We start from the raw sequence: 57,671 nt of genomic DNA on the forward strand, positions 1-57,671 counted from the left end.
GGAGGAGGACCGATATCGTTTTCGGGACCCGGCCCACGACCTGATGGGCGTCCTGGAGTTCATGTCGGTGGCGACCGATACCGGCCCGGCGGATCGGGCCGCTCTGGAACTCGGCGGCTACTTCGCGGACTTGGTCGCCGAACGCCGGGCCCGGCCGCAGGACGACCTGATCGGCGCGCTGGTACGACTGCGCGACGAGGACCCGGAGCAGGCGATCGGCGACGCCGAACTCGTGGCCAACCTGGTGCTGTTGCTCGTGGCCGGTTTCGAGACCACGACGAACCTGCTCGGCAACGGCCTCGCGCTGCTGGGTGAACATCCCGACGTGCGCCGCGCGCTGGTCGACCGGACGTTGCCGGTGGCCGATTTCGTCGAGGAGGTGCTGCGCTACGACTCGCCGGTCCAGTTGACGTCGCGGGTCGCGCTTCGGGACGATCTCTCGATCGACGGCGTGCCGGTGCCGCGCTTCGCTGAGGTACTGGTGCTGATCGGGGCCGCCAATCGGGACCCCGCGCGATATCGCGATCCGCAGCGGTTCGACCCGTGGCGGGCCGAGGGCGGCTCGTTGAGCTTCGGGGCCGGGCTGCACTTCTGCGTCGGCGCGATGCTGGCCCGACTGGAGGCGACGGTGGCGTTCCCGCGTCTGCTCGACCGTTTCCCGGCGCTGACCCTCGCCCCGGGCGCGACCCGACGCGACCGACTGGTGTTGCGGGGCTACGGGGAACTCCCGGTCACCGTGGACGCGGTGGGGGCTGCGGGCACCATGGGCGCTACGGGTGCCGGGGGAGCCGTGGGTGATCGGGTCGGTCCCGACGAATCGGGCGGTTCATGAGCCGGTGTCCCCACCGGTGCGCTCGTAGATCCGCTTGTCGGAGAGCGGCGGCAACTGTGGGTCCGGGGTCGGGAGAACCTCGGCCATGAGCCGTTCGAAGTCGTCGTGGTCGAGCCATTCGGGCTCGACTTCGGGCTGCGGATGCTCGTCCATGCCACGATGCTGCCACGCGACGGCCCGGTTGGCTGCCATCGTTTCCGAATCAGTCCGTAATCAACCGGTTACCCGGCTGATTCGAACCCCTCCGAATCGGTGCCGGCAACGCCTCGCATACCGGCTGACATCCACCCCAACGGGTTGTCGGCGCGGCGGTGTCGAGCCCGGCGGGCAGCCGCGCGTGGCCGTGGGCCGGGCGGTGGATCCGGCCGTGGGGCGGAATGCGAATCTGTGTTCATTGCATGATGCATAGACTTCCCGGGTGATCGTTCCGGAGTCGGTGCAGGAGCAGGCGCAAGGCGGGGTGCGGGAGGCTGCGTTCGCGGTGCGTTGGCGGCCGCGCGGGTCGGCCTGGTCGATCGCGAAGTGGTCGCCGAGGTGGTGACGCTGTGCGCGGTCGCGGGGGGAACACCTGCTCGTGGTCGCGGCACCGGGCACGGCCAAGTCGTTGGCGGTGCGCTGGATCGCCGAACAGCTCGGCGGGCGCTACTTCGAGTACCTGCTGGGCCGATTCACCGAACCGAACGAGATCTTCGGACCGGTCGGCCTGCGTCGGCTGCGCGAGGGGGTCGTCGAGATCGAGACGGCCGGGATGTTGCCGGAGGCGGAGATCGCCTTCCTGGACGAGGTCTTCCTCGGCTCGACCGCGATCCTGAACACCCTGCTCGGCCTGCTCAACGAGCGGGTGTTCCGGCGGGGCGCCACCGTGCCGGCGGCGCCTTTGCGGGTGTGCGTCGGCGCGGCCAACCATGTTCCGCAGGAACTCTCGCTCGCCGCCTTCGCGGACCGGTTCCTGGCCCGGGTGTTCGTCGACCCGGTCGCGGACGCGCGCTTGGAGGAGCTGCTGGAGGAGGGTGACACCCTCACGACCTCCGGGCCGGTCTAGGGGTCGCCGGACGCGTTGGCCGGTGTCGATCGCCTCGCCGAGGCCGCGCGCGTCTGCGAACTGGGGTCGGTGCGGCCCGTGTTGGCCACGGCGGTGCGCCGGCTGCGGGCGGCCGGGGTGCCGATCACCGATCGCCGCGCGGTGCGCTCGCAGCGCCTGGTCGCCGCCGCAGCCGTCCTGGACGGGCGGGCGGTCGCGGAGCCGGGCGACCTGTGGACGTTGCCACTGATCGCGCCGACGGCGGACGCGCAGGCGGCGGCGCGCGATGTATTGGTCGACCTGATCGGCGCGGCGGGCAGCGGCAGCCTGTGCCACGCGGCCGAGGAGTACTCGCACGGCAGCGCGGCCCGGGCGCGGCGACTCGCGGCGACCGGACGGGATCTGCTCGCCCGCTTCGGGCCGGAGCCCAGCGACGGCGACCGGCGGCTGCGGTTGGAGGCGGTGCTGCGCGAGATCGACGCCGGCTTCGCCACACCCGACCTGGACGTCGAACTGGCCGCGATTCGCCCCGGTTGATCGCGGCCGTGCAGTCGTGACGGGCGGCGTCGAGCCGGTGGACGGGTCGATCGTGGCCGGCCCGGCCGCGCCCGTTTGGCATCCACGTGAGCCGCCGCTGCCGGTGGCTGCCGTGTTGGCTCGGGGAGCGGCCGTGGCCGGCCCGGCGGCGCGGGCGGATCGCGAACTGGCCACCCTGGCCGCCCGTGCCCTGGTGCGGGCCGCCGGTCGACCCGTCGGGTCCGTCGCGTTCCCGGCCGGAAGCGGCCGTCGGCGCTTCGACGCGCTTCGGGCCCGCGCCGACCCACTCGTCGCGGCCGATCTGCGACCGCCCGTCGAACCCCGGCCCACTCGGCGGCGCACCGAGCCGCTCGCGGTGAACGCCGGCCACTTCCCGGGTCGGCTGCCGGTCCACAACGCCGCCGCGCTCCCGGACGGCACCGTCCTGGTCGCCTGCGGCGCCGCCGGCACCCGGCTGCTCGGCCGCGACGGTCGCGAGCGGGCACGGTGGGACGTGCCGGCGGATCGCATCGTCCTGGCGGACCACGCCTCGGCCGCACTGCTGATCGCGGATCAGGGGGCGTCCTGCGACATCCACCGGCTGGATTCGGTCACCCGCCGGCTGCGGCACTGGGCCACGCTGTCCGCACGGGAGTTCGCCGACTCTTTCGACGGTGCCCACCTGGTGACCCTGGACCGGGGCGTCATCACCGTGCTCGACACGCTCACCCCGCGACCGCAGGTCGTCCGGCGCGAGGAGGCCACACCGGCCTCGTTCCTGGGCGTGACCCGCTCCGCGACCTCGATCGCGGCGCTCGCGCAGACCGCCGAAGGCGTCGGACAGCTGACGGATGTGGCCAAGTGGCGCTGGGACATGCCGGGTTGGACCCTGCGCGAGCGCTCCGGTCAACCTGCCGGAGGGCCGCGCCGGCTGGTCACCGCCGGCGGCCGGATCGTGCCGACCACGTTCGAGGCGTTGCTCGTCTCCGGCGATGCCCACCTGGTCCTGGCGGGCGACGAAACGGCGGCCCTGTACCTGGGCCGGGACCCCGGGCCCGGTGCGAACATCGCCTTCCCCGGCGCGGATTCGGACACGATCGGCTTCCGGGAGCACGCGGGTCGGGTCACCGTCTGGGACCGCTCGGGCCGGATCGTGGTGTTGGAAGGTCCGATGGTGCACGCCGTCTTCCGAACCTGATCGGTCGTCGAGCCGCTTTGTGACCAACCCGGAAGACGGTCCCTCAGTTTCCCCAGATGTTTCCCAATCCCCCCTTGGCGACGGAACTCGGCGGTGCTTCAATGTGTCTCGTTCCTAGTTAGGAAACTTTCCTAACAATGGATGGACACGGAGCCCCCCGAACGTGGCCGTAGAGCCGGAACGGAGACGCACGTGAAATCTCACCTCGGACGATCCCGCAAGCGCTTGACCCTGCTTGTGGCCACCGGACTGCTGATCGCCGCACCCGGGCCGCTGGCCCATGCGGCGACGAGCGCCACGCAGTCGAGTTCGACCAGCGCCACGCAGCAGGCCGCCGCCCGGATCGGGCTGGACGACCCGCACAAGAAGGACATCGCCATGCAACTGGTGTCCAGTGCGGAGAACTCCTCCCTGGACTGGAAGGCGCAGTACAAGTACATCGAGGACATCGACGACGGGCGCGGATACACGGCCGGCATCATCGGCTTCTGTTCCGGCACCGGCGACATGCTCGACCTGGTCGAGCTGTACACCGCGCGCAAACCGGGCAACGTGCTGGCCAAGTACCTGCCCGCGCTGCGCAAGGTCAACGGCACCGACTCGCATGCGGGTCTGGGCAGTTCGTTCGAAAAGGCGTGGGCGACCGCCGCCGCCGACGCGGACTTCCGCACGGCCCAGAACGACGAGCGGGACCGGGTGTACTTCAACCCGGCGGTCAACCGCGGCAAGTCCGACGGCCTGGGCGCACTGGGCCAGTTCATCTACTACGACGCGATCGTCATGCACGGCGACGGTGGCGACCGGGACAGCTTCAGCTCGATCCGGGCGAACGCGCTCAAGAAGGCCAAGTCGCCGGCCCAGGGCGGCAACGAGACCACCTACCTCAACGCCTTCCTCGACGCCCGCAAGGTCGCGATGAAGCACGAGGACGCGCACAGCGACACCAGCCGGGTCGACACCGAGCAGCGGGTCTTCCTCAAGGCCGGCAACCTCGACCTCAACCCCCCGCTGAACTGGAAGGTCTACGGCGACAGCTACTCGATCAAGAGCTGATCGACACCGCCCGACCTGCTCCACCCTCCGCCCCACCCCCTTCCCTTCCCCCTTCCCCCATCCTTCTTCGACGTGGATCGGCTCGGAATCGCGCCGCTTCCGACCCTGTTCGTCCCGCACCAGGAAGGCCACCGCCTCGGCGGTGGCCTTCCGCGCGTCGCGGGTCGCACCGTCGTGCGGCCGTCCATCGGCCGAATATCCGCCAGGGAAACGTCGGATGAACCCTGCTTCCGGTCCCTGTCGCGGTTCCTGACATCCAGTCAGGATCGACTCCGGACAACCGGCGGGCCGGTTGGCCACAGTGGGCAACGCGGGGGGAAACAGACGTGCCCACCGTGTCCGCATGCGTCAGGGGGACAGGGTGGGGATCCGCGTTCGCTTGGGTCTGGTCGGCGTGGTGCTGCTCGCACTCCTGGCGGGCTTCCTGGCGCCATGGCCCGGCCCGACCGACGCCGCCGCGGCGGACAAGTCGTTGGCCGGACCGCAGCCGGCCGGGCCGACTTCGGCCGTGCCGACCGAGCCGCCACCCACGCCGGCGGCGAGAGTGGACGCCAAGCCGGGCGACGCCCTGTACGAGGCCCGGCAACGCGTCGCGAAGACCGTCGCCGAACGGCAGGCGCCGGCCCGCCCGACACCGACCGCGCTCGATCCGGCGATGCGGGCCGTCAACGAAACTCTGGTCCGGCAGGGCCGCGCGCCCGAGGAGCCGACCGCCGAACACCCCGAGATCGACCTGCCGAAGCGGGTGACCGAGGGTCCTCGACTGGAGCAACTCCCGCACGCGGAGGGCCGATCCGCCCATGACCCCCCGGCACCGGATTCGAACCGGCAGCCCGGACCGCAGGATGCCCCCGGGCCGGTGCGCTCCGGTCCGGCCTCGGCGCCGCCGGATGCCCAGTACGGGGTCTGGTACTCGTGGGGGAACCTCAGTGTCGTGCCCACCTATGCCCAACCCGGCTACGTGTGGGTCTCCCTCACCAACAGGTCGAACTACACGTGGTTGGCGAACTCCAGCTTCGCACTGGGCTACCACCTCTATCGAGCCGACGGCTCGCTGTACAACTACCTCGGCACCCCGACCGCACTGACCTCGGACGTCCCGGTCGGTGCCACCACTCAGATCTACGCACGGATCGAGCGGTTGCCCGCAGGGTCGTTCAAGCTGGTCTGGGACGTGCAGGACGACGGCGTCTACTACGTCGATCGCGGCGTGCCGGCCGCCACCCCGATGCTCTTCACCCTTCCGCACCAACCGCCGTCCGCGCGGATCTACGACCCGCCCTACGACGCCACCTACGCCAGGCTCGACACCGAACTGTCCATCGGCGTCTACGGCGACGACTCGCGGCCGATCGACGTGCAGTACGAACTGTGCCCGCAGGGCGAGCCGGCCAAGCCGTGCCAGGACAGCGGCTGGTTGCGGGTGGGAACACCGAACAGCGGCTTCACGGTCTACCACCGATGGCGGCCACCCGCGGCCGTGATGACCTGGTGGTCAACGACCCGCAGGCCCCGGCCGGCGCGGCGCAGCCGTGTGGCCTCGCCCGCACCCGCACCGATCCGGACGGTCGCACCACCCGCTACGAGTACAACCGCTTCGGCGACGTGACCCGCACGACGACACCCACCGGCCTGGTCACCGACGTCTTCCACAACCGGACCGGCCAACCCGTCGAGCAGCGCGTGGACGGCGCGGTGACCACCCTCACCTACGACGCCCTCGGCAACGTGGAGACGGTCACCGAACCGGCCGTGACGAACTCGATTTCCGGCGTGACCCACCGCAAGCGCACCACCAACAGGCGGGACGTCAACGGGAATCTGCTCGAAGTGCGGGTGGCCGACCTGACCCCGCCGGAGGCGGGAGGCGACGGCGAGCGACTGACGGTCTACACCTACGACGTGCGGGATCGCCGGACCACCGTGACCAGCGGTGGAATCTACACCGGGTCGATCGCCTACGGATACCTCGGCGAGGTGCGCACCAGCTACGACCCGGTGGGCACCCGCTACGACTTCCTCTACGACGCGCAGACCCGGCTGACCGACACCTGGCTCCGACAGTTCAGCGTCACGGGCACGGATCCCCGGGACATCCGGATCTCGGCGCGGCGCTACGACCCGGGCGGCCGGCTCAGCCAGGTGGCGGACGCGATGAGCCACTGGGTGGGGTACACCTACACGCCCGACGGACTGCGACTGACCGAAACGCTGCGCGGCTTCCAGGACCCGGTCACCAACACGACGCGGGACATCCCGCTGCGCACGTACACCTACGACGCGGCCGGAAACGTGGTCAAGGACGTGCAAGGCGCCGGAACGGCAAGCCTGGTCACCACGTCCGGCTACGACGCGGTCAACCGCAGCATCGGCACCGTCCTGGACCCGGGCGGCCTGAACCGGGTGACCACGACCGGCTACAGCAAGGCCGGCGCGGTGACCTCGACGGTGTTGTCGGACGGGTCGACCACGGCGGATACGACGCGACAGATCTACGACGCCGCCGGGCAGTTGGTCGCGACAGGCGTGCGCACCATGTGCTGCTCCGGCGAGTCGGTGACCGCGTTCAAGCGCGACCGCGCGGGTCGGCTGCTCGCCACGACCGACCCGCGCGGGGTGCCGGCGATCGGCTCCACCGACCCGCCGAACCCGGCGTTCACCACCGAGCAGGCATACGACCTGCTGGGCCGGGTCCGCGAGACCGTCGAACCGCCGGCGGCGGTCGAGGACGGCGACGGCGCGGCTCCGCGCCAGGTGCGGGCGACCACCACGATCGGCTACGACACGTTCGGCGAAGTCACCCATGAGCGGGACGCGTTGGGCCGGGTGACGGTGACCGAGTACAACGCGCAGGGCCGCCGGGTGAAGGTCACGTATCCGCAGATGACCAACCCCGACGGATCCGTTCGCTTTCCGGTGGAGCAGTGGACCGACGACCGGGTCGGGAACCCGATTCGGCATCAGGACCGCCATGGGCGCACGACGACGATGAAGTACGACGCCCGGAACCGGATGTTCCAGCTGATCGAGCCGGCCGCTTCGGAAGGTGCCTCGCCCTACACGGTGACCTCCACGCACGACGACAACGGCAACGTGGTGGCCCGCCTCGACTCGCTCGGCGCCCAGCAGTTGTGGACGTACGACGGGATGGACCGCACACGCACCGCGACCGCTCTGCAGCGGCTCCCGGGCGGTTGGGTGGACCGCTTCACCACCACCTACACCAGTGACGACCTGGGTCGGGTGCTGCGCGTGGACACACCCGGTGGGCAGTCCACGGCCTACACGTACACCGCCGACGGGCAGGTACGGACCGAGACGGTGCGCGGCCACGGGTCGACCACCCACTCCTACGACATCGCCGGTCGGCTGCGCACGACGGTGGATCCGGTCGGCCGGACCGTGGTCAACCTGTGGGACGTCGACGGCAAGTTGCTGGAGACGGTGGCCAAGGCGGCCGACGGCGCGCCCGCGGGCGAGAAGCACTACGAGTACGACGCGGCCGGCAACGCGACCCGGGTCGGTGGCGAGCGGGGCGGGACGCTGGGCCAGACCTTCCAAAGCAGGGAATACGACGCGAGCGGACGGGTGATCGCGCTGTCCGAGGGCGTCGACCGGGCCGCCACGCAGGTGTTGACCACTCGGTTCGGCTACGACGCGGTGGGCAACCGGACCCGGGTCACCGACGCGGCGGGGCGGGCCACGTACACCACGTACAACACGTGGAACCTGCCGAGCACCCGACGCGAGCCGGTGACGGCCGCCCACCCCGCCATCGCCGACCGGACCTGGAGCACGTCCTACGACGTGGCCGGATATCCGACCGTCGCGACCGAACCGGGCGGTGTGGTGCGGCGGTTCGAGTACGACGGACTGGGCCGCACGGTGCGCGAGAGCGGGACGGGCGCGGACAAGGCGACCGAGCGCACCTTCGGTTACGACGCGGCCGGCCGGGTGACGCACACCCGGAGCGGCACCGCGGAAACCATGTACGAGTACGACGACCGGGGGTTGATGACGCTCTCGACCGGTCACGTGGGCCAGACCCGGTACACCTACGACGGCGACGGTCGGGTCAAGTCGAGCTTCGGTCCGGCGGTGACCGACGGCGTCTCGTGGTACTACGAGAACTCGGACCTGGTCTCGGTCGGCGACACGATCTCGCAGCTCACCCGCAGGTATACGCGAGACGCGGCGGGCCGGGTCACCGGTGAGGAACAAACGCGCGGGATCCGGGAGTTGGCCACGCGCAGCTACACCTACGACGCGGCCGGCCGGGTGGACACCGACACGGTGCGCAACCCTGCGGGTGGGGTCACCGCGAAGCAGACCTTCCGCTGGGACCTGGAAGGCAACCTGCTCGGTTCCACGACCGAGGGCGAGATCGCCGGAGCCAAGAACCGGGAGTACACCTACGACCAGGCCGGCCGGTTGTCGAGCGACTTCGACCCGACCGCGCAGACCGGCACGGACTACACCTGGGACGAGGTCGGCAACCGCAAGGCCGCCACCAAGTGGGAGGGCACCCCGCAATCGCATGTGGCCACCGGAGGCAGCTCGTTCGGCTACGACGAGCGCAACCGGCTGGTGCAGGCGAGCGATCCGGTCGCGGGGACCACCGACTACACGTGGGACGCGAACGGCACACTGGCGCGGACCACCCGTCGGGCGGTGGGCGTGCCGGTGTCGACCGCGGACCAGAGCTTCGACGCGTTCGGCCGATTGACGGCGGACGGGACGGCGTCCTATGAGTACGACGCGCTGGACCGATTGACCACGTCGCGCAACACGGACGCGGCCAGCCATCGGCGATTCGGCTACAACGGGTTCGACAAAGAGCCCGCCACCGACGGCCGTTGGTGGTTCACCCGCAGCGGTGACACCGTCCTGGGCGCGCGGGACGGCCCACCGGAAACCACGTTCGCGGCGCGCGAGTCGACGGCGGACGCGGACCTGCCCTCGGGCGCCGCGCCGGCGTACGGCGTGTTGACCAACGCGCACCAGGACGCCATCGCGCTGATCGATCCGACGACCGGTGCGATCTCGGGGTCGCGCAGCTACGACGCGTTCGGGAAGGTGACCGCGTCGGCGGGGGCGCAGGCACCGATCGGCTTCCAGGGGTCGTGGACCGACGAGACGACGGGTCGGGTCCAGGCCCAGGCGCGGTGGTACGACCCGACGACGGGCTCGTTCGCATCGGGGGACACGGCGGCCGTGCCGATGAACGGGTCGGCGTCGACCAACCGGTACGGGTACGGCGAAGGGAACCCGACCAGTACGTGGGACCCCACCGGGCACTTCCTCAAGATCCCCGGCACGCCCAGTGCCGCCGCGCTCCGACACGCGGGCTCGAAGAGCATTTCACTCGCCGGGAACGTGGTGAAATCCGCCGCCAAGCCGGTGGCGCGGGCCGGGTTGCGGGTGGCGATGCGCGGCGCGGTGCTGGCGGTCGCCTCGGTCCTCACCCCCGAAGTCCTGCTCGTGGTCGGCGCGGTGGTGCTGGTCGCGCTGGTCACCGGCGTGACGGTCTGGGTCGTCGTCAACATGGACGGCTCCACCACTCCCGTCCGGGACCCGGAACCACTGGACAAGCCCGCCGACCCACCGGCGGATCCCCAGCCGACCTGCTGCCCACCGCCTCCGCCGCCCGCCGAGCCGCCGCCGCCCCCGCCGCCGTACATCACCGGCACCGCCACGACCACGTCCTGGAAGGCATGGTCGACGGTCGACAAGTACTTCGACAGCACCTTCGCCTACGAGCGCACCGACTGGTACCGCTACACCGAGACCCACAAGTGGAACCAGTGGTCGACCGGTGACACCACCTCCGGCGGGTGGAGCAGCCTGTTCGAGCACTACTGGAAGACGATCGCCCGGCGCCTGATCGACCTGGACAACGCGCTCCGGGTCGAAGTGAGCCAGGTGCCGGACTCGGCGAAGGCTCCCGACCTACCCTCCGGCGCACCCCTGGCGGGAACCTGCGGCGCCGGCGGCTCCACCGCCTCGTGCGGGTCCGGCCCCGGCCCGGGCGACCTGCACCTGATCGGCGACTGCTCCGGCCGCTTCGGCGCCGACGCGATGCAGGACTGCCACGTCGAACCCGCCCCCGGCGACCTGGGCGACCCCAATACCCGCCTGTCCAAATGCCGAGGCGTCACCGGCGCGGGCGGCTCGTGCCTGATCGACAACGCCCCGGCGGGCACCCCGTCGACCGGCGCCGACCCGAGCTGCCACAGCTTCCCGGCCGGCACCGGCGTACTGATGGCCGACGGCACCACCAAGGCCATCCAGGACGTCAAGCCCGGCGACACGGTCCTGGCCACCGATCCGGAATCGGGCGAATCCGCACCTCGCACCGTCCTGGCGGCGATCACCACCGAGGACGACAAGAACTTCGCCGACATCACCGTCGCAACCGATCAGGGCGACGCCTCCATCATCGCCACCGTCAACCACCCATTCTGGGCCCCCGACCTCAAACAGTGGATAAACGCCGGCGACCTCCACCCCGGCCAACTCCTGCAAACCGCCACCGGCACCTGGGTCCAGGTCGGCGCCGTCCGCCATCTGCACGGCCGACAGCGGACACACGACCTGACCGTCGACGTCGCACATTCGTACTACGTGTCGGCAGGGACTGCGCCGGTACTGGTGCACAACTGCGACGTTGATTACGGCAGCATCGATGCCCTGGGTCAACGCTCGGGTATCGTCGCGATCGTTACTCCGCAAACCGCCCAGGGGACGAAGGCCAACCGCGATCCTCCGGGCTATGCGCCGAATGTGGGCCTGAGTCGCGGCCACCTTCTGCCCAAAGCCCTGGGTGGATCCGGGACTGTCGAATCGAACCTGGTCACCACGACCGCGCGGGTGGACAACGGGCCGATGAACGAACTCGAAAAGAGAATCGCCGCCCATGTTTTCGTGGACGGAAAGACCATCCTCTATTCCTCGACTCCTCGCTACCATCCCGGACAAGATGTTCCCTACGCCGTCACGATCGAAGCTTTCGATGACGACGGTTGGTACGAAGGCGAGACGTTCCTTCAGTGATGCGGCAGAGCCGACGTGCGGCGGCAGAGGAGGATTGATGGATTCCTTTCCGTTCGAGCTCATCCGCCTTACGGATCGACTGAACAGTGTTCGGGTCCGGGTGCTGAATCCCATGGTCCGGGAGCCCGGGTGCTTCGATGCCGAGATTCTGGTGGAGAGTTCGTTCGTGACGGGGCGGCTGTGGCTCTATCTGTCACCTTCGAAGCTGGAGAGTTGGGGGCACGCGCTCGACGAGCTCGCGGCGGGGCGGGACGTCGTCTGGATGGACCTGGATCGGGGGCCGTCGATCGGCATTCGCTTTGTGCCCGAGGCCGAGGGGCAGGACATCGGCGTCGGGGACGACTCGGCCTCGCTGGTCACCGTGACGCTGCCGGTTCACCTGCCGGAGGGGTGGGTCGAGGAGCAGCGGGAGCGGCTTCGGAGGTTCACGGGCGGCGCGGGTGGCTCGGAGTAGGGGGCGTCCACGGGGTTCCGTGCCGGGCGGATGACCACGCCGGGACATCCGGGTACTGCGGCAATGGGCGCGGTTCGGGTGGTTTGCGGGGGAAGGGGTGGTCGAATCCGGATGTCCTGTGTCGGGGGCGCGTGTGAGGATTGCGCGGTGACCGACGTGGGCTGGGATGTGGCGCTGGTGGGGCGGGGCGAGGAGGTCGCTCGGCTCGATGAGGCGTTGGCGCGGGGGCGGGCCGGGGATCCGTGCGCGGTGTTGCTCGCGGGGGACGCGGGGGTGGGGAAGACGCGGTTGCTCGCGGAGGCGACTGCCCGGGCGGCCGGGGCCGGGATGACCGTGTTGACCGGGCATTGTGTGGACCTGGGGGACGTCGGGCTGCCCTATCTGCCGTTCGTCGAGGTGCTGCGCGGGCTGGACGCCGATGCGCGGTACGGCGAGGTGTTGGCCGCGCATCCGGCCGTCGAGCGGTTGTTGCGGGCCGGTGGGGGTGCGGCGGAGTACGCGGGCGCGTTGCCCGACGCCGGGGTGCGGTTGCGGTTGTTGGAGGATGTCGCGGCGCTGCTCGGCGACCTGGCCGAGCGGGCTCCGATGCTGCTCGTGGTCGAGGACCTGCACTGGGCCGACCAGTCGACTCGCGACCTGGTGCGCTTCCTGCTCAGTCGGTTGTTGCCACAACGTCCGGGAGGTACCGCGTACCAGCGGCTCACCGTGCTCGTCTCCTACCGCTCCGACGACCTGCATCGACGGCATCCGCTGCGCCCGCTGCTGGCCGAGTTGGTACGGCTGCCCTCCGTCGGGCGGTTGGACCTGCGGCCGATGGCCGACGAGGACGTGGCCAGCCTGGTGCGCGGCCTGACCGCCGCTCCGCTGCCCGAGGCCACCGTGCGGGCCATCGTCGAGCGGGCCGAGGGCAACGCGTTCTACGCGCAGGAGTTGCGCGCGGCCACCGATGCCACCGACGGCGGCGTGCCCAGCGGCCTGGCCGAGGTGCTGCTCACCCGGATCGAGCAGATGTCGGGCACCGCCCAGCGGGTGATCCGGACCGCCGCCGTGGCCGGTCGCCGGGTCGAACACGGGCTGCTGCGGGACGCCGTCGACCTGCCCGACGACGAATTGGACACCGCGCTGCGCGAAGCGGTCGGCCGGCACCTGTTGGTGGCCGCCGAGGGGGACGCCTACGCGTTCCGGCACGCGCTGATCCGCGAGGCGGCGTACGCGGACCTGCTGCCGGGCGAACGGGTGCGGATCCACGCGGCGTTCGCGCGGCTGCTCGACGACGCGGGGCGGCGGGCGGGCAGTTCCGCCGAGCGTGCCCTCCACCACCGGGCGAGTCACGACCTGCCCGGGGCGCTCACCGCGTCCCTGGAGGCGGCCGATCACGCCGCGAGCGTGGGCGCGCCCGCCGAGGAACTGCGCTGGCTGGAGGCGGTCCTGGAGGTATGGGACGCGGTGCCGAACGCACGGGAGTCGACCGGGACCGACGACGTCTCGCTGATGTTGCGGGCGTCCGCGGCCGCGGTCCGGGCCGGAGAGGCGCACCGCGCCGTCGCGCTGGCGCGTACCGCCCTGGACCGGCTCGGTGCGCACGCGGACATCGACCTGGCGGTGACCGTGCGCTACACGCTCGCCTCCAGTCTGATGAGCGTGGACGATCTTCAGGCCGCGTTCGAGTACAGCCGCCAGGCACTCGCGATGATCCCGGCCGAGCCGCCGACGCGCACCTGGTTGTGGGCGGCGGCCACGTTTGTGCAGGCCGCGTACTTCTCCAAGGACGACGACACCGCCCTGCGGGTCGGACGCCAGGTGCTGGCGGTCGCCGAGGAGCTGGGTACCGACGACGCCCTCGCCGACGCGATCATCTCGCTGACCGGCCTGGAGTGGGCCAGTCGGCAGTCCTTCGAGGGGCGCGAACGGCTGGTCCAGGCACGGGAGTTGGCTCGCCGCTCGGGCAATACGGCGATCGAGCTGCGGGCGTTGTTCAACCTGGCCATGGGCTCCTTCGAGGCCGGCCTGCTCCAGGAGAGTCTGGGCTGGTTGGACGACGGTCTGGAACTGGCCCGTCGTACCACCAGGTCCTCGTCGCCGTATCCGCTCGACATGCGCTACCTGCGCGCCCAACTCCTGTACACGCTGGGCCGCTGGGACGACGCCCTGGCGGCGGTGCCCTCGTCCGTGCCGTCGTCGGCGTACGGGCACGTCGCGGCGGCGGCGCTGTATGTGCCGCTGGGGCGCGGCGAGCCCGGTGTCGTGGAGCAGGCGCGGGCGGTGTTCGAGGCCCGGCCGTTCAACTGGATGGGCACGCTCGTGGGCGGTCTGGTGCTGACCGACGAGGCCGCCTGGCGCGGTGACTCCCGGGCGACGGCCGACCGGGCGCGCGCGGTGCTGGCCGAACTGTCCGAGGAGCGCAATCCGTACCCGGACGTGGGCATCCGGCTGTCCGCGCTGGCGCTGTCCGCGATCGGTGACACGCTGATCGAACTACGGGCGGCGGGCGATACCGAGGGGGTCGAACAGGAGCTGGCCGCGGCACGGGAGTTCATCGAACTGGCCCGTGTCACGGCGAGTTGGCCCGGTCGCCGCTTTCCGCGCAGCGGATCGGAGGGCAGGGCCTGGCTGTTGCGGGCCGAGGCCGAATGGTCGCGGGTGTCCGGCGATTCGGACGTCTCGTTGTGGGAGCAGACGGTCCGGGCGTACGACTACGGCAATGTCTTCGAGGCGGCACGCAGTGAACTGCGGCTGGCCCAGGCCCTGGTGGCGGCGGGCCGCCGGGACGAGGCGGCCGACCACGCGCGCCGAGTGCGGGAGACGGCGGAGCGGCTGGGCGCGGTGCCGCTGCGGGACGCGGTGGACGCGACGGTCCGGCGGGCCCGGCTGGGCGGTTCCGATGCGGCATCGACCGGGGAGACGGTGTTGACCGCGCGCGAACGCGAGGTGCTGGAACTGCTCGCCAAGGGGCGGACCAACCGGCAGATCGGCGAGGAGCTGTTCATCAGCGCCAAGACCGCGAGTGTGCATGTCTCCAACATCATGGCCAAGGTGGGCGCGGCCCGCCGCACCGAGGCGGTGGCGCTGGCACGACGCAGCGGGTTGATCCCCGACTAGGCGTGTCTTCGATCCCCCTTCGGGCTTGCGGCGCGTCGGCACCCGTAGCGGGTACCCGGCCCGGGCATACCGTACTTGTACTTGTCGGCCGGGAGGGGTGCGCGGATGACCGGGCAAGTGCCTGTGGGGATGGGCGAGTTCGACGAGCTGGGGCAGGGGTACGACACGCCGTTCGACGGGGACGCGGCGAACGCGGGCCTGGGACGGATGCTCACTCGGCTGCCGGTCGCGCTGGCCCAGGTGTGGCGGTTGTCCCGGGCGGCGAGTCGGCGGGCGACCTGGCTGCTGGTGCTCGCGCAGTCGGCTGCGGGGGTGGCCACCGCGCTCGCGTTGTTGGCCACCGCGCGGGCGTTGGGGGCGCTGTTCGCCTCGGGGCCGGCGCCGGATCGGGTCGGTGCGGCGCTGCCCGCGGTGGTCGCGGTGGTGCTGGCCACCGCGTTGCGGGCGGGGTTGGAGACGGTGGTGGCGGCGACCCAGGCCCGTCTGTCGCCGGGAATCCGCCGGGTGGCCGAGAACCGGCTGCACGCCGCGGCGGTCGGCGCGGATCTGGGTGCGTTCGACGACGCCGACTGGCACGACGCGCTGGCGCGGGCCCGGGATCGTGGCATCGACCACGCGCAACTGGCCCTGGGACACGCGGTGGAGCTGCTCGGGGCGCTGGTCGGCCTGCTGGTCGGGGTCGGCGTGGTGACCGGGCTGCATCCGGTACTGCTGCCGCTGCTGGCCCTGTCGATCGCACCGCAGGGATGGGCGGCGCTGCGTTCGGCACGGATCGGTTTCGAGGGCATGGTGCAGCGCATGACGCTGTATCGGCGGTTGTGGCTGTTCGCCGATCTGCTCAGCGCCCGGGAGGCGGCGGCGGAGGTGCGCGCCTGTACCGCGGAGCGGCCGTTGCTCGCCGAATTCCGGCGGCTGGCCGGTTCGGTGGAGCGGGCCGAGGTCCGGGTCGGCTATGCGCAGGTGCGGGTGGGGGTGATCGGCCGAACCTTGTCCGGCCTGGCGTTGGGGGCCACCTACGTTGCGCTCGGGCTGTTGGTGCGGGCGGAGATCGTGCCGCTCGCGGTGGCGGGTACGGCGGTGTTGGCGGTGCGGACCGCGAGCGGGTCGTTGGCCACGTTGATGGTGGCCGTCGACCGGCTCTACGAGAAGTCCCTGTACATCACCGACTATCACGCGTTCCTGGACGAGGCGAGTGCGCGTGCGCGGCCGTCGGCGATCCGGGCGGGGCCGGTCGGCTTCGCCGAGATCCGGTTGCGGGACGTGTACTTCGGCTACCCCGGCAGTGCGGAGTCGGCGCTGCGCGGGGTGGATCTGGTGATCCGTCGGGGGGAGACGGTGGCGCTGGTCGGCGAGAACGGGTCGGGAAAGACCACGCTGGCGCTGCTGTTGGCGGCGCTGTACCACCCGGACAAGGGCACGGTGCACTGGGACGACGTCGATCTGGCCGAGGTCGATCCGGTCGGGATTCGCGAGCAGGTGGCGCTGGTGATGCAGCAGCCGACGCGCTGGCCGGTGACGGCGCGCGGCAACATCGTGCTGGGGCGGGCGGATCGGGTCGATCCGGATGGGGCGGCGATGTTGCGGGCGGCGTGTGATGCGGGGGCGGATGGGCTGATCTCGCGGCTGCCGCACGGGTACGACACGTTGTTGTCGAAGAAGTTTCGGGCCGGGGTGGATCTGTCGGGTGGCCAGTGGCAGCGGATCGGGATCGCGCGTGGGTTCTATCGCGACGCGCGGTTGCTGATCGCGGACGAGCCGACGGCGGCGTTGGACGCGCGGGCGGAGCATGCGGTGTTCGCGAACATTCGGCGGCTGGCGGCGGGGCGGACGGTGGTGTTGATCAGTCATCGGCTGGCTTCGGTGCGGGAGTGCGATCGGATCGTGGTGTTGCGGGGTGGGGAGGTGGTGCAGCAGGGGTCGCACGAGGAGTTGATGCGGTCCGGGGGGGACTACGCGGAGCTGTATCGGTTGCAGGCGGCGGCCTATGGTCCCCTGGGCGAGGGGGGTTGATCTCGGGGTCGGCTCGGTTCGCCTCAAGCGCCGGCGGGGCTGGTTTGGCCTCATGTGCCGGCCGGGCTGTTTCGCCTCAAGCGCCGGCGGGGCTGGTTTGGCCTCAAGCGCCGGCCGGGCTGAGTGGGTGTCCTTCTACAGTTCGTCGAGGAGTAGTAGGGACGGGATTCGGTGGGTTTGGGGCTGGTTCAGGCGGAGGAGTTGGTGGAGGGTGCCGGCTGTGCCGGGGAGGAGGCCGGTGGTGGGGGTGGGGGTGGTCAGGGGGCCGTGGGTTTCGAGGGAGGTGAGGAGGAGGGCGGTCAGGTGGGAGTGGGTGGGGGGTTGGGGGAGGTGGGCTCGGACGTGGGTGGGGGCGCCGGTGAGGACGGTGTCGAGGAGTTCCCAGGAGCCGAGGTCGCCGTGGCACAGGGTGTAGTCCCAGCCGAAGCCGGTGCGCCAGGTGGCGGCGGCGGCGCGGAGGGCGCGGTCCAGGTGGGTGGGGGAGCCGGTGCGGACGTGGAGGTCCCAGGCGGCCAGGCCGATGCCGGTGCTGCCGTGGCACCAGGAGTCCAGGTACAGGACTTGGTCCGGCTCTCGGGCGTCGAGCCAGGCGGCGGCCTCCGGGCGGTAGAGGCTTTCCTGGAACGCGGTGGCCAGGTCGGCGAGTTCGAGCGGTTCGGGGTCGCCGGTGGCCAGACCCAGGCGGGTCAGTGCCCAGCCGAAGCCCGCCGCGCCGTGCGCGAAGCCGCCGATGCCTTGTGGGAAGAGTGCGGTCGGCCAACGGGCGACCCGTCCGTGCCCGGTGTCCTCGACGACCGCGTGCTCGATCAGGACCCGGCCGGCGGATTCCGCGACGCGGCGCCAACGTTCGTCGCCGGTGCGCTCGGCCAGTGCCAACAGCGGGACCACCAACCCGGCGGCGCCGCCCGCGACATCGAGGATCGTGTCCCGGGCCAGCAGCTCCGACGCGCGCTCCGCGTGCCGGACGGCCCGATCCAGGTACGCCTGCCGGCCGGAGGTCGCGCCCAGCGTCAACCACGTGCGCACCGCCGCACCGATTCCGTCGAAAGCGCCGACCCGGGTGATCGGTACCGCGTCCTCCATCGCCGCGAGCGCCCGGATCGCGCCGTCGGTGACGGCCTCCAACTCGGGCACCATCGGCACCCGACCGATGCGCGACTGGGCCAGACAGGCGTCCAGCGCCAGTGCGACGCCGGCCTGCCCGCCGTAGAAGTCGGCGGCGAACGGCCGGACGCTGAACCCGCCTTCGGTGTACACCGGGCCCACCCAGGTGGCCGTGCCGTCCTTGCCCAGCACGGCCCGCGCGCACAGGTCCCGGGCGGTGCGGGCGGTCAGGTCACGGCGACGTTCGTCCAGTCGCTCGGTCCGTACCGGCAGGTCCCGGCGTCGATCGGCCTCGGGCATCGCACTGCGGTCCCGATACACGCCCAGCAGCGACGAGCGGATCATCACCTCCTCGAACTCCGGGTCGCCCGCCCGCCAGCGCTCGACGCTCGCGTCGATCAAGTGCACCGGATCCCCCCACGTGGTGCCGCGCGGCCCGTCCATCCGGCCGTCCTCGGGGCGCACACCGAAGAACGGGATGTCGCCGTCGAGCAGATCGGCGACCTCGGCGCCGACCACCTCGGGCGTGGACGGCGCGCCGTGCAGGGCCTTCGCCTGTCGGGTCAGCACGTCCCGGGCACGTCCGACGGCCGCCGGTTCGTCGTGCAGTGACGCCGGGTGCCACAACATCCGGGCGATCTCGACGTAGACCTGGGTGGGACGCAACACCACCCGCAGGTCGCAGCCGACGAAGGCGTCCAGGATCGGGCGCAGTCGGCCGGCCCGGTCCAGCCCGTCGAGCCGGCCGCGCAGGTCGCGATAGCCGCGCACGATGTCGTCCTGATGGGCCATCGGATCGGCGTCGGGTGCGGGCAGGTTGGCCGAACCGGCCACCTCGGCGGGCTCCATCGCCAGGCGGGCCAGGTCGGTGCCGGCGCCGGCGATCACCGGTACCGGAATGCGCGGTTGTTGCTCGGGCAGCGCGCCCACGGCGGATATGTCCACGCCCTGGAGCACGAGTTGGGCCAACCGCATGGGCAACAGCCCGGTGCGCAGCACGGTCCGGCGGACCGAGGCGGCGGCGGTGTCGAAGGCGTCGCCGAGTCCGCTCGCGCCCACGTGCGGCTCGGGGCTGAACAACGTCTCGCAGTCCACCACCCACGGGACCGGGCCCCGGGCGATCACGTTGTCCGAGTGCAGGTCGGTGGCGCCCAGCAGTTGCATCACGCACATCCACTCGCCCAGGCCCTGGTAGAAGCGGGCCTGTTCGCGTGCGTCGACGCAGTGCCGGTGTTCGACGTGCTCGGCCCAGCCGTAGTCGTCGCCGAGCAGCACCTGCGGAACCCTGATTCGGTCCGCGTGCGGGGTGCCGGCCAGGAGCGCGTCCAGGGTCGCGGCGAGCGCGGTGTCCACGGCCAGCGGGCGGGGCTTGTACACCGCGCGGCCCGACTCGAAGCGCAGCAGGGCGACGGTGCGGCCGCCGCGATGCGAGTCGCCCGCGTCCAGGCCGATCTCCACCAGTTCGCCGGGCGGGGTGCCGAGCAGGTCGGCCAGGCGGGCACGGTCGGCGGCCAACCGGCGGGCCAGGGCGAGCAGCGCGGCGCACCGATTGCGGATCACCCGGTCCAGACGGGGCGCGAATGCCGGGTAGTCCGCGTCGAGTTCACTCCAGAAGCCGGACTCGGCGGCGAGTTCGAGGAATTCGTCCCAGCGCTGTTCACTGGTGGCCCGGGTGAGCCGGCCGGACATCCGTGCGGCGTGCAGTTCGAGCAGGAGCAGGCGGTTGGCCTTGGGGCGGACCGCGCTCAACAGGGAGCGGTGGGCGGCTCGGTGCAGGATCTCCCGCTCGGCCGTCGACAGGGGATCCGGGATCGCGCGCAGGCGGCGTCGGAAGCGCTCCAGGGCGGGCTCGGTCAAGGGCCGCAACGCGGCGTCGAATTCGCCCGCGTCGTCGTACGTCACCACCGGGCGGGGCCGGACCGGGATTGCCATGCGCGGATCGCCACCCATCGACGACGGACCCGCCGTCCGAAGCCGGTTCGGGTGCGACGGCTTCCGACGGCGGGTCGGTTGAGGTACGGATCAACAACAGGCGCGAGTGCGCGACCAGGAGCACGCGGTGCCGCAGCTGATCGCGGCGACGTCGATCTCGGTGAGGCCCTGTTCGGTCGCGGATCCGCCGATGTAGAGCGAACCGGCGGGGTTCTCCACGCCTTCGGCCGATTCGGCGCCGGAGCGCCAGGCGTTGACGACGGTGTTCCGAGCGGCAATCGATGCGGTGCGCATGACGATACCTTTCCGCCGATGTCCGATGTTCCCGGCGGGTACGTCGGGTTCACCAGCCATCGACCCTGGGTTAGGGAAGTGCGGCAGGCTCACGGTAGCGCCGGAATCCCGGCGGCGACAGGCCCTGTTTCGGCCCGGTGATTTTCGCCTTCCCGGCGTGGAAATCGAACGGTTCGTCCGTCGCCGTCCGACCAACCGGTGCGGGGGAATGGGCCTTCGAGGTGGTCACGCGGGCGATTTCTCGCCCGGATCGGCACCGGGATTCCGCCCGGCTCTTGTCATTGGTCTAGTCCATTGACAGTCTTGGACTTGTCGCCGACGGTCATCGCTCCATGGCCGAATCGGCGGTTCCCGTACGGCATTTGCGCTGCCCAGCGTGGGCCGACGTTGCCCATGGCGTTTCCGCACGTTGCACTCCTACCCCGGAGATACATCCATGCGCCGAGCCAGAACTCACCCATGCCCGCATCCCGTCACCCCGACGGGGACCACGAGGTGACCCCCGCCGAGACCCACCGGAGATTAGCCGACCCGGCGCGCTCCGTGACGAGGGCGACCGCGCCGGGGTTGACCGTGCCGGGCCTGTTGGCGGCCCGCGCGCTCGTCGACCCCGAACGGGTCGCCTTCCTGATCCCGGCAGCACCGGGAACCACTGGAACATCGGGAGCACCGGCGACGCCGGAAATACCCGAGAACCGGCTCACCTTCGCCGCCTGGGACCGTCGATCCTCCTCCCTGGCACGGGAGTTGCGCGTACACGGAGTGCGCGACGGCGACCGCATCGGGCTGCTCTTCGGCGGTCGCGAATGGGCGGACTACGCCGTCGCCTACTGCGCGGTGCACCGAGCCGGCGCGGTCGCGGTGCCGCTCCCGGCGCAACTGCCGCCCGCCGCCCTGCACACGATGCTCACCCACTGCGCCGCCACCGGCGTCCTGCACGGCGCCGAAATCCGGCCGGCGCCGACCGACGCGTGGAGTTCGCCCGCGGCCGAGCTCGAAGCCGCCGCGGACCGAGCCGAGGGCCGTGCGCCCGATCCGCGCCGACCCGATGCGCACGGACCGGACGCACACCGACGCGATCCGCGCCGACCCGAGCGGGAACGACCCGAGCAGCACCGGGGCCCGAGCCGGCACCTGCCCGACCTGCCTGCCCCGCGCCCCGACGACCTCGCCCAGATCCTGTACACCTCCGGCACCACCGGCACGCCCAAAGGCGTCGCCGCCACTCACGCCAATCTCACCCACGGCTTCGAACCCGCGCCCAAACGACGACAGTTGGCCCACTCGCGGCACTTCCTGCACGCCTTCCCGATCGGCACCAACGCGGGCCAGACGATGTTGCTCAACGCGCTGACCGCCGAGCCGACCGCCCTGTGCGCACCGGCGTTCGACGCCGAGGAGTTCTGCGCGCTGATCGCCGCCTACCGGGTCGGCACCGTGTTCACGGTCCCGGCGATGGCCACCGAGTTGGTGAACTCCCGGGCCTGGACCCGGCACGACGTGAGCACGGTACAACTGTTCGGCTCGACCGCCGCCGCGCTGCCACCGACCACCGCACTCGCGCTGACCGAGGCGTTCCCGGACGCCACCATCGTCAACTCCTACACCTCCACCGAGGCGGCGCCCGCGCAGACCACCATGGTCTTCGACCCGGACCGCCCCACCTCGGTGGGCCGCGGCACCGGCCGGGACGATCTGCGCATCGTCGGTGCGGACGGCGAACCCGTACCCACCGGCGAGGCCGGCGAGATCTGGCTGCGCTCGCCCACCACGTCGCGCACCTACTACCGCGACCCCCGGGCCGACACCGAGGTGTTCACCGACGGCTGGGTACGGATGGGTGACATCGGCCGCCTGGACGCCGACGGCTACCTGTACCTGATCGACCGGGAAAGCGACCTGATCAAGTCCGGCGCGATGCGCGTGTCCACCCTCGCGGTGGAGGCCGCGCTCCACGAACACCCCGCCGTCGCCGACGCGTCCGTGTTCGGCGTGCCGCACCCGGTGATGGGCACCATGGTCGCCGCCGCCCTGGTGCTGCGGGCCGAGGTGTCGGCCGAGGACCTGCGGGTGTTCCTGGGCGAACGGCTGGCCCGACCCGAGATCCCGACCCGACTCCTGCGGATGGACTCGCTGCCCAGAAACCCGGCGGGCAAGGTGGTCAAGCAACAGTTGCGCGCCCGGTTGACCGCGGGCGACACCCCGTCCGAACGCGCGCCCGGCACCGCGACCGAGGTGGCGGTGAGCGGCCTGTGGGACGAGGTGCTCGGCTGCTGCGGCGCGGGTCCCGACGACAACTTCTTCGCCCTGGGCGGGGACTCGTTCAAGGCCACCCGGCTCGCCGCCGCCGCGGCACGCCTGTTCGCCCTGGAGGTGCCCTCCTCGCTCGCCTTCGACCGACCCGAACTGGCCGCCCAGGCAGCCTGGATCGACACCGCGCGCGCCGAACCCGTACCCGCCCGCGCCGACGATCCACCGACCTCGGCCGAACTCGCGCCGATGCCGCTCAGTTCGCAGCAGGAGAACTTCTTCGTCTGGATGCACGCCACCGAGGAACCCCGCGACGTCGGCCCGGTGAGCGTGGGGATCCGGATCACCGACGTCTTCGACCCGGATACCTTGACCGCAGCCCTGGAAGACGTCGTTCGGCGACACGAGGCGCTGCGCACCGTGTTCCGCTATGTCGACGGGGTCCCGGAGGCGGTGGTACGACCCGAACTGCCGCCCGAGGTGCGGCGGGTCCGGGCCCTGGGCGACACCCCGGCCGAGCGCGAGCGGTTCGCCCACGAACACGCCCGCGGCGAACGGGAACCGGGCTGGGACCTGGCCCGGGGACCGCTCGTGCGCGCGTTGCTGATCGAACTCGACGTCGAGGAACACGTCTTGATCCTCGCCGTGCACCACATGGTGTTCGACGGCTGGTCGATGGGGGTGCTGCTGCGCGAACTCGCGATGACCTACTCGGCGTTTCGCACCGGTCGGCCGAGCCCGCTGCCGGTGCCCAGCCCGACCTGCTCGGAACACCTGGGTTGGGCGCGCGCCCAGTGGCCGCGCACCCGCCCCTTCTGGGAGGCGTCCCTGGCCGGTGCACCGGCCGCGATCGACCCCTTCCCCGGCCGGGAGGTCACCGACCGACTGCACAGCGCCTCGGTCCGGTTCACCCTGGACGCGGACCTGGTCGCCCGGCTGCGCACGAGCGCGCGTGAGCAGGGCGCGACCCCGTTCATGCTGGCCACGGCGTGCTGGACGAGCGTGCTGGCCCGGACCGCCGGCACTCGCGACATCGTGGTGATGTCACCGGTGCCGGGTCGCTCGCGACCGGGCAGCGAGAACCTGATCGGCTGCCTGGTGCAATCCCTGCTGATCCGGATCGACCTGCACGGCGACCCCTCCTTCGGCGAACTGCTGGCCCGCGTCCGCAGCGCCGCACTGGCAGCAAACGAGCACCAGTCCTACCCGTTCGCCGAGTTCTACCCGCGCTTTCCGGACACGGCCTGGATTCGCTACGAGAGCTGGTCCAACCGGGCGCACTTCCTCGGACGGCTCTCCGAACCCTTCGAACTGCCCAGAGAGTTGGACGCCGAGTGGCCCACTCCCGGCGGTCTTCCCGATCTCGGCGTGCCGGAACTGGCCCTCACCGAACAACCGGACGGCACCATCGCCGGCTGGCTGCTGTACAACGAACGCGCCTTCGCGCCGTCCGTCGTCGAGGGCCTGGCTCGGGCCTTCGTCGACGCCTGGGCGCTCGCGCTCGACCAGCCCCAAGCACCGGTGTTCGGGGACACCGACGCGCTTGTGCACCCACCGATCATCACCGAGAAGGGCTGACGATGCGCAAGTCCCAGCCGGTACCCCTGCCGCCGGAAACCCTCCACCGCGCCCCGGTGACCCCGGCGCAGCACGGGATCCGGTTCACCGAACTCGCCGGCCACACCGGCACCGCCCACCACATGCCGCTCGCCATCCGATTCACCGGCGACCTCGATCGGGCGGCCCTGGCCGACGCCTGCGACGCGCTCGTCGCCCGCCATCCGATCCTGGGCAGCGTGCTGCGCGAAGTCGACGGCGAACTGTGGTCGGTTCCCACCGAATTCATCCCCCGACTCGTGATCCTGCCCCTCGCGGCGCCCGCACCCGATCGGGGTACGGACGCCGTCGCCGAGGCGATCCGACACGAGACCCTGCGCCCGTTCGACCAGGTCACCGGCCCACTCGCGCGCTTCACGCTGCTCGATGCGGGCCCCGGTCACCGGGTGTTGCTGATCGTCGTCCACCATCTGGCCTTCGACGGCGTCTCCAAGGACATCCTGGTCCGCGAACTGGCCACGCTCTACACCGCCTTCGGCAGCGGAACCAAGCCGGATCCGGTGGAACACGAGCCGAGCGCCGACGCCGAGCGCAGCGCCCGCGAGGCGGCGGAGTTCGCCCACCGGGTCACCCTCGCCAAGGAACGCTTCGCCGCCGAGGCCCAGGACCCGCCACCGGTGCTGCTGCCCGGTCGACGCCGCCCCGGCACCGACGGTGGTCCCGGCGAGTCGGTGCCGATACCCGTGGACGACGCCTTGCGGCGCGACCTGGCGGGCACCGCCGAACTGCTGGGCATCAGCTCGTTCGCGCTGCTGCTGGGCGCCCTGCACGTGCTGCTGTGGCGCTACGGCAACGAACGCCCCACGGTGGCCATCGGGTTGGGCACCCGAACCCCGCACAGCCGCGACCGGATCGGCCCGTACGTCAACGAACTCCCGGTACACAGCTCGCCGTCGCCGGATCTGTCGTTCGCTGATTTCGGCCGGGCGCTGCGTGCCGACCTGCGCGAGCTGTACCTGGTGCGGGACGTACCGCTGGGTCGGGTGGTGGCCGGTCTCACCCCACGCTCGGCGCTGGCACCGGTGTCGATGAGCTATCGCCGACGCACCGAGGTACCCGACTTCGCGGGGGTGCCCGGGTCGATCGACTGGACCATGTTCAACCACGCGGTGCGTGGCGATGTGCACCTGCAATGCCTGGACGACCCCGACCGGTTGGCCATGCAGTTGCACTTCGCCACCGACGCCCTCGACCGGGGAGCGGCCGAGGAGATCGTCGGGCACTATGCCACCCTGCTGCGCGCGATCGTCGCGGCCCCGGACACCGCGCTGTCGCGCCTCCCGGTGCTGACCGACCGGGAGCGGGCCGCGATTCTGGTCGACTGGAACGACACCGCTCGGGCGGGCGATCCCGCGACCCTGCCGGAACTGTTCGCCGCGCAGGTCGCCCGCACGCCGCACGCACCGGCGGTGCACTGCGGTGCGGAACGACTGACCTATGCCCGACTGGACGCGGCCGTGGAGGCGGTCGCCGAGCGGCTGCGCACCGCCGGCATCGGCGCGGGCGACCTGGTGGCGGTCTGCGTGCGGCGCACCGCGGCACTGCCCACGGCCCTGTTGGGTGTGCTGCGGGCCGGCGCCGGATACCTGCCGCTGGACCCGGAGTACCCTTCGGCGCGGCTGGCGTCGGTGCTGGCGGACTGTGCCGCGACCGTGCTGCTGACCGAGCACGACCTGCTGGGCCGATTCCCCGAACACGCGGACGGCGCGCTGCTGATCGACGGGATCGGCGAGGTCGGCGAGGCGAGTGAAGTCGGCACCGCGATCGCCGGCGCACCCCGGTCGTGGCCGGCGCCCGCGCCCGGCGACCTCGCCTACGTGCTGGCCACTTCCGGCTCCACCGGCCGGCCCAAGGGCGTGGAGATCGAGCACGGCGCGCTGAGCAACCTGCTCGCCTCGATGCGGGACACGCTGCACAGCGATCAGGACGCGGTGTGGCTCGGCCTGACCTCGGCCTCGTTCGACATCTCCGCCGTGGAACTGTACGTGCCGCTGATCACCGGTGGCCTGCTGGTGCTCGCCCGGGACGGCGACGTACGCGACGGGCGGGCGCTGCTCCGGCTGATCCGGGACGAACACGTCTCGCATGTGCAGGCCACCCCCTCCGGGTGGCGGATGTTGCTGGACGCGGGCTTCGCGGAGCCGGCCGTGGTCGCGGTCACCGGCGGCGAGGCGCTCCCGCTCCCCCTGGCCCGAGAACTGCGGGCGCAGGTACGACGGTTGGTGAACGCCTACGGACCGACCGAGACCACGGTGTGGTCCAGTACGGCGGAAATCGGCCCGGACGACGACGAGGTGAGCATCGGCCGCCCGATCGCCAACACCCGGATGTACATCCTGGACGCCGCAGTCGCCCCGGTCCCGATCGGGGTCGAGGGCGACCTGTACATCGGCGGCAGCGGTCTGGCCCGGGGCTACCGGCACCTGCCCGGCGTCACCGCCGACCGGTTCGGACCGGACCCGTTCGGACCGCCCGGAGCCCGGATGTATCGCACCGGCGACCGGGCCCGCTACCGCGCGGACGGCCGGATCGAGTTCCTGGGGCGAGTCGACCACCAGGTGAAGATCCTCGGCCACCGGATCGAACTCGGCGAGATCGAGGCCGCGTTGCTCGTCCACCCGGATGTCGCGACGGCGACCGTGCTGGCCCGGCAGGACGGGGCCGACGGCGCGCGCCTGGTGGCCTACCTGGTGCCGCGCCCGGGCGCCGTCCCCGGTCCGGCCGAACTGCGGGTGCACCTGGCCGCGACGCTGCCCCGGGCGCTGGTCCCGAGCGCGTTCGTTGCCCTGGAGCGCCTGCCGCTCACGCCGAACGGCAAGCTGGACCGGGCCGCGCTGCCCGCACCACCTCGCGTGCGGGCGGCGGACCAGGATTCGGCATCGGACCCGGATCGGGACCCGGCGGCCGAGCCGCTCGGCGACCCCGGCCCGGCCGCCGAGATCACCGCCATCTGGCGCGAGGTGCTCGGCCTGGACGACATCCGCCCCGACGAGGACCTGTTCGACCTGGGCGGTCACTCGCTCACCGTCACCCGGATCGGCGCGCGGATTCGCAAGCGCCTGGGCGTGGACGTACCGCTGCACGTCTTCTTCGAATCCCCGACCATCACCGGACTCACCAGCGCGGTCAGCGCGATGCAAAGCGAACGGCGGCCATGAGTACCCCATTCCGAAGCCTCGACCCGCACCGGGAACAACCGGCGGAGCAGCTCGCGAACCGGCCCGAACAGTCCACCCGGACACCTCTGTCGGCGGGCCAGGAACGACTGTGGCTGCTGGACCGGCTCAACCCCGGCGACGCCGCCTTCAACATGTTCCAGATTCATCGCCTGCGCGGCCCGCTGGACGCCGACGCGTTGGAACGCGCGCTGGCCGCACTGGTCGCGCGACACGACAGCCTGCGTGCCTGCTTCCCCGACGAGGACGGCGTGCCGGTACAACTCATCGGCACGTGGCACGACTTCGCCCTGGAGCGGGTGATCGTCGACGGCCTGCCCGCCGAGCGGGAGCGGCACGCCCGCGAACTGGTCGCCGAACGCACCAACCGACCCTTCGACGTGTCCCGGGGCCCACTGCTGCGGGCGAGCCTGCTGCGCCTGGACGAGGACGGGCACGATCACGTGTTGTGCCTGGTGTTGCACCACATCATCGCCGACGGCTGGTCGATGAACGTTCTGGACACCGAGCTGGTGGCCGTGTACTCGGCGTTCGCGGCCGGTCTGCCCTCGCCGCTGGAACCGCTGCCGCTGAGCTACGCCGACTACGTGCGGCGTCAACGCGAACTCGTCGACTCGCCCGGCTTCGACGAACGGCTGACCTACTGGACCCGACAACTCGCGGGCGCGCCGACCCTGGACCTGCCCGCCGACCGGGCCCGCGTGGGCGGCGGTCACCCCGGGCGCGGCGGCACGGTCACCCATCACCTGCCCGCCGAGCTGCGCGCGGGCATCGAGCAACTCGCCCGGCGCGAGCGGGTCACCCTGTACATGTTCCTCCTGGCCGCCTACCAGACCCTGCTCGCGCGCTACTGCGACCAGGAGGACGTGTGCGTGGGCTCGCCGTTGGCGGGTCGGGACGAGGAGGAGTACGAACCTCTCGTCGGCTACTTCCTCAACACGCTGGTGCTGCGCGGGAGCACCGCCGGGGACCCCTCGTTCCGGGACTTCCTGGCCCGCACTCGGACGGTGGCACTCCAGGCGTTCGAGCACCAGGACGTGCCGTTCGAACGACTGCTCGGCGCCCTGGACGTGGACCGTGATCCGGACAGCCCGCCGGTGTTCCAGACCATGTTGATCCTGCGCCCGCCCGCGGGCCCCGAATTGCGGCTCGGCGAGGCGAGCGCGGAGGTCTTCGAGTCCGGCTTCCGCCAGGCCAAGTACGACCTGACGCTGGAGGTGTGGCCGGAAAGCGACGAACTGGTCGTCGAGTTCGTCTACGACACGGAGCGCTTCGTCCCCGAGACCGTCGCCCGCCTCGCGCGCTGCTTCGAGACGTTGCTTCGGGGCGCGGTGGCGGACCCGGATACGCCGCTGTCCCGGTTGCCGCTGCTGCCGCCGGCCGAGCGGGCCCGGGTCACGGCGGCCGCAGCCGGCCCGGACGCGGGTGACTGCCCGGACGCGATCCTGGCCTTCGAGGTACAGGCGTTGCGTACACCGCAGGCCGACGCTGTCGAGTGCGGCGACACCCGCATCGGCTACGCCGACCTGGACGCCCGGGCGAACCGGTTGGCCCGCGAACTGCGGCGCGGCGGCGCCGGCCCGGACTCGGTGATCGCGGTGTGTGCCGAGCGCTCGATCGAGACGATCGTCGCGCTGCTCGCCGTGCTCAAGGCGGGCGGCGCCTACCTCGCGCTGGATCCCGCGCTGCCGGCCGAGCGCATCGCCTACATGCTGACCGACAGCGGGGCCGAACGTGTCCTGTGCCGAGCGCAGTTCGCGAGCCGTTTCGCCGAAGGCGCGCCGCCGGTCCTGCTGTTGGACGGGTCCGAGAACGGGCCCGAGGCCGGGCCCGGGGAAGGGCCCGGGGAGCGGGACGAGAACGGGGACCGGGCCGCCGGCCTCCAAGGAGAAGGCGACGGCGACGAAGCGCGGGACCAGCCGCTCACCCCGATCGCCGGGCCCGAGCATCTCGCCTACCTCGTCTACACCTCCGGCTCCACCGGCCGCCCCAAGGGCACGCTGATCACCCGTGGAGCACTCGCCGCCCGGGTGGCCTGGATGCGCGAGCGCTACCGCAGCGGCCCCACCGACCGGGTCCTGCAGTTCGCCTCGTTCGGCTTCGACACCCACGTCGAGGAGGTCTATCCGACGCTGCTGGGCGGGGCGACGCTGGTGCTCGCACCCGCGGACGGGCTGTTGCCGGACTTCTTCGGCACCCACGCCGGTCGCACCCTGACCGTGCTCGATCTGCCCACCTCCTACTGGCACGAGTTGGTCGCCCAGACCCCGGGTCTGCCGTGGCCGAAGGCGCTGCGGCTGCTGATCATCGGCGGCGATCAGGCCGACGCCGCCTCGACGCGGCGCTGGCGCGAGACGTTCGGCGACCGGGTCGACCTGGTCAACACGTACGGGCCCACCGAGACCGCGGTGATCGTCACGTCGGCCACCCTGGCCGGCCCGCGCGCCGAACCGTGGGACGGCGCCCGACCGCCGATCGGGCGGGCGCTGGCCGGCACCCGCGTGCACGTGCTGGATCGGCATCTCGAACCCGTGCCGCCGGGTGTGCCGGGGGAGTTGTGCGTCGGAGGCATCGGACCGGCCCGGGGCTATCTGGGCCGCCCGGGTGCGACCGGACTGCAGTTCGTGCCCGACCCGTATGGCGCACCCGGCGCCCGGCTCTATCGCACCGGCGACCGCGCTCGGCAACGCCCGGACGGGCAGTTGGAGTTCCTCGGTCGCACCGACCAGCAGGTCAAGCTGCGCGGCTACCGGATCGAACTCGGGGAGATCGAGGCGGCGTTGGTCGCACAGCCGGATATCGCCCAGGCGGCCGTGCTGGTGCGGGGCGAGCGCGGCGATCGACGACTGGTCGCCTATCTGGTGCCCGGCGCCGAGGCGGTCGACCCGCCGGACCCGCCGGCGGTGCGTGCCGCGTTGGCCCGGACGCTGCCCGCGTACCTGGTGCCGGCCGCGTACGTGTTGCTGGAGCGCCTGCCGCTGACCACCAACGGCAAGCTCGACCGGGCCGCGCTGCCCGCACCGGAACAACGCAGCACCCCGGCGACCTCGTTCGTGGCGCCGCGCGGCAGCGCCGAGGAACTGGTCGCGGAGACCTTCGCCGATGTGCTCGGTTTGGAACGGGTCGGCGCGCTGGACGACTTCTTCGCCCTCGGCGGCCACTCGCTGCTGGCCACCCGGGCGGTGGCCCGACTCGGCGCGGCGATCGAACTGACCGTGCCGATCCGCGCCCTGTTCGCCGATCCCACCGTGGCCGGACTGGCCGCGTCGGTCGAGGAACTGCTGCTCGCCGAACTCGACACGCTCTCCGAGGCGGACGCCGAACGACTGGTGCTGGACCAGGCCGAGACAGGAGATCCACGATGACGCTCACCCCGGCGCCACCGACCCGTCCCGGCGACCTCTCCGCCGCCAAACGGGCCCTGCTCGAACAGCGGCTGCGCAGATCCGCGACGGCCGCGCCCCCATCGATCCCGCGACTGCCGGAGGGAGCCGAAGTCCCGTTGTCCTTCGCGCAGATCCCGCTGTGGTTCATGGAGAACCTGACCCCGGGAACCGCCGCGTACACCATTCCGCTCGCGCTGCGACTGCGCGGGCGGCTCGACGAGGACGCCCTGGAACGGGCGCTACAGGCGCTGTTGACCCGGCACGACAGCCTGCGTACCACCTTCGGCACCAGCGCGGACGGTCGACCGGTGGCCACCGTGCATCCGCCGATGCCGCTCACCGTGACCCGGCACACGCCCGACGCCGACCTGGACGCCGAGGCCCGGGAGCGCTGGGCGGCGGCGCTGGTGGGTGCGGAGTCCGCCCGCCCGTTCCACCTGGAGGTGCCACCGCTGGTGCGGGCCGCGCTGGTGCGGTTGGACCGGGAGGACACCGTACTGCTGGTGGTCCTGCACCACCTGATCGGCGACGGCTGGTCGGTGCACCTGCTCGTCAACGAACTGATGGCCGACTACGGCGCGTTCACGGCCGGCCTGGAATCGCCCGTGGCCGAACCGGCGGTGCAATACGGAGACTACGCGGCCTGGCAGCAGCAGCGCCTGACCGGTCCCGAAGGTGAGCGGGCCGCCCGCTACTGGCGCGAGCGACTGGCCGGGCTGGGTACGCTCGCGCTGCCCACCGACCGGCCCCGACCGGCCCAACAGACCTTCGTCGGCGACGCGCACGGCTTCAAGCTGGACGCCGAGTTGGCGGCAGCCGTCGTGGAGTTGGGCCGCGCGCACCGCGCCACGTCGTACATGACGCTGCTCGCGGCCTGGCAGGCGGTGTTGTCCCGGCACGGCGGTCAGCACGATTTCGCGATCGGTTCGCCGATCGCCGGACGTCCGCATCCGGACCTGGAACCGATGATCGGCATGTTCGTCAACATGCTGGCCATGCGGGCGCCGCTGGCCGGGGACCCCACCTTCGCCGAACTCCTCGGTCGGGTCCGGGAAAGCAGCCTGGACGCCTACGCACACCAGGATCTGCCGTTCGACCAGGTGGTCCGGGACCAGAACGTGACCCGCGACGTCAGCCGTACACCCCTGTTCCAGGTCACCTTCGCGCTGCAGAACTACGGGCGCGGCGAGCGCGGTTTCGTCGGGCTCGACCACGACTGGTTCACCGGCGACTCCCGGGTGACCCGGTTCGACCTGAGCCTGTTCGTGTTCGAGACCGACACCGGGATGCAGTGCCTGCTCACCTACAACACCGACCTGTTCGACGCGAGCACGGTGGCTCGGCTCGCCGGGCATCTGGCCACCCTGCTGCGGGTGGTGACCGCCGACCCGCATACCCCGCTGTCCCGGATCGACCTGCTCGGCGCGCAGGAGCGGGCCCAACTCGTCACCGGCTGGAACGACACCGCCCGGCCACTGCCCGAACACCCCACGCTGGCCGCCGCGATCGAGGCCCGGGTGGCCCTGGATCCGCGCGCCCCGGCGGTGACACACGAGGGGCAGACGCTCGACTACGGTGAACTCGACGCGCGCGCCGCTCGGCTCGCCCGCTACCTGCGCGGGTGCGGGGTCGGCCCGGAGACACCGGTCGCGCTGTGCCTGGAACAGTCGCTCGACCTCGCGGTGGCGGTGCTGGCCGTGCTCAAGGCGGGCGGGGCGTATCTCCCACTGGATCCGGAACAGCCGGTCGAGCGGCTGGCGTTCATGCTCGCCGATGCGGGTGTGCGGGTCCTGGTGACGGACAGCGCGCTGCGCGAGCGCACGGCGGGTCACGCCGGCACGGTGATTCTGCTCGATCGCGAACAGGCGGCGATCGACGCCCGGGATCCGGATTCGGAGCGGGCGGATTCGGAGCGGGCGGAGTCGGGGGCCCCGGCCGGCCCGGGGAACCTGGCCTACGTGATCTACACGTCCGGCTCCACGGGTCGTCCCAAGGGCGTCGCGGTGCAGCACCGCGAGGCACTTGCCTATCTCGACGGCGTACGCGAGCGGTTCGAGATCGTCCCCGGATCGGTCTACGGCCTGGCCCAGTCGTTGTCCTTCGACTTCGCGATCACCGCGCTGTACCTGGCCTGGACCACCGGCGGCGAACTGCACCTGATCCCCAAGCGGCTCTCCGGTGCGGAGTTCGCCGACCACCTGGGTCGGCATCCGGTGGACTACCTGAAGATGACGCCCTCCCACCTGGCCGGATTGGCGGCCGAGGTCGGCGCCGAACGCCTGTTGCCCCGAAGCATGTTGATCCTCGGCGGCGAGGGCTCGTCGTGGGAGTGGACGCGGGATCTGGCCGCGCTCGGCACCTGCGCGGTGGTCAACCACTACGGGCCGACCGAGACCACGGTGGGGGTGACCACCTACCGGGTCCGCCCGCAGGAGGTGCCGATCTCGACGGTGACGCCGATCGGCCGACCGTTGCCGAACGCACGGATCTACCTGCTGGACGCGCACCTGGAACCGGTACCGATCGGAGTCACCGGGGAGATCCACATCGGGGGCGAGCGGCTGGCCCGCGGCTATCTGGGGCAACCGGGCGCGACCGCCGACCGGTTCGTGCCCGACCCGTTCGGGCCGCCGGGCGCCCGGCTGTACCGCACCGGCGATCTGGGTCGATACCTGCCCGACGGTGACGTGGAGTTCCTCGGTCGCAGCGACCAGCAGGTCAAGATTCGCGGCTATCGGGTCGAACCGGCCGAGATCGAGGAGGCGTTGCGCGCGCAAGCGGCGGTCGGCCAGGCCGTGGTGGACGCGCGGGGACCGGCCGGATCGCAACGGCTGATCGCCTATCTGGTGCCGGCCGAGGACCACCCGGGCGAGCCGCCGGCCGGTGCCGAGTTGCGCCGGGAACTGCTGGTTCGGTTGCCCGAGTACATGGTGCCGTCCAGGTTCGTCTGGCTCGACCGACTGCCGCTGAAGGCGCACGGCAAGGTCGACCGTGCGCTGCTGCCGGAGCCGGACGCCGGGGCCGGCAGCGGGGCGGACGGCGGCGAGCGGGTGGCGCCGGTCGGTGCGACCGAGGAGGCGCTGGTCGGGATCTGGACGTCGGTGCTCGATCTGGCCGCGGTCGGGGTCACCGACGACTTCTTCGAACTGGGCGGGCATTCGCTGCTCGCGATGCAGGTGTTGGCCCGGCTGCGCAAGGTGTTGCCGCCCGGGAGTCGACAGGTGAGCCTGTTGGAGTTGTTCAAACACCGGACCGTGCGCGAACTCGCCGCCTTGATCGACCGTCCGGTCGGCACGGATGAACCCCGTTCGCTGTTGCACGAGTTGACTCGGCCGGTGCCTGTCGCGCAGCGGGTGCTCTCGTTGGTGTGTGTGCCGTACGGCGGCGGCAGCGCGGTGGTGTACCAGCCGCTGGCCGATGCGCTGCCCGCCGGGCACTCGTTGTACTCGGTGGCCATTCCGGGCCACGACCTGTCCATGCCCGAGGCGCCCAGGCCGATCGAGGAGGTCGCCCAGGAGTGTGTGGACGAGATCCTGGCCCGGGTCGAGGGACCGTTGGCGCTCTACGGGCACTGCGGGGTGGGCAGTGCGCTGACCGCGCAGATCGCCCATCTGTTGGAGGAGTCGGGGCGCCGGCTGGAGGCGGTGTACCTGGGCGCGATCTTCCCGTTCGCCCGACCCGAGGGCGGTCTGCTCGGCGCGCTGTCGCGCTTCTCCGGACTCGAACGGCTGCGCGGGGACCGGGTGCACCTGAACTGGCTGACCTCGATGGGCGCGGACCTCGGCGACCTGGACGAGGAGCAGGTCACCTTCATCATCCGCAACATGCGCAAGGACGGCCGGACTTCGGAGGAGTACTTCACCCGGCGGATGGCCGAGGGCATGCGGCCGTTGGCCGCACCGGTGATCTCGGTGATCGGCGAGCGCGACCCCAGCACGGAGTTCTACCAGGAGCGCTTCCGGGAGTGGCACTTCATGGCCGACGCCACGGCGCTGGTGGTGATCGACGAGGCGGGCCACTACTTCCTGCGCTACCGGGCGGACGAGTTGGCCGAGATCGTCACCGCGACGCACGAGGCCGTGGCCCGGGACCGGACCGAGCCGCTGACCCGGGCGGCGCGCGGTGCGGACGCGGGATGGTGGTTGCAGGGCGTATCGGGCGGCACCGACGCCGATTCCGAGGATGAAGCCGCACCCGCCGCCGTGCGGTCGGCGCCCACCCCGGCCGTGCGGCCGAGCATGGGTCGGTTCATGGCGGTGGCCCTGGGGCAGCTCGCGTCGATCACCGGGTCGGCGCTGACCGAGTTCGCCATCCCCATCTGGATCTATCTGCGCACCGATTCACTCACCCAGTTCGCGCTGTTCTCGGTGCTGGCGCTGGTGCCCGGCATCCTGGTGGCGCCGTTGGCGGGGGCGGTGGTGGACCGCAACAGTCGCCGGTCGGTGATGCTGGCCGCGGACTGCGCGGCGGGCGCGGTGCAGGTGACGATGGCGCTGCTGTTGTGGGGCGGCCATTTGGGCGTGGGGGCGGTGTACGGACTCCTGGTGGTGTTGTCGGTGACCGCCACCTTCCAACGCCTGGCCTACACCTCTGCGGTGCCGCAACTGGTACCCAAGCGCTATCTGGGCCATGCCAACGGCATCGTGCAAATGAGCACCGGGCTGGCCCAGTTGGTGGTGCCGTTGATCGCGGTCGCGCTGTTGGCGAGCATCGGACTCGGTGGCATCCTGGTGATCGACATCACCACGTTCGTGATCGCGGTGACGGTGGTCGCCTTCGTGCCGTTCCCCGACACGATGGCGCAGACCCGGCGCGAGAGCATGGTCAAGGAGATCGCCAACGGGGTGCGCTACTCCATGGGGCATCCCGGATTCCGCACGATGTTGCTCTACTTCGCGCTGCTCAACGTGTTCCTGGCACCGATGTTGGTGCTGATGACCCCGCTGGTGTTGTCCTTCGGATCGGTGCACACCGCGGGCGCGGTCGGCGTCGCGGCGGGCGCCGGCGCGCTGCTCGGCGGCCTGGCGATGGGGGTGTGGGGAGGTCCGCGGCATCGCCGGATGCACGGCATCCTGCTGGCCACCGTGCTGATCGCGCTCTTCGCCTTCGTCGCCGGTCTGCGGCCCTCGCCGGTGCTGGTCGGCATCGGCTTCTTCGGGGTGTTCTTCGGACTGTCCCTGCTCAACGGCATCTACGCGACGATCATCCAGGTCAAGGTGCCCCAGCGGTTCCACGGCCGGGTGATCGCGCTGAACACGATGGTGGCGTGGTCCACGCTCCCGCTGGGCTTCGGGGTGATCGCGCCGCTCGCGGTGCACCTGCTCGAACCGCTGTTCACCCCGGGCGGCGCGCTGGCGTCCAGCGTCGGCCGGGTGATCGGGGTCGGCGAGGGGCGCGGCACCGGGTTCCTGTACCTGGTGTGCGCGTCCGCGATGATCCTGCTCGCGCTCGCCTCCTTCCGGCACCGGGTGATCGCCGGATTCGACGACGAGGTCCCGGACGCGATGCCGGACGACCTGATCGGCATCGAGGAACGCCGCAAGAAGCGGGCGGACGCATCGCCGCCGCCCGTCCGGAAGTCGCCCGAACCCGAACTGGAGAAGGTATGACCGGCAACGACGAAACCGAACGCAACTGCCGCGTGGTGATCAACGACGAGGAGCAGTACTCGGTCTGGGCCACCGACCGGGATCTCCCGGCCGGCTGGCGCGCGGAAGGCTTCACCGGCACCCGCCCGGACTGCCTCGCCCACATCGACCGGGTCTGGACCGACATGCGCCCCCGCAGCATCCGATAGCCCACCGACCACCGACCACCCCGCCGGCGAGCCCACCCGGGGCTCGCCGGCGGCGGCGTCACCGCACCCGGTCCGCAAGCGCGTCGGTGTCGGTTCGGCGCGAGCAGCAGTCGGCGTCGTGTGGGGGCGTGGGGTGGTGGCGGCGGTGCCAGAAGGGGGTGTGGGGCCAGCGTTGTTCGGCTGTGTAGGCGTGGTGGTGGTTGCGGTGGTAGGCGTGGCGTAGGTCGGCGAGGCGGGCTTGGTAGGTGTCGGGCGCGTCCCGGTGGCCTGCGAGATGTGCGTCGACGGTTTGACCGGCGGTGAGGCCGGTGTACAGGGCGGTGAGGATGCCCTGGGCGGACACCGGGTCGAAGGCGGTTGCGGCGTCGCCCGCGGCGATCCAGCCCGGGCCGCAGACCCGGTCCAGGTGGGCGCCGTGTGCGGGGGCCCGGCGCGGGAGTACGGGCGACGGCAGGGGCCACCCGGCCAGTCGTCGGCCGATCTCGGTCGTTTCGGCGAGGCGGGCCCGGAAGCCGGCCGAGTCACCCGCTCGCGCGGTGGGCAGATCGGCGTCGGTGAAGTAGGCCACCAGGCGCCGATTGCCGGGCACCAGCGCGGTGTACCACCAGCCGTCCGGCCCGGATTCGACCACCGTACTCGCGTCGGCGTCGCACGCGGTGGGATCGACCAGGGTCAGGTGCAGCGCGACCAGGGCGTCGTGGGTGTGCCGGCGGGCGCCGCCGCTTCCGGTCGCGACCGCCGCTCGGCGCCCGGTCGCGTCGACGACCCAGTCGCAGCACACCACTTCGCGCCGGTCGGGCCGACCCAGCGGCACCGACCAGGTGCCGTCCGGCCGGCGCATCGGCGCGCCGACCGGGGTGCGCTCGGCCACCTCGGCACCGGCCGCCCGGGCGCCGTCGCGCAGGCGGCGGTCGAACAGCGGGCGATCCAGGTGCCGGCCGGGCCCGTTCGGGTCGTCGATCGCGGAGACCGTGACCGGCTGCGGCGACCCCCACACGGACAGCGTGGCGTAGCAGGGCAGATGGCCCGCCCCGGGTACGTGCTCGCCGACCCCCAGGTCGGCCAGCAGCACCCGGGCCGCCCCCGGCAGCGCCTCGCCGATCGCCGGCGGCCCGCCACCCGCGTCGGCGAGCAGCACCGAACGACCCGCACGTGCCAGCGTGATCGCCGCCGCGGCGCCGGCCGGCCCGCCACCGGCGACCACGACGTCGTACCGCCGCCGGGCCGGCGGCGCCCCGACCCCGGTCACGGGCGAAGTCCGCACGAGCCGACGCCGCTCACCCGCACGGCACCTCCACCGCCACGCCGTTCGCGGGCAGGTCCGTGCCGCCACGCGGATGCGGCTCCCGTCACTGCGAATCCAGGTAGGGATCGATGTTGTCGACGTAGCCCACCGTGACGTCCGCTGCGTGTTGCCCCGTGGCCTCGGCGACATCGCGGATCACCGGCTCGTCGGGGGCCGGTTCCGGGACGTGCACGTTCACCAGGTTGTTGGCGTCCCGGGCCTGGTCGAACGGCGGTTGCGGCGGCGACTCGACCTGCATGCGGGCCGGGAAGCGGCCGTCGCCGACCGTGTAGGGCCGCACTTCGACGATGCCGAGCTTGTACCAGCCGTCGATCATCTGTCGGCGCTGCGCCTCGGGCGTGGTCCCGGTCAGTCCGCGCAACCACACCGCGCGGTGCGTGAACGCGGCCTCGCGATCGCTCGAACCGCCACTGTCCGGCCGGTTGACCTTCTCGTAGTCGCTTTGTTTGAGCACGTGGTTGGGCACCCGTGCGGGCCAGAACGTCGGTACGTACGGGTCGTAACGCGGCCCGAGTCCGGCCTGCGACTCGTAGCCCGCGCGGCAGCCCGCCGTGTCGGTCTGCCAGGGCACCGCCATCCATCGACTGAGGTCACCCGGTCCCTGCGCGTACAGCGGGCCGTCGGGGGCCAGCGCCTTGTCCGGGGTGAGCGTGTTGCCGTAGTCCGGATCGGGATCGCCCTCGGGCCGCGCCCTGATCCGGAACGGCTCGGCGAACATCGTCGCGTGCCGGATCGGCCAGGTCACCTCGATCCCGGGATGGAACGCGTCCGCGACGCAGAAGTCCAACGCGGCCCGATCCAGCAGCCCCGGTTGCGCGGCCGGCGGCGCGTCCTCCACGCGGTGCGGGTAGCCGGCGAACGGCGACGCGTCGAAGTTCCCCTGCGACCAGGCCAGCAGCAGCCGGTCCTGGGTCGGCGACAGTGTCATGTACTGGCGCACCGTCCGAGGCACACTGGCCATGCCGTCGCCGTAGAGCCAGGGCCACGGCATCGGCGACTTGTCGTCGCGGTTGTAGTCGCGCAGCGCGGTGTACACCTGCCGGCGCACCTCGCGATGCTCGATCGCCGGACTGGACAACCGGCGCAACGCCTCGGGGGCGAGGAAGTACTCCGGACCGGCCCAGCCGAATTTGGCCGCGAACCCGGCGTTGACCCACTGGAGTTCGCAGAACCGGCGCAGGATCGGTTCGATGTGCTCGCCGAACGAGACCCGGGCCGGGAACGGCAGTTGGCCGGTGCCGACGAACACGTCGAAGAGCAGGTCGTAGAGGGTGCGTACGGTGCGCAGGTCCGGCGCGAAGTTGGGTGGCGCGACCACCACCCAGGCCGGATCCACCGGCACCGAGACGCCGTCGATGGTGACCGACGCGGTCACCGGCCCATCGGAAATGTCGTCGTACCAACCGTCGTTGTTCGTTACCGAGGCCGGCGGCGTGTGATCGGGCGAGCCGGCGGCGCCGAGCCCGCCGAGCACCACCAGTCGGCCGTGCTCGTCCGTGCGCATCTCGCCCAGCGGGACGTCGACCCGACCCAGGAAACGGCCGCCGGTGAACGGCACCCGCCCACCGGGCGTGGCGTTCAGCGTCTTGCGGCCGGGATCGATCACCAGCGACCGGCGATCGGTGACGCTCGGATTGCGCCGCGCGGACGGCCTGGCCGCCGGATCCCGCGAGTCCGGGATGTCCAGCGGGAGCTGGAACTGGTACCACGCGGCCTTGCGATTGGCCACGTGTACGCCCCAGGTGATCCGGGTGCCCGGGTCGGCGACCGTCACCTCGCGCACCACGTGCCCGTCGGCGGCGTGGCCGTACAGCCGGAATCGGGCCGCCTGGCGCTTGATCGCGCCGTCCGCGTCCTTGGTGAAGCCCGGTGGGGTGGGCTCCGGGTCGGGGGTTTCGGGTCCGTAGTACCAGCCGTCCGGGCGCGTGCTGTTGCCCACGCGCGCAATGCCGATGGCCGGATGGATGCGTACTCGGACGATGCGGTCGTCCGTTCGCCTGTTGCCGTCCCGATCGCTCACAGCACTCCCGTTGCTCTCGTCCGCCCACACCGCCGGGCCCCAGGGGCCCATCCGGGGTGTGCTGGTTCCGACGTGCGATCACACGCCGGGTACGCGCGCAACTCCACGCTGTCCAACCACGATCGCCGAACGCAAGACCCAGTCGGGTGACACCTTCCGGCGGACCCCGGCCGGCCCGGTGCGCCCGATCGGCTCTGCGCCGCCGACCTCGGATCCGCCGTCCGGGTGACGAACGGCACGGTGGGGACCGTGGGTCGACGGTTGTCCGCAGGGTGCGCTCTCTCATACGCTCCGGACGCCGACAGGTTCGTCGGCGCACCGCGATCCGTACGGATCGACTTGCCACAACTGCATGTTCGAAGCCCAGGGGAAGCCGGTCGAAATCCGGCGCTGTCCCGCAACCGTGGGTGGTGATCGACAGGTCGCCACGAGTCGGAATGCCTGGGTTGCTCGATCTCGAAGGCTCCAGGTGTCGTGGACTGCACGCTGAAGCCCGGATTCCGCGGCCGATGCCTGCCTTCGGCCGGATGCCGGGACTCGTCGTTCCCGCCGTCCGCGCCCGCGTCCACCGCACGAAGGGAATCCGTCCGTGAAGCTTTTCCGGAACAAGGGGCGTATCGGCCGACTGGTCGGCGCATTGGCCCTGTTGGTGCTGCCCGCCACCGCGCAGGTCACCGCGGCGGCGCCGAGCGCGTACGCCGTGGACACCACCAAGGGCAGCGCCGGGGTCTGCCCGAGCAACGACGGCGTGACCGTGATCGTCGACTTCCAGGAACTCGGCGGTGCCACGATCGTGCGTTGCGCGCCGGGTGACCAGGCCACCGGACTGGCCGCGCTCAAGAACGCCGGATTCGAGACAGCCGGTACCGCCCGCTGGGGCGAGGCGTTCATCTGTCGGATCGAGAACAAGCCCGGCCCGGCCACCGAACCCTGCCTGAACACGCCGCCGGCCAACGCCTATTGGTCCTACTGGCACGCGCCGAACAACGGCACCTGGACGTACAGCTCGTGGGGTGCGTCCAACCGCAAGCCCCCGCCGGGCAGCTTCGAGGGTTGGTCCTTCGCCAAGGACCGGACCGCGTCGACCAACCCGCCGCCGCGAGTGGCCCCTTCGCGGTAGGTCGATCGAACTCCGGCCCACCCGGGGCACTCGGTGCCCCGGGCCCCGCGTCGTCGCCCGCCCGGATCGGCGAGCGGCGACGCGGGTGTTGCGAATCCTGGTCAGGACGCGGACGACGGGCAGTGCAGGGCCGGCGCGCCCGGCCGGGCCCCGGCGGCGGTCAGGTCGGCGAAGCCGGTGCCGGCCAGGCCCAATACCGCCTGGGCGGTGGCCCGGGTGGCGGTGGCCGGGTCGAACCCGGTCGCGTCGTACGCGATCGCGCCTCGCGTGGCGGGCGGGCCCGAGCAACCCACCTGACGCCCGCCGAGGAACTGCCGCGCGGTCAGCCCCGGCAGCACCCGCCACGAGGAGAGCAGCGCCTGCCCGGCCAGGCCGGTGCTGTTGGCGTTGGACGTGACGGCGCCCGGCGTGGCGAAGCCGCCGTCGGAAAGCTGGTGCGCGACCAGCCAGTTCAGTCCGGCGGCGGCCTCCTGGTGGCGGCCCGTGGCGGCCAGCGCCTGCACGCTCATCGCGGTCGAGTCGGCGTCGGCGGTGCACGTCGCGAGGCCGAAGTTCAGCGGGAAACCGCCGTCGGCGCAGTGCGCGCCGGCCAGGAAGTCGACCGCTGCGGTCGGTGCGCCGGCGGGTGTGCGGTCCAGGGCGAGCAGAGCGAGCGACTGGCTGAAAGCGTTGCTGTAGTCGCCCCACGGCGAGGTGTCGGTGAACCGGCCCGAGGGTTGTTGCAGCGCGCGCAGCCGGGTCGGCAGGTCCACGCCGCCGAAGTTGCCAGGGTTCGTCCCGCGCACTTCGGCCGCGAGCAGCACCTTGGCGGTGGCGCCGGCGTAGGCGTTGGTGGTGCCGTCGCCGATGTAGCCGGACAGGATCTCCGGACGGGCCAGCCACGCGGTGGCCTTGGCACCGTTCTGCTCGGCCACCCCGGCGGCGGCGAACGCCAGCACCGCGTCGATGGTCAGCCCCTGGTCGGGGTAGGTCACCCCGTCGAAGGTGGCCTCGAAGCGCTCGCCGTCCACGAGTTGCCGGGCCAGCCAGCCGGCTGCGGCCTGAGTGCGATTGCCGGCCGGGAGCGAAGCGGTTGCCGACCGGTCGGCCGGCGTGGGGGCGGCGCCCGCGGTCGCGGGTACGACGGCGGTCGCGGCGGCGAGGAGCAGACCGCCGAAGAGGGCGGAGATCCTCCGGCCGGGGCGGGTGAGCGTCATGGTGAAGCCTTTCCGGGCCTGCGACGCGGCATGCCCGGCGAAGCCGCCACGCGTTCGACCGCGGGCCCGAAGGCGGGACGGTCTCGGCCCGGCGGCGCGAGGGCTCCGCCCCGTAGACCACGACAGGGAATGGAGATGGAACGCTCCGGCCCCAGGCATTCGGGCTCGCCGTCACGCGGACGGACCACCGCTGCGGGTCAGCGCCGGAATCACACCGGACTTTCCCTGCGGCCGAAGATGACACGGGTCGCCGCGCCCGGACCGGTCGGCCACGACGGTGCCCGGGAGCGCACGGCACCGTCGCGCCGAGGGTCCTCGGACGAGACGCTGCGCACTCTACGGAAAGTTCGCCGCGGGCGGTAACTCGCTTTCCGGCCAAGGGCTTCGGCGATGCCCACCTCGACGGGCAACACGCTCGCCATGCCGAACGCGGCGCGACGACCGGCATCGGCCGGGCGCAGCCATCGGCAACGGCCGGGCGCAGTAGCCGGAAACGGCCGCCGGATCGCGGCCGAAGCCGTCGGTGGTGACCAACGGCACGGCGTCGGGCGGACGCGAACGGTTGTCCGCGAGGTGGTGTGTCTCATACGCTCCGCACGCCGGCGCATGTCGTCGGTGTTTCTCAACTGCATAGTTCGAAGCCCAGGGGAAGCCGGTCGAAATCCGGCGCTGTCCCGCAACCGTGGGTGGTGACCGACAGGTCACCACGAGTCGGAATGCCTGGGTTCGTACGTTTTGAAGGCTCCAGCGGTCGTGGACTGCACGCTGAAGCCCGGATTCCACCGCCGGCGCACCCATGTCGGTCGGATGCCGGGACGCGTGAAGTCCCGGAAGGATCCCTGATGTTCCGGTTCACCGTTGCACCCGCCTGCGCCGTCGCGGTCTGCGGCGCAGTGCTCGTTGCCGTCGCCCCCGTCCTGTCGGCCTCGGCCGACGTCGCCAACCCGCATGCCGAGGCCGCCGCCGCGGCGGCGAAGTGGCAGGCCGGGGAACTGGTCGCCGGCGGCATACCCGGCTTCGCCGGCTCCGACTGGGGCCTGACCATCGACACGATGATGGCGCTGGCCGCCACCCGTTCGGAACCGACCGCGCTCGGCGCCGCGGCCGACGCGGTGGCCGCGAACGTGCGCAGGTACAACAGCGCCGAGGAGTGGGGCCTGCCCGGTTCGCGGATCGCCGGCGCGACCGCGAAGGTGTTGTTCGCCGCGGTGGTCGCGGACCGCGATCCGACCAGGTTCGGCGGCCTCGACATGCGTGCCGAGACGCTCGACCTGATCGCCGGGGCCGACGCGGGCGAGGACGCGGGCCGGATCCGGGACAAGCTCACCGGCAGCCCCGACTCCGGCAACACGTTCGGCCAGTCGCTGGCCGTGCTGGGTCTGGCCCGCAGTGGCGGGGTGCCGCAGAGCGCGGTGGACTTCCTGATCGCACAACAATGCCCGAGCGGGGGATTCCGGCTCTATCCGGGCCGGTTGGGTAGCACCGGCGCGACCTGCCAGGACACTCCGACCACCGTGCTGGACCCGGACTCGACCGGCATGGCTGTCCAAGCGCTGTTGTCGGCGGCGGCCGAGAGCCACTCGGTCGGCGCCGCGAGCGCGGCCCGCAAGGGTGCGGACTGGCTCAAGTCCAGGCAACGCGAGGATGGTTCGTTCGGCGGTTCGGGTCCGACCGCGGCCTCGAACAGCAACAGCACCGGCCTGGCCGGCCAGGCCCTGCACGCGGCCGGCTACGCGGTCGAGTCGGACCGGGCCGCCGCGTGGGTGCTGGGGCACCAGATCACCAAGGACAACGCGGGCGCCGCCGACAAGGAAATCGGCTCGATCGCGTACAACGCGGAATCCCTCGCCTCGGCCCGCGCGGACGGCATCCCGGAGTTCCAGCGCGACCAGTGGCGCCGGGCCACACCGCAGGCGCTGCTGGCGCTCGCCGACGTCCCGCTCGGCGACCTGGGCAAGGCTCCGCCCCGGCCCACCGGTACGACCGGCACGTCGAGCACCGCCACCGCGACGACCTCCGCGACCACCACGCACACCGCGTCGGCCGGCGCCTCCGCCACCTCCTCCGCGACCCGTTCGGCGGCGACGAACTCGCCGAGCCCCACCACCTCGGCCGGTCGGACCGCGAGCGCCTCGGCGACCACCACCGCCACGCCGCCCGCTTCGGTGTCCGGCGGGCACACCGGTACCGGGTCCGGATCCGGCTCCGGCGGCGGCCGGTTGGCCCGAACCGGCGCACGGATCGGCGGTCCGATCCTGCTCGCGGTCGGCCTGGTCGGTGCCGGCATCGCGGTACGCGCGGGCGCCCGCCGCCGGAACGGGGAGCACACGTGAGGATCACCGCACATCGTGCCCGGATCGGCCGCCTGGCCGCGGCAATGACGCTCCTGTCGCTGCCCGCGACCGCGCAACTCACCGTCTCCGCACCGGCCGCACACGCGATCGATCCCGGCAGGGGCACGCCCGGATTCTGCCCCGACCGCAACGGCGTGACCGTGATCGTCGACTTCCACGAACTGGGCGGCACCACCATCGTGCGCTGCGCACCGGGGGAACAGGCCACCGGGCTGGCCGCGTTGAAGAACGCCGGCATCCGGATCACCGGGGTCGCCCGCTGGGGCGAGGCGTTCGTCTGCCGGGTCGAGGGCAAGCCGGGCGCCGACTCCGAGCCGTGCATCGACACCCCGCCCGCCTCCGCCTACTGGTCGTACTGGCATGCCCCCAACGGCGGTTCGTGGACGTACAGCCAATGGGGTGTGCTGAACCGCAAGCCCCCGATCGGCAGTTTCGAGGGCTGGTCCTTCGCCAAGAACAAGACCGAGACCACGAATCCGCCACCCCGGCCGGCCCCGGCCCGCCCCACGCCCGAGCCGACCCCGAATGTGCCCGAGCCGGAGCGCCCCCGGCCCGAACAGCCCAAGCCCGAACAGCCCAGGCCCGAACAGCCCAAGCCGGAACAACCCGGTCCCGATCCGGCCGGCAACCCGCCACCCGTCGGCGGCCCCGACAGCACCCCCGGCACCGCATCCGTCGACCCGCTCGCCCCGGGCCCGGGGGTCGCGGGCAACCCGATGGAGACCGAACCGCCACCCGCCGCCCCACCGGTCCTGGACCCGTCGCCGGCCGGCACCGAACCCGGGTCCGGCGCACCCACCGCCGCCCGGCCCTCCGGCACCACGCCGGCCGGCGCCACCTGGACCGGCGGCGAGGAATCGGCCCGGACCGACGAGCACGGCATCCCGATCACCACCCTGGTCGGCATCGGCCTGCTCGCCGTGCTGTGCGCGGGTGCCGCCTTCACCATCGTGCGACGGCGACGCGCGGCGAGCGGAACACGTTGACCGGGGCCGCGGGTTCGGCCCGGTCGAGCGTGGCCGCGCGCCTTGCCGCCGGCCGACTGCCCCGCACCGTGCATCCCGGCGCGTGGTGGATCTGGGCGCTCGGCCTGGCCACGGCGGCCAGTCGCACCACCAACCCGCTGCTGCTCGCACTGATCCTGGCCGTCGCCGGATACGTGGTCGCCAACCGGCGCGGTGATGCCCCGTGGGCCCTCGCGTTCCGGATGTACCTCTTCCTGGGCCTGTTCGTGATCGTCATGCGGGTGTTGTTCCGGATCCTGTTCGGCGTCGGTGCGGCGAGCGGCCACGTGCTCCTCGACCTGCCCGAACTCCCGCTGCCCGCCTGGGCGGCGGGCATCCACCTGTTCGGCCCGGTGGTCCTGGAGCACGTGCTCGGCGGGTGCTACGACGGGCTGCGCCTGGCCACCATGATCGTCTGCCTGGGCGCGGCCAACGCGCTCGCGAGCCCCAAGCGCATGCTCAAGGCGGTGCCGGCGGCGCTGTACGAGGTGGGAGCGGCGGTGGTGGTCGCACTGTCGGTGGCCCCGCAGTTGGTGGAGAGCGTGCAGCGGGTGCGTCGGGCCCGCCGGCTGCGCGGTGGCGCCCAGCGTGGCATGCGGGCGTTGCGCTCGATCGCCATCCCGGTGCTCCAGGACGCGCTGGATCGTTCGCTCGCGCTGGCCGCCGCGATGGACTCGCGCGGCTACGGCCGCAACCGGCATCTGCCCCGGACGATCCGGCTGCTCACCGGCGTGCTGACGCTGGTGGGCCTGATCGGCGTGTGTGTCGGGGTGTACGCGCTGCTCGACGGCGGTGCCCCGCGCCGGCTCGGCGCGACGATGTTGCCCGGCGGCGTCGTGATCGCGGGCATCGGCTTCGTGCTGACCGGCCGGCGCATCGACCGCAGCGTCTACCTGCCGGACCGTTGGCGGCCGGCCGAGTTCGTCGTGGCCGGCTGCGGGATCGGCGCCGGCGCGCTGGTCCATCTGACCGGCCGGATCGACGCCGGCAACCTCTACCCGTCGCTGAGCCCGTTGGCCTGGCCGGAGTTGGCCCCGCTCCCGGCGCTCGCGCTGGTCGTCGCGGTGTTGCCCGCGTGGCTGGCCCCGCCGCCGAGCGAGACGCCCCGCTTCGGCACGAACGTACCCGTACCGGCACCCGCACCCGTGCCGGGACCACCCGCCCGGATCGGCGCGCCGGCCGACCCGACCCCAACCGGCCCCGCCGGCAAGGAGAACTCCGTCCGGTGATCCGGTTCCACGACGTCACCATCAGCTATGCCGACGCGCCCGCGCCGGCCCTGTGCAATGTCGAACTCGCGATCCCCGAGGGCGAGTTGTGTCTGGTCGTCGGGCGCACCGGAGCGGGCAAGTCGACCCTGCTCGGCGCGATCAACGGCCTGGTCCCGCACTTCACCGGCGGCACCCTGCGCGGGCGCGTGCTCGTGGACGGCGTGGACACCCGCACGCAACCGCCGCGCGAGTTCGCGCACCTGGTCGGCGTGGTCGGCCAGGACCCGCTCGCGGGCTTCGTCACCGACACGGTCGAGGAAGAACTTGCCTACGGGATGGAGCAGTTGGCGATCCCGTCGGCGGTAATGCGCAAACGCGTGGAGGAGACGCTCGATCTGCTCGGCATCGCCGAACTGCGGCACCGACCCTTGCGCACCCTTTCCGGGGGCCAGCAACAACGGGTCGCGATCGGTTCGGTGCTGACCGCGCACCCCCGCGTCCTGGTACTCGACGAACCCACCTCCGCACTCGATCCGACCGCCGCCGAGGACGTGTTGGCCGCGATCACCCGGCTCGTGCACGATCTGGGAATCACCGCGATCGTCGCCGAACACCGGATGGAGCGGGTGGTGCAGTACGCCGACCGCCTGGTGCACCTGCCCGGCGACCGTACCGTCCGCTCCGGCCCACCCGCCGAGATCCTGGCCACGTGCGACATCGCCCCGCCGGTCGTCGAACTCGGCCGACTCGCGGGCTGGTCGCCGCTGCCGCTCTCGGTCCGCGACGCCCGCCGGCAGGCCCCGCCGCTGCGGGCGCGGCTGGCCGACCGTATGCCGCCCGCGGCACCGGCCGGCGCCGGGTCGGCCGAGCCGTTGCTGAGCGCGCGGCGGATCATCGTCCGCTACGGCGACGTGATCGCGGTGCGCGGCCTGGATCTCGACCTGTTCCCCGGTCGGGTCACCGCGCTGATGGGCCGCAACGGATCCGGCAAGTCCTCGCTGCTGTGGGCACTCCAGGGCTCCGGGCCGCGCCAGGGCGGCACCGTGGACGTGGCCGGCGAGGATCCGGGCAAGGCCGCGCCGCATCGTGCCCGAGGTCTGGTCGGCCTGGTTCCACAAAGCTCCGGCGATCTGCTGTACCTGGAGACGGTCGACGCGGAATGTGCCCAGGCGGACCGGGAGTCCGCGGTCGCGCCCGGCTCGTGCCGCGCCCTCCTGGACCGGATCGCGCCCGGCGTCGACGGCGCACTGCACCCGCGCGACGTCTCCGAGGGACAGCGGCTCGCGCTGGTGCTGGCGATCCAACTCGTCGCCGCACCACGGGTGGTGCTGCTGGACGAGCCCACCCGGGGTCTCGATTACCACGCCAAGCGACGGTTCGTCCGGGTGGTGCGCGAACTCGCGGACGCGGGCGGCACGGTGGTCCTGGCCACGCACGATGTCGAGTTCGTCGCGCAGGTGGCCGATCGGGTCGTGGTGCTGGCCGACGGCGACCTCGTGGCCGACGGCCCGACACCGGACGTGGTGGTGTCCTCCCCGGCGTTCGCACCGCAGGTGGCCAAGATCCTGGCCCCGCTGCCGTGGCTGACCGTCACCGACGTGGCGGCGGCCCTGCGCCCCGACCCGGCTCTGCGCCCCGAATCGGCCCCGCGCCCCGACCCGGCACCGGACCCGGACCGTACCCCCGCCTCGAACCCCGCCCGCGACCAGGAGCCGACCCGATGAGCCCCCCGGCGCCGCCCCCGCCCCCGCCCGCGACCCCCACCGCGCGCACCAGCGCGATCCGGATCACCCCGCGCACCGCGCTCGTGCTCACCATCGCCTCGATCGCCGGCCTGGCGATGTTCCTGTGGCCGCTGTTCGCCTCACCGGCGCCGGAATCCGCGGCGCACTCCGGCGACGCGCCGCTGATCTTCGCGGTCACCCTGCCGTTCGTGGTCGCGGTGGTACTGGCCGAACTGACCAGCGGCGGCCTCGACTCCAAGGCGCTGGCGATGCTCGGCGTGTTGTCCGCGATCAACGCCGCGTTGCGTCCGCTGGGCGCCGGAACGGCCGGGATCGAAACGGTGTTCTTCATGCTCGTGCTCGCCGGGCGGGTGTTCGGCCCCGGCTTCGGCTTCGTGCTCGGCTGTACGTCCCTGTTCGCCTCGGCTCTGTTGACCGCCGGGGTCGGGCCGTGGTTGCCGTTCCAGATGCTCGCCTCGGCCTGGGTGGGACTGGGCGCGGGCCTGTTGCCCCAGCGGGTGCGCGGCCGTGCCGAGATCGTCATGCTGGCCGGCTACGGCGTCTTCTCCGCCTACGCGTTCGGCTTCCTGCTCAACATGTGGTTCTGGCCGTTCCTGGCCGACGCGCCGGGCATGGTCGGTCCGGCGTTCGTCCCCGGTGACGCCGTCCTGGACAACCTGCACCGGTTCTTCGTCTTCACCGTGCTCACCTCCACCTTCGGCTGGGACACCGGACGCGCGATCACCAACTGCGTCGCGATCGTGCTGGTGGGCCCGGCAGTCCTGGCCGCTCTGCGCCGAGCCGCCCGCAAGGCCGCCTTCGAGGCCCCGATCACCTTCGAACCCGCAACGGCCGCCGATTCCGCGAGGCCCGCAGCCCCCGACGACCCGCCGCAGCCACAGCCGAAGCAGTCCTAGCCCACCGAAGGCCCCACCGCGGCCAGAGTCGAGGAAGGCCCACCCGGCGCAACGCCCGCCGCCGCCCGCCCGCCCCCACCGGCGTCGCCGCCACCCGCCCCCGCCCCGCCCGCCGCCGGCGCGATCCGCAGCCGCAACGCCGCCGCCTCGCGGGCATACCGCCGCACCGGGAACTCGTCCGTGTCGGCCACGGCCCCCAGGATCCGCACCGCCGCCGCGGTCGCCTTGACCGCCGCCTCCACCGCGGCCGGCTCGGCCACCGACGCCTGCCGCGTGTACGAGATGCCCGCGTCGCGGCGCCGAGCCGCGTCCAGGTAGATCGCCCGGGCGGAGTCCACCGCCCCCGCCGGCTCGACCAGCAGATGCCGATCGACGCGGGTCACGAACGCGCCCGCGACGTCCAGCGCGGCCTGGGCCAGCCCGGTCGCGCACGCCGCGCCGCCCAACCGACCCGCGTCCAGCAGGTCGAAGGCGATCCGCAGCCCCCGACCCGGCGCCCCGATCAGCCGCTCCGGCTCCAGGTACACCCCGTCCCAATACGCGGTGGTGGTCGGGATGGCACGCAGCGCGGTCGTCTCCTCGGGCGCACCGAAGTAGAGGTACTCGTCGGCGCCCGGAGCCAGGAAGCAGGACACGTCCGGCCGGGCCGGGCCGGTGCGGGCGAACACCGTGTGGAAGTGCGCCCGCCCGCCGTGCGCGACGGCGAACTGGGTGCCCTGGAGCAGATGCCCGCCCCGGGTGCGCTCGGCTCGGCAGGTGACCGCCGAGGGGTCGGCGCCGACCTGCGGCTCGGACCGGCTGCCGCCGCCGGTCAACGCGCCGTCGAGCATGCCGGGCAGCCACTGTTCGCGCTGCGCGTGGGTGCCGTGCACGGCGGTCGGCAGGCAGGCCAGCGTGTGCACGTCCACGGCGCCGGCCACCGCCACCCAGTACGCCGCGAGTTCCTCCAGCACCTGGAGGTAGACCTCGTACGGCCGGCCGCCGCCCCCGTATGGCACCGGGTAGGGCAGGCCGGACAGGCCGGCCCGGCCCAGCGCGGCGAACAGGCCGGTGGGATAACTCGCGTCGGCCTCGCACCCGGTGACCCGGGACGCGAGTTCCCGGTCCGCGAAGGCCCGGGTCCGGGCGATCAGGTCGTGGGCTTCGTCGGTGGGGAGCAGACGATCGACGGGCACGAGGCATCCCTGGGGTGGACGGGCGGGCCGGGAAGGAGGCCCGGGACACCTGGTGCCGCGGCCGGGGACGGCTCCCGAATCGGCGGCGCGGACCCGCCGGACCGAGGCCGGGGGATACCAGGACACCTGCGCACGGTAGGTGCCCGGCCGGGGGTCCGGGATCGTCCGGCGCGACAAAGCCGAGCCGCGTTCTTCGTCGCGGGCCACCTATGGCCTCACCCACATGTCGGTCGGGAAGGGATCCGGTGGTGGGCGGTCGATCCGGAAGTTCCGCGGGCCGGTCGTGGCTTTGGTGCCCGCTGACGGAAAGTGTCGACAGCATTGGTCATTCGGACGAAGAACCCGGTGCGTGGCGCGGCCTAGCGTCGCTCACACACCAACCGGAAGGACGCGATATGAGCGCCGAGCTGCACACCCGTGCCGTCGTGGCGGACACGCACAACGATCTCCTGATGGCAGTGGTGGAACGACCACCGGGAAGGTGGGCGAGTTTCTTCCGAGAGCAGTGGTTGCCCCAGTTGCGTGAGGGCGGGGTGGACATCCAGGTGCTGCCGGTATTCGTGGACGACCAGTTCCGCCCGGAGGGCGCGCTGCGCCGCACGCTGCGCATGGTGGAGTGTGCGCACGCGATCGCCGAGGGCAACCCGGACGCGGTCCGGCTGTGCCTGACCGGCGCGGACATCGACGCGGCGCTGGCCGAGGGCCTGATCGCGCTGGTGCTCGCGTTGGAGAGCGCGCCCGGGGTGGACGCCGACCTGGAGCTGTTCCGCACGCTGTACCGACTGGGCGTACGGGTCGCCTCGATCGCGCACTGGGGTCGGTCCGCACTGGGCGACGGCAGCGGCGAGGACGCCACCGGCAGCCGGCTCACCCACGCCGGCGTCGAGGCGCTGCGCGAGATGGAACGACTCGGCATCGTGTTCGACATCTCCCACCTGGGGGCCGTCGGTGTGGCGCACGTGCTGGAGCAGGCCACCCGCCCGCTGATCGCCACCCACTCCGGCGCGCGGGCGCTGTGCGATCACCACCGCAACCTGACCGACGAGCAGATCCGGGGCGTGGCCGCGACGGGCGGCGTCGTGTGCGTCAACTTCGTGCCCGACTTCCTGTCCGCCGACCGGTCGAAGCAGACCATCGACGGGCTCGTCGACCACATCGAACACATCATCTCCCTGGTGGGCGTCGAACACGTCGGGATCGGCCCCGACTTCCTGCGCGAAGTGCTCGCGGACATCACTCCGCCGTGCTGCGAGGGCGCCGACTACACCGGCGTGGACATCGCCGCCGAACTGCCCGGGTTGAACGGCCCGGCCGAACTGCCCGCGCTCACCGAGGTACTGGTGCGGCGCGGACTGGGTGAGAAGGAGATCATGGCGATCCTCGGCGGCAATGTACAGAGGTTGTTCCGCGCCGAGTTGGGTCTGGCCCGATGACCGGCACGACGGTCGGTTCGGCCGCGGGTGCGATCCCGTTCGACACCGACGCGATGCTGGCCGACCTGGCCGAGCTGGTGCAATGCGAGTCGTTCTCCGCCGATCTGGCCGCGGTCGCGCGCAGCGCGGAGGTGGTCGCGGCCCAGGGTGCGCGCCATCTCGGCGTGCAACCGCGCCGGATCGTGCTGGACGGAGTGACCCACCTCCAGTGGACGTTCGGCACCCCGCGCGTCCTGCTGGTCGGGCACCACGACACGGTGTGGCCGATGGGCTCGTTGGCCACCCACCCGTGGTCGGTGCTGGACGGGATCGCTCGTGGCCCGGGGGTCTTCGACATGAAGGCCGGCCTGGTCCAGATGTTCCACGCGCTCGCCTCGTTGCGGTCGCTGGAGGGAATCTCGGTGCTGATCACCGGCGACGAGGAGGTCGGCTCGACCACCTCGCGCGCCCTGATCGAGGACTCCGCGCGCGGTTGTGTGGCGACCTTCGTGCTGGAGGCGTCCGCCGACGGCGGGGCGCTCAAGACCGGGCGCAAGGGCGGCTCGATGTACGAGCTGATCGTGCACGGCAAGGCCGCACACGCGGGCCTGGAGCCGGAGAAGGGCGTGAACGCGGCGATCGAGGCCGCCCACCTGGTGCTCGCGCTCGACGCCCTGCCGGACCTGGTGGACGAGGGCGGCTCGGACGGTTGGCGGACCACCGTGACCCCCACCGTGGTCGCGGCCGGCGCGGTGACCAACACCGTCCCCGATCGGGCCCAGGTGACCGTGGACGTACGGGTGCCCACGATCAAGGCCCAGGAGCGGGTGGACGAGTTGATCCGCGGCCTGACCGCGACCGTGCCCGGCGCCCGGATCGAGGTGCTCGGCGGCGCCAACCGCCCGCCGCTGGAGGAGAGTTCCTCCAGTGCGCTGTTCGACCTGGCCGATCGGGTCGCGAGCGGCAGCGGCCTGCCGCCGCTGCGCGCCGCGGCGGTCGGCGGCGCCTCCGACGGCAACTTCACCGCCGGCATCGGCTGCCCGACCCTGGACGGGCTCGGCGCGGTCGGCGGCGGTGCGCACGCCGACCACGAGCACGTGATCGTGGCCGAGTTGGCACCGCGCACGCTGCTGCTCGCCGGCCTGATCGAGGCCGTGCGATGAGCGCCGTGGTCATTCGCGAGTTGCACGAACTCGACGAGATCGAGGAAGCGTTCCGCCTGTTCTGCGAGATCTGGGGAACCGGACCGGGCAACGCACCGATGTCCGTCGAACAGATGCGCGCCCTGTCGCACGCCGGGAACTACGTCGCCGGGGCCTACCTGGACGGGCGCATCACCGGCGCCACCGTCGGGTTCTTCGGCGCGCCCACCGCCCGCACGTTGCACTCGCACATCACCGGCGCCCGCGCCGGTCACGCGGCCGGCTTCGCGCTCAAGGTGCACCAGCGCAACTGGGCACTGGCGCGCGGCGTGGCCCGGATCACCTGGACCTACGATCCGCTGATCCGGCGCAACGCCCACTTCAACGTGACCAAGCTGGGCGGTCGCCCGGACGGCTACCTGCCCAACTTCTACGGCTCGGTGGACGACGCGATCAACGGCGGCACCGACACCGACCGCGCCATGGTGGTCTGGGACCTGGCCGCTCCCCGGGTGATCGCGGCGGTGAACGGTACGCCGACCCCGGTCGCGGTGCCGGCGGACGCGGTGACCGCGCTCGCCATCCGGGACGAACGGCCGCTGCTGGGCCGCACCGACGCCGAGTACCTGCTCGTCGAGGTGCCCCCGGACATCGAGACACTGCGCCGCACCGACCCCGGGGCCGCCAAGGAGTGGCGGCTCGCCCTGCGCGAGGTGTTCGGCGGACTGCTCGCCGACGGTGCCCGGGTGATCGGCTTCCAGGACAAGTCCCGCTACATCCTCACGCGCGCCGACTCCGCGTGATCCCCGCCCGACCCTCGAACAGGAGCTCAGCCACCATGAAGATCACCGGTATCGAACTGCGCCGGATCGCGATGCCGTTGCGCGCGCCGTTCCGCACCTCCTTCGGCGTCGAGACCGCCCGCGACATCCTGCTGCTGCGCGTGGTCACGCCGGAGGCGGAGGGCTGGGGCGAGTGCGTCGCGATGTCCGACCCGCTGTACAACTCGGAGTACGTGGACGGCGCGGTCGACGTGCTCAAGCGCTTCCTGATCCCGGCGCTGCCCGAACGGGTGGACGCGCTGTCGGTCAAGCGCGCACTGAAGCCGTTCAAGGGCCACAAGATGGCCAAGGCGGCCCTGGAGACGGGCGTCCTGGACGCGCAACTGCGCACCTCCGAGCAGTCGTTCGGCTCGTTCCTGGGCGCCTCCCGGGACCGGGTGCCGTGCGGGGTGTCCGTGGGCATCATGGACTCGATCCCTGAACTGCTGGACCTGGTCGGAGAGTTCGTCGACGAGGGCTATGTGCGGATCAAGCTGAAGATCGAGCCGAACTGGGACGTGGCGCCGGTGCGCGCGGTGCGCGAGCGCTTCGGTGACGACCTGCTGTTGCAGGTGGACGCGAATGCCGCGTACACGCTGGCCGACGCGCGCCAGCTCGCCAAGCTGGACGCGTTCGACCTGCTGCTGATCGAGCAGCCGCTGGCCGACGACGACCTGGTCCAGCACGCCCAGTTGGCCAAGCAGATGCGGACCCCGATCTGCCTGGACGAGTCGATCGAGTCGGTCGAGGACGCCGCGGCGGCGATCACCCTGGGCTCCGCGTCGATCATCAACATCAAGCCCGGGCGGGTCGGCGGCTACCTGGAGGCCAAGGCGATCCACGACCTGTGCGTGGCGCACGGCGTACCGGTGTGGTGCGGCGGCATGTTGGAGACCGGCCTGGGGCGGGCCGCCAACGTGGCCCTGGCCGCGCTGCCCGGCTTCGTGCTCCCGGGCGACACCTCCGCGTCGCGCCGCTACTACGCGACCGACATCACCACGCCGTTCGAACTCGCCGACGGCCATCTCGACGTGCCCACCGGTCCCGGCCTGGGCATCGACCCGATCGTCGACATCCTGGACTCGGTGACCACGTCCAGCGAGTGGATCAAGCTCTGAGCAGCCCGACCCGATCCGCAGCCGGCTCCCGAACTCCCTCGGGAGCCGGCTGCGAACCCTGCTCCGCGCACCCGACGGTGCCCGGTCGATCAGCCGATCGACCGGGCACCGTCGGCCCACGGAGCGGACGCGGGCATCCGCATCATGAGACGCGTTGGACGACGCGGAGCGGGTGTGCGAGGTTCGACCCCATGCGACGTCGGATGATTATTACCGGCAGCGTGCCGACACCGGGCTGACCAGGACGACCACTTCCCTGCGGCCCACCGTCCGCACGCAGACCTCTCGCGCTTCGCGAGGGGTCTTTCTGTTTTCCGGACCTCCTTCCGATCCGCACGAGCACTCGATCCCCTCGATCCCACCTCGACAGGAGCCCGATCCATGGTTGACGACGGCACCCAGGTCCTCGAAGTCACCCGGTCCGCGGACGTCGCCCCACCGCCGGGCGACCCCGGCCCCGTCGCCCTGCCCGGCGACGAGGACGCCGGCCACGCGCGCCTGGTGGCCCGGATGCGACACGGCCGCGGCGTGCTCGCCCGGGTCGCCTCCACGTTGAACAACCACGGCGTGCGCCGACTCAGCTACGTCTCCACCGAGTTCGGTGCGGCCACCGTCGAGGTCACCGTGAGCGCCCGGGACGCGGCCCGGGTCGAGGCGAGGCTGCGCCGGATGGTCGAGACGCTGGAGGTCACCCGGGCGGTTGGCAGAGATTGACATGAATCACCCGAGATCTCCATACTGCGGCTGTAGTCGATTGACTACATATGGAGAACTCGTGCTCTACGGAAGCGCCTTGCGGGACGACCTGGCCCGCGCAAAGACCACACCCCTCGTCGGCATCCACGACATGTACTCCGCGTCCCTCGCGGCGCGACATTTCGACGGCTTCTTCGTCTCCGGTTTCGGCTTCGCCGCCTCCTATTACGGGCTGCCCGACATCGGTTTCATCGCCTGGCCGGACATGGTGGCGTTCGTCGAGCGCCTGCGGCCGGCCTTTCCCCGGCAGCACCTCCTGGTCGACATCGACGACGGCTACGGCGACCCGGAGGTGGCCTGCCACGTGGTGCAACGGCTGGCCCGGGCCGGGGCGTCGGGGGTGATCCTGGAAGACCAGATGCGGCCCCGGCGCTGCGGCCACGCCGACGGCAAGCTGGTGCTTCCGCTGAGCGAATACCTGGACAAGCTGGCGCAGGTGCTGGACAGCCGGGGCGACCTGGTCGTGGTCGCCCGCACCGACGCCACCGAGCCGGACGACATCCTGCGCCGGGCGAAGGCACTCGCCAAGACGGACGCCGACCTGGTCCTGGTGGACGGCGTGCGCAGCGTCGAGTGGATCCGCCGGATCCGGGCGGCGGTCGGCGACAAGCCGCTGCTGTTCAATCAGATCGCGGGCGGCAAGTCGCCGCGCCTGACCCTGACCGAACTGGCCGAACTGGGCGTGGACGCGGCGATCTACAGCACACCCTGCCTGTTCGCCGCGCACACCGCCATCGACACCGCGCTGACCGAACTGATCCGTGCCGACGGCCGATTGCCCGAGGCCGACGGTCCGGACGCGGTCGGCGTCCGGACCGCGACGGCGCTGCTGGAGCGCAACATCAGCCGCCACCACCCGTCCTGACCGCAGCCCGCACGACTATTCGGTCTTCGGCGCGATCCGGTGCAGTTGCCTGCGGTCGTAGTAGGTGGTCATCGCGAAGCCGAAGGCGAGACCGGCTGCGGCGCCGAAGGCGATGCCCAGCCAGGCCCGGGTCAGACCGGCGTCGGCGCGCGCGTCGAAGTACAGGATCGCGCGCACGCCGTCGCTGAGTTGGCGCATCGGTTCGAACACGGCCAACACCCGGTAGAAGTGCGGCAACGCCTCCAGTGGGATGGTCGCGCCGGAGGACGGCAGGGCCAGCACGATGAAGACGAACATGCTGACCAACTGGCCGATCCCGCCGAAGGCCGCGTTGATCGCCTGCACGCCCAGCCCGACCGCGGTGGTCGCGCAGACCGAGAACACCCACAGCAGCGGCAGATGGGTCGCGTCCATGTCCAGGATGCCGATCGTGGCAATCATGATCAGGGTGGTGGTGAGCATCGACAACACTGCGGACATCGCGCTCTTGACCGCGAGTTGATGGGTGCGGGTGATGTGCACGAGCGGCCGTTCGGTACGCAGCGGGCCGATCTCGCTCGCCACGTAGCCGAGTGCGACGTCGACCCCGTTGCCGATGACGTTGCCGCCCAGGAAGCCGGCCAGCACCAGGAGCAGCGTGTAGTAGAAGGCGGTCAGGCCCAGTCCGCTGTGTGGGCCGATCGGGTGACCCACCGCGACGGCGACCGCGATCGGGTCGGCGAGCAGCAGTCGGGACGC

The 57,671-nt window shown here is 72.0% G+C and carries 35 protein-coding genes and 3 riboswitches (2 of these 38 cut by a window edge); of the genes, 27 read left to right on the forward strand and 8 right to left on the reverse strand.

Features of this window, described 5'->3' with window-relative positions; genetic code table 11:
* Positions 1-832, forward strand: partial view of a cytochrome P450 gene (locus ACH4U8_RS29350; protein ID WP_395781264.1) — the 3' portion only. 476 nt of this gene lie to the left of the window's left edge; only the last 832 of its 1,308 coding nucleotides appear in the window; the start codon falls outside the window, past its left edge; it ends in the stop codon at positions 830-832.
* Here the strand turns inward: ACH4U8_RS29350 and ACH4U8_RS29355 are convergent.
* On the reverse strand, positions 827-985 hold the full coding sequence (locus ACH4U8_RS29355) for a hypothetical protein (protein ID WP_360317126.1): 159 nt from the start codon (positions 983-985) through the stop codon (positions 827-829). The two genes, ACH4U8_RS29350 and ACH4U8_RS29355, sit on opposite strands and share 6 nt — an antisense overlap.
* Positions 986-1,406: 421 nt before the next feature.
* On the opposite strand from ACH4U8_RS29355, the gene ACH4U8_RS29360 reads away from it, so the two are divergent.
* From ACH4U8_RS29360 to ACH4U8_RS29400, 9 genes are all read left to right on the forward strand, one after another.
* Positions 1,407-1,874: an AAA family ATPase gene (locus ACH4U8_RS29360; protein ID WP_395781266.1), complete on the forward strand. Its 468-nt coding sequence runs from the start codon at positions 1,407-1,409 to the stop codon at positions 1,872-1,874.
* Positions 1,875-1,889: 15 nt separating this feature from the next.
* Complete coding sequence (locus tag ACH4U8_RS29365; protein WP_395781268.1) at positions 1,890-2,390, forward strand: hypothetical protein; 501 nt, start codon at positions 1,890-1,892, stop codon at positions 2,388-2,390.
* A 16-nt stretch (positions 2,391-2,406) separates the two neighbouring features.
* The gene (locus ACH4U8_RS29370) at positions 2,407-3,567 is read left to right on the forward strand and encodes a hypothetical protein (RefSeq protein ID WP_395781270.1); all 1,161 of its coding nucleotides are present in this window, start codon (positions 2,407-2,409) and stop codon (positions 3,565-3,567) included.
* Positions 3,568-3,804: 237 nt separating this feature from the next.
* A complete protein-coding gene (locus ACH4U8_RS29375; RefSeq protein WP_379992857.1) occupies positions 3,805-4,620 on the forward strand; it encodes a chitosanase in 816 nt (271 codons plus the stop codon).
* A gap of 343 nt (positions 4,621-4,963) precedes the next feature.
* The gene (locus tag ACH4U8_RS29380) at positions 4,964-6,229 is read left to right on the forward strand and encodes a hypothetical protein (RefSeq protein WP_395781272.1); all 1,266 of its coding nucleotides are present in this window, start codon (positions 4,964-4,966) and stop codon (positions 6,227-6,229) included.
* On the forward strand, positions 6,112-11,673 hold the full coding sequence (locus tag ACH4U8_RS29385) for an RHS repeat-associated core domain-containing protein (protein WP_395781508.1): 5,562 nt from the start codon (positions 6,112-6,114) through the stop codon (positions 11,671-11,673). The genes ACH4U8_RS29380 and ACH4U8_RS29385 overlap by 118 nt, the downstream gene beginning before the upstream one ends.
* Before the next feature lie 37 nt (positions 11,674-11,710).
* On the forward strand, positions 11,711-12,127 hold the full coding sequence (locus ACH4U8_RS29390) for a DUF5959 family protein (protein WP_395781274.1): 417 nt from the start codon (positions 11,711-11,713) through the stop codon (positions 12,125-12,127).
* A gap of 111 nt (positions 12,128-12,238) precedes the next feature.
* Positions 12,239-15,226, forward strand: a complete 2,988-nt coding sequence (locus tag ACH4U8_RS29395; RefSeq protein WP_395781276.1) for an AAA family ATPase — start codon at positions 12,239-12,241, stop codon at positions 15,224-15,226.
* Positions 15,227-15,331: 105 nt separating this feature from the next.
* On the forward strand, positions 15,332-17,236 hold the full coding sequence (locus ACH4U8_RS29400; RefSeq protein ID WP_395781278.1) for an ABC transporter ATP-binding protein: 1,905 nt from the start codon (positions 15,332-15,334) through the stop codon (positions 17,234-17,236).
* Positions 17,237-17,371: 135 nt separating this feature from the next.
* Here ACH4U8_RS29400 and ACH4U8_RS29405 read toward each other — a convergent pair whose 3' ends face one another.
* Positions 17,372-20,272 (reverse strand): type 2 lanthipeptide synthetase LanM family protein, encoded by a 2,901-nt coding sequence (locus ACH4U8_RS29405; protein WP_395781280.1) that lies wholly within the window; start codon positions 20,270-20,272, stop codon positions 17,372-17,374.
* A gap of 90 nt (positions 20,273-20,362) precedes the next feature.
* Positions 20,363-20,566 (reverse strand): DUF6229 family protein, encoded by a 204-nt coding sequence (locus tag ACH4U8_RS29410; protein ID WP_395781282.1) that lies wholly within the window; start codon positions 20,564-20,566, stop codon positions 20,363-20,365.
* Positions 20,567-21,109: 543 nt separating this feature from the next.
* Here ACH4U8_RS29410 and ACH4U8_RS29415 point away from each other — a divergent pair.
* From ACH4U8_RS29415 to ACH4U8_RS29435, 5 genes are read left to right on the forward strand one after another with little or no spacing between them, the layout of a single operon-like run.
* On the forward strand, positions 21,110-24,394 hold the full coding sequence (locus tag ACH4U8_RS29415) for an AMP-binding protein (RefSeq protein ID WP_395781284.1): 3,285 nt from the start codon (positions 21,110-21,112) through the stop codon (positions 24,392-24,394).
* A 2-nt stretch (positions 24,395-24,396) separates the two neighbouring features.
* Positions 24,397-27,591: an amino acid adenylation domain-containing protein gene (locus tag ACH4U8_RS29420; protein WP_395781286.1), complete on the forward strand. Its 3,195-nt coding sequence runs from the start codon at positions 24,397-24,399 to the stop codon at positions 27,589-27,591.
* Entirely contained in the window at positions 27,588-30,974 is a 3,387-nt protein-coding gene (locus ACH4U8_RS29425) for an amino acid adenylation domain-containing protein (RefSeq protein ID WP_395781288.1), read from the forward strand. The genes ACH4U8_RS29420 and ACH4U8_RS29425 overlap by 4 nt, the downstream gene beginning before the upstream one ends.
* The gene (locus ACH4U8_RS29430) at positions 30,971-36,604 is read left to right on the forward strand and encodes an amino acid adenylation domain-containing protein (protein ID WP_395781290.1); all 5,634 of its coding nucleotides are present in this window, start codon (positions 30,971-30,973) and stop codon (positions 36,602-36,604) included. The genes ACH4U8_RS29425 and ACH4U8_RS29430 overlap by 4 nt, the downstream gene beginning before the upstream one ends.
* Positions 36,601-36,792 carry an MbtH family protein gene (locus tag ACH4U8_RS29435; RefSeq protein WP_395781292.1) on the forward strand — a complete coding sequence of 64 codons (192 nt, stop codon included), beginning with the start codon at positions 36,601-36,603 and terminating at the stop codon, positions 36,790-36,792. Before ACH4U8_RS29430 ends, ACH4U8_RS29435 begins: the two co-directional genes overlap by 4 nt.
* Positions 36,793-36,850: 58 nt before the next feature.
* Here ACH4U8_RS29435 and ACH4U8_RS29440 read toward each other — a convergent pair whose 3' ends face one another.
* Together ACH4U8_RS29440 and ACH4U8_RS29445 are read right to left on the reverse strand one after the other, a co-directional pair.
* A complete protein-coding gene (locus tag ACH4U8_RS29440; RefSeq protein WP_395781294.1) occupies positions 36,851-38,041 on the reverse strand; it encodes an FAD-dependent monooxygenase in 1,191 nt (396 codons plus the stop codon).
* A gap of 100 nt (positions 38,042-38,141) precedes the next feature.
* The gene (locus ACH4U8_RS29445) at positions 38,142-40,148 is read right to left on the reverse strand and encodes a LodA/GoxA family CTQ-dependent oxidase (protein ID WP_395781510.1); all 2,007 of its coding nucleotides are present in this window, start codon (positions 40,146-40,148) and stop codon (positions 38,142-38,144) included.
* A gap of 290 nt (positions 40,149-40,438) precedes the next feature.
* Positions 40,439-40,582, forward strand: a riboswitch (cobalamin riboswitch).
* A 125-nt stretch (positions 40,583-40,707) separates the two neighbouring features.
* On the opposite strand from ACH4U8_RS29445, the gene ACH4U8_RS29450 reads away from it, so the two are divergent.
* The gene (locus ACH4U8_RS29450) at positions 40,708-41,238 is read left to right on the forward strand and encodes a flagellar hook-length control protein FliK (RefSeq protein WP_360317158.1); all 531 of its coding nucleotides are present in this window, start codon (positions 40,708-40,710) and stop codon (positions 41,236-41,238) included.
* A 101-nt stretch (positions 41,239-41,339) separates the two neighbouring features.
* Here ACH4U8_RS29450 and ACH4U8_RS29455 read toward each other — a convergent pair whose 3' ends face one another.
* Entirely contained in the window at positions 41,340-42,434 is a 1,095-nt protein-coding gene (locus ACH4U8_RS29455; protein WP_395781296.1) for a peptidase, read from the reverse strand.
* Positions 42,435-42,587: 153 nt separating this feature from the next.
* A riboswitch (cobalamin riboswitch) is annotated at positions 42,588-42,661 on the reverse strand.
* Positions 42,662-43,080: 419 nt separating this feature from the next.
* Positions 43,081-43,155, forward strand: a riboswitch (cobalamin riboswitch).
* Between the two features lie 121 nt (positions 43,156-43,276).
* Here ACH4U8_RS29455 and ACH4U8_RS29460 point away from each other — a divergent pair.
* From ACH4U8_RS29460 to ACH4U8_RS29480, 5 genes are read left to right on the forward strand one after another with little or no spacing between them, the layout of a single operon-like run.
* Positions 43,277-44,767 carry a prenyltransferase/squalene oxidase repeat-containing protein gene (locus ACH4U8_RS29460; RefSeq protein WP_395781298.1) on the forward strand — a complete coding sequence of 497 codons (1,491 nt, stop codon included), beginning with the start codon at positions 43,277-43,279 and terminating at the stop codon, positions 44,765-44,767.
* Positions 44,764-45,774 carry a hypothetical protein gene (locus ACH4U8_RS29465; RefSeq protein ID WP_395781300.1) on the forward strand — a complete coding sequence of 337 codons (1,011 nt, stop codon included), beginning with the start codon at positions 44,764-44,766 and terminating at the stop codon, positions 45,772-45,774. The genes ACH4U8_RS29460 and ACH4U8_RS29465 overlap by 4 nt, the downstream gene beginning before the upstream one ends.
* A 29-nt stretch (positions 45,775-45,803) precedes the next feature.
* Positions 45,804-47,021, forward strand: coding sequence for a CbiQ family ECF transporter T component (locus ACH4U8_RS29470; protein WP_395781302.1), 1,218 nt, complete (start codon positions 45,804-45,806; stop codon positions 47,019-47,021).
* The gene (locus ACH4U8_RS29475) at positions 47,018-48,727 is read left to right on the forward strand and encodes an ABC transporter ATP-binding protein (RefSeq protein ID WP_395781304.1); all 1,710 of its coding nucleotides are present in this window, start codon (positions 47,018-47,020) and stop codon (positions 48,725-48,727) included. Before ACH4U8_RS29470 ends, ACH4U8_RS29475 begins: the two co-directional genes overlap by 4 nt.
* Positions 48,724-49,644, forward strand: a complete 921-nt coding sequence (locus ACH4U8_RS29480; RefSeq protein WP_379991259.1) for an ECF transporter S component — start codon at positions 48,724-48,726, stop codon at positions 49,642-49,644. Before ACH4U8_RS29475 ends, ACH4U8_RS29480 begins: the two co-directional genes overlap by 4 nt.
* Here the strand turns inward: ACH4U8_RS29480 and ACH4U8_RS29485 are convergent.
* Entirely contained in the window at positions 49,641-50,819 is a 1,179-nt protein-coding gene (locus ACH4U8_RS29485; RefSeq protein WP_360317172.1) for an acyl-CoA dehydrogenase family protein, read from the reverse strand. The genes ACH4U8_RS29480 and ACH4U8_RS29485 overlap by 4 nt on opposite strands.
* Positions 50,820-51,214: 395 nt before the next feature.
* Here ACH4U8_RS29485 and ACH4U8_RS29490 point away from each other — a divergent pair, with 395 nt between their 5' ends.
* The 6 genes from ACH4U8_RS29490 (at position 51,215) to ACH4U8_RS29515 (ending at position 56,933) form a co-directional block, all read left to right on the forward strand.
* Positions 51,215-52,252, forward strand: a complete 1,038-nt coding sequence (locus ACH4U8_RS29490) for a membrane dipeptidase (RefSeq protein WP_360317174.1) — start codon at positions 51,215-51,217, stop codon at positions 52,250-52,252.
* Positions 52,249-53,394 carry a M20 family metallopeptidase gene (locus tag ACH4U8_RS29495; protein ID WP_395781306.1) on the forward strand — a complete coding sequence of 382 codons (1,146 nt, stop codon included), beginning with the start codon at positions 52,249-52,251 and terminating at the stop codon, positions 53,392-53,394. The genes ACH4U8_RS29490 and ACH4U8_RS29495 overlap by 4 nt, the downstream gene beginning before the upstream one ends.
* Positions 53,391-54,176, forward strand: coding sequence for a GNAT family N-acetyltransferase (locus tag ACH4U8_RS29500; RefSeq protein WP_360317178.1), 786 nt, complete (start codon positions 53,391-53,393; stop codon positions 54,174-54,176). Before ACH4U8_RS29495 ends, ACH4U8_RS29500 begins: the two co-directional genes overlap by 4 nt.
* 35 nt (positions 54,177-54,211) lie before the next feature.
* Positions 54,212-55,312 (forward strand): o-succinylbenzoate synthase, encoded by a 1,101-nt coding sequence (gene menC / locus ACH4U8_RS29505; RefSeq protein ID WP_360317180.1) that lies wholly within the window; start codon positions 54,212-54,214, stop codon positions 55,310-55,312.
* A 381-nt stretch (positions 55,313-55,693) separates the two neighbouring features.
* A complete protein-coding gene (locus ACH4U8_RS29510) occupies positions 55,694-56,026 on the forward strand; it encodes a hypothetical protein (protein WP_360321300.1) in 333 nt (110 codons plus the stop codon).
* Between the two features lie 61 nt (positions 56,027-56,087).
* Complete coding sequence (locus ACH4U8_RS29515; protein WP_395781308.1) at positions 56,088-56,933, forward strand: oxaloacetate decarboxylase; 846 nt, start codon at positions 56,088-56,090, stop codon at positions 56,931-56,933.
* A gap of 15 nt (positions 56,934-56,948) precedes the next feature.
* On the opposite strand, the gene ACH4U8_RS29520 is transcribed toward ACH4U8_RS29515, so the two are convergent.
* Positions 56,949-57,671 carry the 3' portion of a DUF3533 domain-containing protein gene (locus ACH4U8_RS29520; protein WP_395781310.1) on the reverse strand. 561 nt of this gene lie beyond the right edge of the window, so the window shows 723 of its 1,284 coding nt (coding positions 562-1,284); the start codon falls outside the window, past its right edge; the stop codon is at positions 56,949-56,951.

It is taken from the genome of Embleya sp. NPDC020886 (assembly GCF_044333915.1).
GTDB lineage: Bacteria > Actinomycetota > Actinomycetes > Streptomycetales > Streptomycetaceae > Embleya.

Excerpts from the sequence above, each read along its gene's own strand:
- ACH4U8_RS29355 (WP_360317126.1), bottom strand. The coding sequence starts at position 985 with ATGGACGAGCATCCGCAGCCCGAAGTCGAGCCCGAATGGCTCGACCAC.
- ACH4U8_RS29380 (WP_395781272.1), top strand. The coding sequence starts at position 4,964 with ATGCGTCAGGGGGACAGGGTGGGGATCCGCGTTCGCTTGGGTCTGGTC.
- ACH4U8_RS29390 (WP_395781274.1), top strand. The coding sequence starts at position 11,711 with ATGGATTCCTTTCCGTTCGAGCTCATCCGCCTTACGGATCGACTGAAC.
- ACH4U8_RS29395 (WP_395781276.1), top strand. The coding sequence starts at position 12,239 with ATGTCCTGTGTCGGGGGCGCGTGTGAGGATTGCGCGGTGACCGACGTG.
- ACH4U8_RS29400 (WP_395781278.1), top strand. The coding sequence starts at position 15,332 with ATGACCGGGCAAGTGCCTGTGGGGATGGGCGAGTTCGACGAGCTGGGG.
- ACH4U8_RS29405 (WP_395781280.1), bottom strand. The coding sequence starts at position 20,272 with ATGGCAATCCCGGTCCGGCCCCGCCCGGTGGTGACGTACGACGACGCG.
- ACH4U8_RS29410 (WP_395781282.1), bottom strand. The coding sequence starts at position 20,566 with ATGCGCACCGCATCGATTGCCGCTCGGAACACCGTCGTCAACGCCTGG.
- ACH4U8_RS29420 (WP_395781286.1), top strand. The coding sequence starts at position 24,397 with ATGCGCAAGTCCCAGCCGGTACCCCTGCCGCCGGAAACCCTCCACCGC.
- ACH4U8_RS29425 (WP_395781288.1), top strand. The coding sequence starts at position 27,588 with ATGAGTACCCCATTCCGAAGCCTCGACCCGCACCGGGAACAACCGGCG.
- ACH4U8_RS29430 (WP_395781290.1), top strand. The coding sequence starts at position 30,971 with ATGACGCTCACCCCGGCGCCACCGACCCGTCCCGGCGACCTCTCCGCC.
- ACH4U8_RS29435 (WP_395781292.1), top strand. The coding sequence starts at position 36,601 with ATGACCGGCAACGACGAAACCGAACGCAACTGCCGCGTGGTGATCAAC.
- ACH4U8_RS29455 (WP_395781296.1), bottom strand. The coding sequence starts at position 42,434 with ATGACGCTCACCCGCCCCGGCCGGAGGATCTCCGCCCTCTTCGGCGGT.
- ACH4U8_RS29460 (WP_395781298.1), top strand. The coding sequence starts at position 43,277 with ATGTTCCGGTTCACCGTTGCACCCGCCTGCGCCGTCGCGGTCTGCGGC.
- ACH4U8_RS29480 (WP_379991259.1), top strand. The coding sequence starts at position 48,724 with ATGAGCCCCCCGGCGCCGCCCCCGCCCCCGCCCGCGACCCCCACCGCG.
- ACH4U8_RS29490 (WP_360317174.1), top strand. The coding sequence starts at position 51,215 with ATGAGCGCCGAGCTGCACACCCGTGCCGTCGTGGCGGACACGCACAAC.
- ACH4U8_RS29495 (WP_395781306.1), top strand. The coding sequence starts at position 52,249 with ATGACCGGCACGACGGTCGGTTCGGCCGCGGGTGCGATCCCGTTCGAC.
- ACH4U8_RS29500 (WP_360317178.1), top strand. The coding sequence starts at position 53,391 with ATGAGCGCCGTGGTCATTCGCGAGTTGCACGAACTCGACGAGATCGAG.
- menC (WP_360317180.1), top strand. The coding sequence starts at position 54,212 with ATGAAGATCACCGGTATCGAACTGCGCCGGATCGCGATGCCGTTGCGC.
- ACH4U8_RS29510 (WP_360321300.1), top strand. The coding sequence starts at position 55,694 with ATGGTTGACGACGGCACCCAGGTCCTCGAAGTCACCCGGTCCGCGGAC.